This window comes from Streptomyces sp. NPDC001914 (assembly GCF_042891215.1).
Classification (GTDB): domain Bacteria; phylum Actinomycetota; class Actinomycetes; order Streptomycetales; family Streptomycetaceae; genus Streptomyces.
The window spans coordinates 369,267-425,154 of sequence record NZ_JBIASW010000001.1 but is presented as its reverse complement, the minus strand read 5'-3'; the positions used below and the strand labels follow the sequence as shown (position 1 = coordinate 425,154).

Sequence of the window (55,888 nt, the reverse complement as noted above, 5' to 3'; positions counted from 1 at the left end):
AGGTGAGCGTGGCGTCCTTGATGAGACGCAGCCGGATCGGCGGCTCCCCGTACCGCAGGGCGTTGGTCACCAGTTCGCTGACGATCAGCTCGGTGGCGAAGGCGGTCTCCTCGTCGACCCGCCACTCACCGAGCCGCTCCTGGGCGTGGTGCCGTGCCGTCGACGCGGCCGTGGGCACGAAGTCCAGGTCCCAGGTGGCGACCCGGTCCGGAGGGAAGGCCCGGGTGCGGGCGAGCAGCAGAAGGACGTCGTGGTGGCCCGTCGTGTCGCGCAGCCGGTACAGGACGTCGTCCCGGATGTCGGCCAGGGGGCGGTCCAGGCGGGTCAGCGCGACCCCCAGCGGGCCCGTCGCCCGGTCGTCGGCGGGGCTGTCGGGGACCGGGAACGACGTGGTGCGCAGGGCGAGCACGCTGCCGTCCCGCACGGGCACGGAGGCGGTGGCGAAGGGAGGCCCGTCCCGGCTGCCCAGCAGGGGGCCCGTCGGGATCTGCGGGATGTGCACCAGACCGCCGGGATGCGCGACGAGGGGCGCCGGGTGGCCGGCGGAGGCCATGACACACGTTTCCTCGAGCGGATCGTGGACCACGTAGACACAGCCGGCCCTGAGCGGCTGCCCGCGCAGCGGATCGCTTGCCGGCAGGGCCTCCCGCTCGTGGGCGAGCCGCACCACCGCGTCGTTGAGGCGGGCGAGCAGTTCGTCGGGATCCAGGTCGAGCGCCGCGAGCGTATGGATCACCGTCCGGATCTGGCCCATCGCGGTGGCGGCGTCGATGCCGCTTCCGCCGACCTCGCCGATCACCAGGGCGGTGCGCGCCCCGGGCAGGCCGAAGGCGTCGTACCAGGTGCCCGCTCCCGCGTCGGCCGGGACGTGCAGCGGCGCGAATTCCATGGCCGTCTGGGACGGAGGCTCGGGCGGCAGCAGATGGTGCTGCAGCGCCGCCGCGATCGTGTGTTCGCGGGTGTAGCGGCGGGCGTTGTCGATGCTCAGCGCGGTGTGGGCGGCCAGTTCCCCGGTGACGGCGAGATCGTTCTCGTCGAACGAGTCGTGCGGTCGTACGCGATACAGGCTCAGCAGTCCGAGTACGGCGCCCCGCAGGGCCAACGGGGCGGTGAGCAGCACGCGGGCGCCGGAGGCGCGGATGGCGCGGGCCCGCTCCGGATCGGTGTCCAGCCAGGGCGTGTTCTCGTCCAGGGTGACGGTCCGCGGTCTGAGATCGCTGAGCACCTGCGAGTACGGCGTCGGCGCCGGCACGGCCCGCACGTCGCCGACGGGATGGGCCTGCGCCCGGTGGGAGGGGCCGTCGACGCGGAAGGCCGCGCGGCGCAGCGGGATGTCGCGCCCGAGCGGGCTGAGCGGAGGATCCTCGCCCCGCACCACGGCGTCGACGACCTCGACCACCGCGATGTCGGCGAAGCCGGGCACCAGCGCCTCGACCAGTTCCTGGCAGGTCGTGACGACGTCCAGGCTCCGGCCCACCCGCTCCCGTACCGAACCGAGTGCCTGGGCACGCCTGTTGTTCCGAACGGACTCCGTGACGTCGGTCAGGGAGAGGACCACGCCCCGCGCGTTCCGCAGGGGGAACGCCGAGATGTCCGCGAAGCGTTCACGGGACGAGGCGTCGACCGGTTCGAGCTGTACGGGGTAGTCGCTGAGGGGCGTGCCGTCCGTGAGGACGCGCCGCAGGACGTCCTCGAACTCCTCGGGACGGGCGGGGCGGCACACCTCGGCGACCGGCCGGTCGAGAGCCTTCTCCGCCGTGACGCCGACCAGCGCGCAGGCCGCCTCGTTGACGCTGAGGACACGCAGCGCGGGGTCCACGACGATGAACGCCTCGTGCGTGTTGGCGTGCAGGATGTCGAAGACCGCGGTCGGCGTGTCGAGGCGGGTGGCGTCGTCGCCCTCCTCGAAGACGCCCCAGGCGACGGCGCCGTCGGAGAGCGGCACCACCCGGATGCGCAGGTCCACCGGGCTGCCGTCGACGTCATGGATGACGAGGGGACCGGATCCGGGGCTCCTGCCGTGGCCGGAGTCCTCGCCGGGGGTCCCGAGGTCGGGCGCGACCAGCGAGAGCGCCGTGCGTCCCACGGCCTCCGAGTCCGACCGCAGCCAGATCTCGCGCGCTCTGGGGCTCCATCGCAGGACGACGCCCGCGCCGTCGACGACCATCAGCAAAGTGGCGGCGGTCACCGGACATCACCTCCGCCGCGCCTCCGGCCGCGCACCCCCGCGCCGGGGGGCGGGGGCGGCGGCTGGTTCACCGGCGGAGATCATGTCGCGAGCTGCGTCCTTTTCGGTCGTTTTGGCCCACAAAACCATCATTCTACGGCGTGGGATGGCCGCCCGCCGGTGCGGCGGAGGGCCCGGGGCCGGCCGTCGCACCGGCGGCAGCGGTGGGCTTGCGTGACCGAGGCCGCCGATGCGGTGGGTCCCGCCGCCGTCACCGCCGCCGTCGCCGTCACCGTCACCGTCGAGCCGGGCGAACGTGTCTGCGGCGTCAGTCGCCGGCCATGGCCGACTCGGCGGAGCTCGCCGCGGACTCCGCGTCGTCGACCAGTTTCTGCAGATGGGCGACATCGCTGGACACCGGGCCGGGCGACGCGGGGGAGCCCCCGGTGTCGCCCGAGCCGCCGCACGCGGTCAGGAGCAGCGCGGCCACGGTGAGGGCCAGTGCCGCACGTCCCGCGCGCATCAGGAGCCGGCCCCGCCGTCGTGGCTCGCGCACCAGTTCCGGACGTCCGTGAGATCCTTCCGGCGGCTCTCCAGGGTCGGGACGAGCGAACGCCGGAAGGTCAGCCGGTGGTCGAGGTAGGTCTCGATCTGCGTGTCCCCGGCGGACTTGGCGTTGGCCACCCGCTGTTCCAGCCTGGCGATGGAACCGCGCTGCGAGGCATCGCCGTTCAGCCGGTCGAGGATGCGGTCGATCCTCCGGTCGATCTTCGGCGCACGCTTGCAGAGCGCCTTCGCGCCGTCACCCGTCGGCGCGCCCGACGGATGCTTCCCGGTGCCGTCGGCCGACGCGGCGCCCGCGGCGCCGAGCAGCGCACCGACCGCCACCAGCGAGACGACGGCCTTCCTCGCCCTCGGTGCCGCCGGTTTCCTCCATGTCCTCGCCATGCTGAACTCCTCATCGTCCTGGGGCGGTTGCCCGCACGACCGGGACGCTAGGAGTCGTCCTTGTGGAATTCTTGTGGCCGGACACCGGCGGTCGTGATCACCCAGTTGCGCTGTGCGGGGAGCGTCGCCTCCGCGCCGGTCCCACCCTCGTGCAAGGGGAGTACGACCTCGATCCGGGTCCCCGTTCCGGCCGGTTGTCCGAGGGCTCGGACACGTCCCCGGTGCAGGTCGACCTGCTGGGCGACGAGGGTGAGCCCGAGGCCCGAGCCCGGACTGTCCGGGCGGCGCTCGAAGCGCTCGAAGACAGCGGCGCGCCGCTCGGGCGCGATCCCCGGCCCTCGGTCGTCGACGCACAGGACCGCGTGGTCGCCGCTCGCGCGCAGCGTGACGGCGATGTGCGCGGGGCGTCCGTCGGCGCAACCGCCGTGCACCAGCGCGTTGGTGAGGAGATTGTCCAGGATCGTGCGCAGTCCCGGTTCCCAGCCGTGGACCCGCAGTCCCGGTGGACAGTCGCCGGCGATGTGCGCGAGCGGATGGCGCCGCCGCTGCTCCCGCACGCTCGCTTCGACGACGTCCGCGAGGTCCACCGGACCGAAGGCGTCCGCCTCGACCAGGTCACCGCGGCCGAGCTCGCGCAGCATGACCAACAGCCCCAGCAACCGGGCGTGTTCGCGGTGCAGGTCGTCCAGGACCTCGGCGCGGTCGGGAGCGGGCAGGGCCGGATGCCCCGTCAGGATCTCCAGGTTGGTCTGCATGCTCATCAACGGGGTGCGCAGTTCGTGCGCTGCGGCCGAGGCGAACGAACGGGCGGTGGAGAGTGCCTCCTCGGTCCGCGCGGCCTGTTCGTCGTAGCGGCTCAGGACCGTCTGGAGCGTGTGCGCCAGATCGTCGACCTCGGCGATCCGCGCCGGCACGTGGTCGAGGCGCGCGGTGCTGGTCCGCGGATCCAGGCCGCTCGCGCTGTCCCGCAGCCGCCGCAGCGGACGGCTGGCGCGGCCCGCCACCGCACCGGCCAGCAGCCCCGACAGCGGCGCGGCGAGCAGCGCCACCGACACCACGCGCCTGCGGACCAGGCGCAGTTGGGTGTCCGCGGCGGTGTCGGGGGCGAACAGCCAGAGCGTGCCCCGCACCCCGGGACGCGTACCGGACACCCTCATCGACAGGACCCGCCAGGAGTCCCCGCCGGTCCGCAGCGTGACCGGCACCGGCGCGCTCGCGGGGAGCGCTGCGCCCTGGTCCGGCTGCGGGCCTCCCGTGTAGGTCTCCGACGGGCCGATCAGTCGTACGCCGACATCCAGGGCGGAGGTGAACAGCCTTCTCTCGCGGGCCCGTTCGACCGCGGCCGACCGGTCTGCCGCACTCGCGCGCAGCAGCCCGCGGGCGTCCTTCGCCACGGCCGCGGCGCTCCGCCGCAGGTGCGCGTCCTGCTGGTCGTGCAGATCCGCCGCGACCAGCCGCAGCAGCAGCCAGCCGGTGGCCAGCACCAGGACCGGCACGGTCGCGCCGACGGCGAGGGCGATGCGGGTGGACAGCCTCATCGTCCGGCCTCCGGACCGTCGTCGCGCAGCACGAACCCCACGCCCCGCACGGTGTGGATGATCCTGGCCCGGCCCGCCGCCTCCAGCTTGCGCCGCAGATAGCTCACGAACGTGTCCACCGCGTCGGTGCGCACATCGAAGTCGTACCCCCAGACCCGGTCGAGGAGCTGATCACGGCTCAGTACGATGCCCGCGTTGCGCGCGAGCACATGAAGCAGCTCGAACTCCCTTCGGGTCAGCTCCAGTTGCCGTCCGTCCAGAGCGACCGTGCGTGCCGTGGGATCCAGCGACAGCCCGCCCACCCGTACGGTGTCGGTGTCCCTCGGCGGCCGGCGCCGCAGCAGCGCCTGGAGCCTGAGCACCAGTTCCTGCAGCGCGAACGGCTTCACCAGGTAGTCGTCCCCGCCGGCCTGCAGCCCCGCGATCCGGTCTCCGGTCTCGTCGAGCGCGGAGAGCATCAGGACGGGTACGTCGTTGTCCTCCTCGCGCAGCGTCCGGCACACGTCGATCCCGTTGAGGCCGGGCATGGAGATGTCCAGCACGATCGCGTCCGGCGGTGTTCGGCGGGCCGCCTCCAGCGCGGACCGGCCGCCGTCGGCGAGGTCCACCGTGAAACCGCCCAGCCGCAGACCGCGTTCGAGCGACCGTCGTATCGCCGCGTCGTCGTCGACGACGAGGACTCGGCCCCGATCTCCGCTCATCAGCACACCCCAGCTCGCACGAACGGACCGGTCGGGCCGGCCGTTTCGTCGCCCATGGTGCACCAGAGGCCTGGCGGCGGACCCGCGCGGTCCACCCCGTCCGACGTTGTGGCCCGGTACGCGGTGGTCCGCCCCATCCATGGCCGTGGCCAGGCACGAAACGGTAACGAAAGGACATCGCGGGGGGTGAGGACAGGTCAGCGCAGCGTAATGTCCCGCGTGTTCTGGGTGCTCGTGGGGGGTGGCCCAGTGTGGGGAGGGGTGTCATGGCTGCCATGACGCGGGTCCGAAGAAGGCCCATGAACGCCCGGGTCCGGCTGATCGCGACGGTCTGCGCGGGACTCCTGTGCGCGTCCCTGGCCGGGTGCGGGAACCACGGCACTCCGGCGGCCGACGCCTCGACGGCCTCAGCCGGCGTCCTGGCGTCCGCGGCGCCGTCGTCCCCGGCCGCGTCCACGCCCGAGTCGACGCCCTCGGTGAGTGACGTGGCGACGCCGACGGAGACACCGACCGTGCAGGCCGCGACGACGGCCGCCTCCCAGGAAGCGGTGTCGGACGGCGGTTCGGGAGCGTCGGCCCTGTGGGGCAAGGCGTACAGCGGTACCGCGAGCATCTCCGTCGACATCTACGACTACTGCTCCACCGACGGTTCCCGGCGCCTGGCGGACAGCCGGACCTACTCCATGAACAGCACCCTCGACCTGGGGCGGCCGGAGAGCGGCGGCGACCAGACCGAGGGCAACCCGTTCTCGATGGTGTTCGCGGCGGGCTACGCCTCCCAGGCCGGAGCTGTGTCCTTCAGGTCGTCGTCGGTCAGCACGGTCTCCAGCCAGGACCTGGCCGGCAACTACCGGGACCCGAATCTCCTGCTGACCTACTGGAACATCGACTGGTCCGACGGCGAGCTGGACGCACGGCTCACGGACCCGCACGCCCGGGAAGCCGTCGTCCTGAACCTGCTCAACTGGCCCGGCCTGCTCGTCGCGTGCCGCTCCGACCTCGGCCAGATGCCCGGCGGCTTCCCGCACGCCCTGGCCGCGGGCACGACGTTCACGGGCCGCCTCGACGGATCCGGGGCATCGCTCACCGCCGAGGGAAGCACCACCGACGGCGTGGTCGCATTCAGGTTCACCTTCGACGGCACGGCCTCGTGATGACGACACCGGACCTGCTGGACACCGTCCGCTCGGCCCGTGACCGTGTACGTGGCTGCCGTGCTGCTTCCCGCGGTCGTCCTGTTCGTCGGGCTGCTGCCCCTCGCCTCCCGGCCGGACGGCGGAGTGTTCGCCGGGGACGCGGTGGGACCGGCAGCCCCGGCCACGCGGGTACCCGGCGGCGGCTCCGGCACCGGAACTGATTCCGGAGCGGGGACCGGAACCGATGGCGGCTCCGGAACCGATGGCGGCTCCGGAACCGATGACGGCTCCGGAACCGGTGCCGGGGCCGGGGCGACGGCCACGGCGTGCGCCCGGCGTGCCGCGCCGGGCGATCCGAGCGGTCCGCCGGGGTTCCCGGCCTTCACGGCCGGAAAGCCGTCGCCACCCGGGGGGCACTCCGGATCACTCGCGGGGCCCCCGCACCTTCCGTACCCTCGCCGTCACCTCCGCCGATCCGCTCTCGGGAACCCGCGCCCGGGCCCAGGAGGTGGCCGACCGGCTGCGCGCGGCCCGCTGGACCCTGCGCGACGACGGCACGTTGACGGCCGACCTGGCCGAGGTCCCCGTCCTGCGCACCACGTCCGCCGACGGCACGACACGCCTGCTGACCGGGGAGCGCACCCGGCGCACGGACGTCAGCGCCACCACGACGTGGATGGAGGCCCGCCTCGTCACCGGCGGGGGCCCGACGCTCCGACTGGACCTCGTCAGGGCCGTGACCGGAGCCACGCGAGCTGTGGTGGACTGCCGGGAGTTCACCTCCACCTCGACCACCGCGCAACGCCTGTCGCTGACCTTGGGAAACGGCTAGAACCTCTCCGGTGGCGTCACCGTCGTGTCACAGGCCTGTGCGCACGTGAACCACCGGAGCCGTGCGTCGATCTACAGCGACGAGTGCCGGTGAACGTCCGGCACCTGAACATCTCAATCGGGGGACCTCATGCAGTACGGGATGCACGCCGGGTCGCGTGTCCGCGGAGCCGCACTGGCCATGGCGGCCATGTCGGCGGCCACTCTCCTCATGACCGCCTGCCAGCCGGGCCCGGAGGCCGCGGATTCCGGCACGGGCTCACCGTCGGGCACGGCGAAGAAGCCGGCCGCCTCGGCCCCCGGCTCCCCGACGACCGCGAAGCCCTCCGGTGGGACGGGCGCCTCGGCCAAGCCCGCGGGCGACTCCTCGCCCAAGGCCCCGGCCTCGGTCCCCGCCACCGCGACACCGGCGACGAAGACCAAGACGTGCGCCGCGGAGTCCATGAAGGCGTTCATGTACCAGGCCGACGTACGGCCTTCGGGCACCGGAACCGGCGCCACCGTCGTCGAGTTCACCAACATGTCCGGAGCGACCTGCGCCCTCCAGGGGTACCCGACCGTGGCGGGGGCGGCCAACGGCTCCCCCGAGAAGAACAAGCCGCTGACCGTGACCCGGACGGGCCCCTCGGCCCAGGTGGTGCTCGCGCCCGCCGCGAAGGCATGGGTCAAGCTGACGTTCGTCCAGGTCCAGGGCGAGGCCGACGGCTACTGCGTGTCCGGGTCCACCCCGGTCAGCTACCCGACCCTCGTGGTGGGCCTTCCCTCCAGCGGTGCGCACCAACTCGCCGTCGAGGGCGGCGGCGTGGTGGCCGAGTGTGACGACAAGGTGACGGTCACGGCCGTCACCGCGAAGAAGCCTGCCTGACCGCCACCCGACCGCCACCCGACCGTCACCGGGGCGCCGCCGGGGCGCCGGCCACCGCCGGCCACGGCCGTGAACCGGCGGCGGCCGGCGCCCGTCAGGGTGGGGCGTCCGGCGAACCCGTCCCCAGGCTGCCGGAGCGGCGCCGTGCCCGTCGCGGCCCGGCGCACGGAGACCGCAGTCACGCGCCGGGCCGGACCTATGGAAGGCACCCGGTCCGGTCCTAGGGAACGGAACCTCACGGCGGCGCCGGGAGATGCCCGGACCCCAGGCCCTCGGAATCCTCGGCCTCGTCGTCGTCCGGGATGCCGGGTCCGGCGTGTCGCACGCCACGTCCGGGGTCCGGGAATGCCGGGACCGGGTGCGCTGTTACAGCTCACGTAACTGATTGGCATGCGCGAGTCAAGGCTCGTGCATGGTGGGTGAAGGAGGACCTCATGGCACGCAGTACCGCGCGCCCCGTCGTCACGCTGAGGTCGACGGCCGGGACCGGCGCCACGTATGTGACGCGCAAGAGCCGGGCGAACGACCCCGACCGGCTGGTCCTGCGCAAGTACGACCCGCTGGCGGGCCGGCACGTCGCGTTCAGGGAAGAGCGCTGAGCGCACGCCGGACATTCCCGGCGGACACGGAGACCGTGTCCGCCGACGAACCAGCCGTAACCGAGGAGGGAACCGCATGAGGCCTCACATCCACCCCGAATCCCGTCCGGTCGTCTTCCGGGACCGCGCCGCCGGCGTCGCGTTCCTGACCCGGTCCACCGCGCGGTCCGACAGGACGATCGAGTGGGAGGACGGCGCCGTCCATCCGCTCGTAGACGTCGAGATCTCGTCGGCGAGCCACCCGTTCTACACCGGTAAGTCGCGGGTCCTGGACACCGCCGGCCGCGTGGAGCGCTTCGAGCGCCGCTACGGCCGCACGGCGTCGAACCGGCACTGACCGCCGGGGCGCGCCGAGTTCGGCAGAAGGAGGAGGAGCCATGAAGGTACGAGCGTCACTGCGCTCACTGAAGTCCATGCCCGGGGCCCAGGTGGTCCGCAGGCGCGGTGTGGTCTTCGTCGTGAACAAGAAGAACCCGCGTCTGAAGGCCCGCCAGGGCTGACGGCGCATCAGCCCAGGGTCTCCGGTCCGGCCGACACACCGCGTGTCGGCCGGACCTGTCCGTGCCGGTCACGGCGCGGTACGTCGCCGACCGGCCGGCGGAGCCCGCGGCTCACTGACGCACCGGTATGCCGGGAGTTACGATCACGAGCGTGACGTGCCCTTCCTCCGCGGCCGACGGATCGCCCGCGGGGAGCGGCGCGGTGGATGCGCTGGATCCGATGCGTGACGGTCGCGCTGGGCGAAGTACTCCGAGGGGAGCCGTTCGTGACCACGGCCAGGGACCTGTTCATCATCACGATGGACAAGGAGCCGGAACGATCTGTGGGGCAGGGTGACCTGTCGCTCGCCCTCGCCGGAGCCGAGGTGATCGATCTCCTCGCCGACGAGGTCGTCACCCTGGACGGCGACCGACTGACGCCGGCGAGGAAGCCGGCCACGGACGACCGTCTCCTGGGGGAGGCGGCGTCCTCGCTCGTGCGGCAGGCCCCGTACGAGCGTGTCGAGGACTGGCTCTGGCGCCGGGGGCGCGATCTCGCCAAGGCCTATCAGACCGACCTCGAACAGGCGGGCCAGCTCATCCGGCAGCGACGGGGCCGGCTGTCCTTCAGCCCCGACCGCATGGCCTTGGTGGACTCGCCGGCCCGCAGCCGGGCGATGCACCGCTGGGCGGCGGACGAGCCCGTCCTCGCCGCGCTCGCCGAGGTCGTCGGCATCCCCGCCGAGGACAGCGACGGCAACTCGTGGGTCCAGGACGAGGCGGTGACGACCGTCCTGGTCGCCGTGCACGACGCGGTGATGGAACTGGAGGCCGTCCGCCAGCGCCGGGCCATCGAGAACGCGGCGTTCGCCAACATCTGGCGCGGCGCGTGACGTGATCCGGGCCGCGGGCGGTCCGCGGTTGATCCGTGCTCGATCCGTGGTGAACGGACGGAACGCCGTGCCCGGCAGGTCACCAGGGCCGGGCGTTCAGGGTGCCGGGCGCGGGGGAGCGGCGGGCCTGCCGTTCCCCCGCGCCCGGGTCACTCGGAAGCCTCGCGGGCCCGTCGCTCGCTCTCCCGCGCCTCCTGGAGATGGGCGTCGACACGCTGCGCCCGCCGCGGCATCAGCGAGTCCGTGACGCGCTGGAGCGTCTTCGTCAGCGGGTGCTTGTCCTGCCCCGGCACGGAACCCCGCGCGGTCGACGCCGCGTCGCGGTACTCGGCCATCTCGGCGAGCGCCGCGTGCGCGAGCTCGGTCGCCTCCCGGTACAGGTCGCGCGACTTCGTCATCGCCTCCAGGGCCTCGGAGTACGAGGCCGCCAGGGCCCGCGCGTGGACCAGTTCCTCCTCGAGGGTCAGCAGGCTCCACTCCTCGCGCAGTGCCGTGAACGCCGCCGCGGCGTCGTCCGGCAGTTGCCAGGGCAGCGCCGCGAACTGCACGATCTTGTCGAGGAGTTCCGTCGGCCGGGAGCCGTCGAGGAAGACGCTGCGCACCCGGAACGCCTGCTCGTCGAACCCGATCCGGCCGGGCGTGCCGGACAGGATGACGGCACCGCCGCGCGGTACGGACGTGCCGAGGTCGCCGAGCGCCCAGTTGACGGCGTGGAACTGCTCGGGCGTGGCCCGGTGTTCCACGACGCGGTGCCGCAGCGCGGGCGGCAGCAGCCGGACCAGCGGAAGGCGGCCCTCGGCGTCGGGGGTCATGGCCTCGTGCACGACGACGTTGATGCTCCAGCTGTGCCGGGCGATGTCCTTGAGCAGACGGCGCAGCACCGCGTCGTCCTTCGGCAGCGGGTTGACGTCCTGGAGCAGCAGCCCGGCCGCGGCGTCACGGTCCCAGGCGAGACCGCCGCGCTCGGGCCAGAGCAGTGCGGCGGGGGAGGGCCACCCGGGATCCCAGGGCCGCTCCGCCTCGGCCGCCAGCGTCCAGCGCCGCTCGCCGTCCACGTGCGCGCGTCCGTCGGTGGTGAGCCGCGCCCGCACGGTCACCTCGTCCTCGGCGAACCAGCGCGCCTCGAAGACGTGCCCGTCCGGCGCCGTGGTGTTCTCCTTCTCCAGGAAGTCCTGGATCCTTTCACTGTTCTTCAGTTCCCGCAGGTGCTCCCGGATGGCCGCCTGCGGGGCGGGACCTGTGTGGCGCCCGGCGGCCAGCCAGACCGTTTCCGGGGCGGTGAGACGCTCTGTGGAGGACTTCGGCATGAGTCACTTTGCTGCTGGGGTGTGGTGTGCCCTCCCAGTATGGTCGCCTTTGGTCGTGAGCCGGGAGGCGAGGCCCCTCGGGATCACGGACCTCCGCCATCGGGTTACTATGCGTTTTTCGTTGACGATTGACCGAATTGGGGTCATCGCGAAGAATCCGGACCGGACCCCGATCGAGGGAACGGCATGCCGGCGCGGCCCGCGTGCCAAGAGCGGCGGTGACCGCCTTCCGGTCCGTCGGGGGCGCGGACCTGCGCGGATGCGGGAAAGATCGCGACCGGCGGGTCCCCACCGGCGGGCGGGCGCCGGTAGGGTTGCGGTCGGAGAAGGGGCGGACGCGGATGCGGCAGCGGGTGACCATGAGTGACGTGGCGCGAGCCGCGGGAGTCTCGTCCGCCACCGTCTCGTATGTGCTGAGCGGAAAAAGACCGGTCACGGAGGAGACCCGCACGGCGGTCGAGTCGGCCATCGAGCGGCTCGGTTTCTCCCTCAACCCCGTCGCCCGCAGCCTGCGTACGGGCAAGTCCACCATGGTCGCCCTCGTCGTGCCGGACATCGCCAACCCCTTCTACGCGCTGCTCGCCCGTTCCATCCAGGACGAGTTGCGCGGGCGGGGCTACCACGTGCTGGTGAGCAGTACGGGAGCCCGGCGGGACGAGGAGGAGGCGCTGCTCCAGGAAGCGGTGCACCAGCGGTTCGCCGGCGTGGTGATGACCCCGTTCCGGCTTCCCGCCGACGCCTTCGACGTGCTGCGCACGGCCGGAATCCCGGCGGTGGTCAGCGCCGACGTCCCGTTCGGTGACGTCGATCTGGTGACCCCCGACGCCGACGGCGCGGTCCGGGAGGCGCTGGCGCACGTGGCGGCCACGGGCCGGCGGCGGATCGGTGTGATCGCCGGGCCGCTGGACGCCGCGGGGGGCGATCCGCGCCTGGAACGCGTCCGGCGGCATGCGGCCGAGGCGGGCCTGAGCATCGCCCCGGAACACGTCGTCCACGGCGAGCACACCCGCGAGGCGGGAGCGGAGGGCTTCGAGCGGCTGATGCGCGCACGGCTCCGGCCCGAGGCGGTGCTGTGCGGCAACGACATCACGGCCGTCGGTGCGATGGACACGGCCGAGCGTCTCGGGCTCGACATTCCCGGGGATGTGTCGCTGGTGGGGCACGACGACATCGAGTTCGCCTCGCTCGTCCGCCCGCGCCTGACGACCATCCGCTATCCGGCGAGTGAGGTGGGCCGCGTCGCGGCCGGGCTCCTCATGGAACAGATCGACGGCCGGACGGTGCGAAGGACCGTGCGGGTCGGCACGACGTTCGTGGTGCGCGCGTCGGTCTGAGAGTCATCGGCTTGAGAGTCGTCGGCCGAGGGGCGTCGGCCGAGAGTCGTCGGCCGAGGGGCGTCGATCCGACGGTCGTTGGTCCAAGAGTCGTCGGTGCGAGAGGCGCGGCCCGCACGGCACGCGTCCCGTCGCGGCCCGCACGGCACGCGTCCCGTCGGGGTCTTCACGGCACGCGTCCGTCCGGCGGCCGTGAACCTCTGTTCCGGACGTTCGTGTCCCGTTCCACACCTTTGCCGGATCGATAGTCGTGGGACCATGGCGTAATCGATTACGTTCGGCGAGACTGAGGGGCGGACGAAGGCCGGCCGGGGGTGCGCAGCCCCATGACCCATCATCAATCTGCCGCATTTGGCGGGGAATCGCCCTCGCGGCGATGTGTGCTGCCTGTAAACAGAATCCACCAGTCGTTGTTTGCTTTTGGGTGACTCCGTCGCTAAAGCCAACATCACTGGTGCGGTCATTCCGTCTGCCGTGCCGCTTGCCGTGTGAGAGCTCGCGGACCGGGCGAGGTGGCGGAGCGGGCGACCTGCGCCCGTCACGGGCGCGTCTTTCCCCTGGCCCGTCAGGGTGGTCCGTGTCGTGTCGGTCACGTTTCGGGCAAGGCGGGTGCGAGGTCTTGACGTCGTGGCGACATGAGGCTGTCATTACGGCCACGTTGTTCGGTCGAGTTGGTTTCTGATCGATTTCCGGCCTCCCCGCCGTCCAACTCGACCGAACCCTGCCCTCAGGAGCCGTCATGCACCTTCCCCTCTCGGGACTGTCCGCCCCGACACCCAGCCGTCGTACCCTCATCCGCGGAATCGGCGGAGCGGTCGCCCTCGGAGCGGGCGTACCCCTGCTGAGCGCCTGCGGCGGCAGCGGCACGGCGTCGGACCCCAAGACGGTCAGCGTCGGCTCCAACGCGTCCGACGCCGTGCCGAAGAAGGCCTTCGCCGACGTCTACGCGGACTTCAAGAAGCAGTCCGGCATCACGGTCGACATCAACACGAAGGACCACAACACCTTCCAGGAGCAGATCAACTCGTATCTGCAGGGCACCCCGGACGACGTCTTCAACTGGTTCGCCGGGTACCGCATGCAGTTCTTCGCGGCCAAGAAACTCGCCTCACCGATCGACGACGTGTGGGCGAAGATCGGGGACAACTTCCCCGAGGCGATGCACAAGCTCAGCAAGGGCGAGGACGGCAAGTACTACTTCGTGCCGATGACCACGTACCCGTGGGCGGTCTTCTACCGCAAGAGCGTCTTCCAGAAGCACGGCTACGAGGTCCCCACCACCTGGGACGAACTCATCGCCCTGTGCAAGCGGATGAAGAAGGACAAGCTCGTCCCGATAGCCTTCGGCGACAAGGACGCCTGGCCCGCGATGGGCACCTTCGACCAGATCAACTTCCGTCTCAACGGCTACGACTTCCACGTCCAGCTCATGGCCGGCAAGGCCTCCTGGACCGACGCCAAGGTCAAGGCCACCTTCGACCACTGGGCCGAGCTCCTTCCGTACCACCAGGACGGCTTCATGGGCCGCACCTGGCAGGACGCGGCCCAGACGCTGGTGGCCAAGAAGGCCGGCATGTACCTCCTCGGCACCTTCGTGGCCCAGCAGTTCACCAACAAGGACGACCTGGACGACCTCGACTTCTTCCCCTTCCCGGAGATCAACTCCGCCTACGGCCAGGACACCGTGGAGGCGCCCACCGACGGCCTCATGGTCAGCAAGGCCCCCAAGAACCACGCCGGTGTCGTCAAGCTGCTGGAGTACATGGGCAGTCCGGCCGCCGAGGAGCTCTACCTCAAGGGCGACCCGAGTGTCGTGGCCGCCTCCAGCAAGGCCGACACCTCCGCGTACTCGGCGCTCCAGAAGAAGGCCTTCGACATGATCGGGGCCGCCAAGTCCCTGACCCAGTTCATGGACCGCGACTCCCGGCCGGACTTCACCGCGACGGTGATGCAGCCCGGACTCCAGAAGTTCCTCCAGAACCCCAAGGGCGTGGACGGCTTGCTGTCGTCGATCGAGCGCCAGAAGAAGCAGATCTTCGCGACCCAGTGAGCGACGCCATGACCACCGACACCACGACGAAGTCCCCGGAGGCGGCCCCCGCGCCGCCTCCGGGCCCCGCCTTCGCACCGAAGCGGGCCGCACGGGGCCGAAAGCGCCTGCTGACCCGCCGCGACCGGTTCACGCTCGCCCTCATGGCGGGCGTGCCCACGGTCCTGCACGTGGCCCTGGTCTGGGTCACCGCCTTCGCCTCCATCGCCCTCGCCTTCACCACCTGGGACGGCATCGGGCTCGACTCGATCAAGTGGGTCGGGCTGGAGAACTTCAAGCAACTCTTCAACGACAACCCGCAGTTCTGGCCCGCCGTCCAGCACAACATCATCTGGTTCGCCGTCCTCATCCTGATCCCGACGCCGCTCGGCCTCTTCCTCGCCGTCCAGTTGGACAAGCGGATCCGCTTCAGCCGCGTCTACCAGACAGCGTTCTTCCTTCCGGTCGTCATCTCGATGGCGTGCATCGGCTTCGTCTGGCAGCTCGTCTACAACCCGGACACGGGCCTCATCAACAGCCTCATCGGCGCCAACAAGCCAGGCCACTACGTCGACTGGATCGGCGACCCCGACCTCAACCTGTGGGCCGTCCTCGTCGCGGCCTCCTGGCGGCACACCGGCTACATGATGATCCTCTACCTGGCCGGCCTCAAGGGCGTCGACCCCTCCCTCAGGGAAGCCTCCGCGCTGGACGGCGCCAACGAGGTGCAGACGTTCAGACACGTCATCTTCCCGACCCTGCGCCCCACCAACACCGTCGTCCTGGTCGTCACCATCATCGAGGCGCTGCGCGCCTTCGACCTGGTCTTCGTCTTCAACAAGGGCGCCCAGGGGACCGAGCTGCTCTCGATCCTGGTGACCAACAACATCATCGGCGAGTCCAGCCGCATCGGTTACGGCTCGGCGATCGCCGTGGTCCTGCTGATCATCTCGCTCGTCGTGATCATCCCGTACCTGGTGGCCACCTTCCGGAAGGAGCGGCGATCGTGAGCGCCCCCACCCTCGCGTCCGGCGCGACCGGGCGGCGCGCGCCCGTCCGCCCCGCCCGCGTCCTGCTGCACGTCTTCCTCGCCGGGACCGCCCTGGCCTGGCTCGCCCCGCTGCTGTGGGCGATGTTCTCGGCCCTGCGCCCGTACAGCGAGACCAGTGACAAGGGCTATGTCTCCTGGCCCGACACACTGAACTTCGACAACTTCACGAACGCGTTCGAGCAGTCGGACATGACGCACTACTTCGTCAACACCCTGCTGATCGCGGTGCCGGCCGTCCTGCTCACCCTGTTCCTGTCGTCGATGGTCGCGTTCTACGTCAGCCGCTTCGACTTCCGGCTCAACCTGGCGCTGCTGCTGGTCTTCACGGCCGGCAATCTGCTGCCGCAGCAGGTCATCATCACGCCGCTGTACCGGCTGTACCTGCTCACCGACCTGCCGGGCATCACGCAGAGCGGCAAGCTGTACGACTCCGCGCTCGGCCTCGTGCTGATCCACGTGGCCTTCCAGTCCGGATTCTGCGCGTTCGTGCTCAGCAACTACATGCGCTCCCTGCCGGACGAGCTGACCGAGGCCGCGCTCGTCGACGGAGCCTCCGTGTGGCGGCTGTACTGGCAGATCACCCTGCCGCTGTGCAAGCCCGCGATGGCGGCCCTGGCGACCCTGCTGTCGATCTGGATCTACAACGACTTCTTCTGGGCGCTCGTGCTGATCTCGACCGGCGAGAACATGCCGATCACCTCGGCCCTGAACAACCTGTCCGGCCAGTACTTCACCGACCCCAACCTCGTCGCCTCCGGCGCCCTGCTCACCGCGATCCCCACGCTCGTCGTGTACTTCGCGCTCCAGCGGCAGTTCGTCAGCGGTCTGACCCTCGGCGCCAACAAGGGCTGAGACGACCCCGTCCGAACACCCAGGCGGTTCCACGTGAAAGAGAACGACGTGCCCCCATCCTTCACCCCCGTAGCCTCCGTACCCGTGGACCCGAGCACCGCACGGGTCCACGAGGAGGGCTGGCAGTCCTGGAGCCCCAGCGGCTCCTACGCGCTCGACGCCACCCCGTACCGCCCGACGAACGACAACTGGGCGACCGTCTGCTACCGGCCCGGCCGCACCGTGCCGCCCGGGGCCTTCCAGGGCGAGGGACTGCTCGCGCTGGACCCGGGCGACGGTTCCCCGGTCCGGCTGTGGGCCGCGCCCGACCCGGCGGCCGCCGTGCCCTCGATCCGGCTGACCGTCCAGGACGGCCGTGCCGGGATCAGCGCCGACGGCCCGGTCACGGAGTCCTCGTACTCCGGACCGGACGGAATCCAGGGCGCGCTCGCCGCGTGGGCCGACGCCCTCGCCGTCCCCGCCCCGCGGCCCGCACCCACGGTGTGGTGCTCCTGGTACGAGTACTTCACCGCCGTCACCGAGGGCGACATCCACGAGAACCTCCACGCGATGGACACCCTCGACCTCCCCGTCGACGTCGTCCAGATCGACGACGGCTACCAGAGCGCGCTCGGTGACTGGCTCACCCTCTCCGGCCGCTTCCGCTCCCGCGCGGCCCTCGCCGACGCCATCCGCGCACGCGGCCGCCGACCCGGCATCTGGACCGCCCCGTTCCTCGTGGCCCCGCACAGCGAACTCGCCGCACTGCACCCCGAGTGGCTGGTCCGCGACGCGGCGGGCGCCCCACTGCACGCCGGCCACAACTGGAACCACGACCTGTACGCCCTCGACACCACCCACCCCGGGGCCCGGGCGTATCTGACCGACGTCTTCGCCACCCTGCGCGCCGAGGGCTACGACTACTTCAAGACCGACTTCCTCTACGCGGGCGCCCTGGACGGCGTCCGGCACTCCGGAGGCGACGCGCTGACCGCCTACCGCGACGCGATCGCCCTGATCCGCGAAGCCATCGGCCCCGACGCCCACCTCCTGGGCTGCGGAGCGCCGATCCTCCCGTCCATCGGCCTGTTCGACGCGATGCGGGTCAGCCCCGACACGGCCCCGCACCGGCGCCCCGAGGCCGACGACTACAGCCAACCCGGCCAGGACGCGGCCGAGTTCACCGGAGCCGGCCGCCAGTGGCAGCACCGGCGCCTGTGGATCAACGACCCCGACTGCCTGATGGCCCGGCCCGCCGTCGAGACCCGCGAACGCTGGGCGGCCCATGTCGAGGCCACCGACGGCCTGATGGCCTCCAGCGACCGCCTGCTGTCCCTCGACGAGTGGGGCGTGGCCACCACCCGCCGCCTGCTGTCCTTCGGCCACGCACCGGCCTCGGGAGGGGCGGCATGACACCCGAACGCACCCTGTCCGTCCCCGGCATCGTCTACGGCGGCGACTACAACCCCGAACAGTGGCCCGAGGAGATCTGGGCCGAGGACATGCGCCTGATGCGCGAGGCCGGCGTCACCATGGTCAGCGTCGGCATCTTCTCCTGGGCCCTCATGGAGCCCGCCGAGGGGCGGTTCGACTTCACCCGCATGGACCGGCTCCTGGACCTCCTCCACCAGAACGGCATCGCCGCCGACCTCGCCACCCCCACGGCCGCCCCGCCCGCCTGGTTCTTCCGGGCGCACCCCGAAGCGCTCCCGGTCGACCGGGACGGCCGCACCCAGACGTACGGCAGCAGGCAGACGTTCTGTCCGAGCAGCCCCGCGTACCGCACGGCGGCCCTGCGCGTCACGGCCGCCCTCGCCGAGCGGTACGCCACCCACCCGGCCGTGGTGATGTGGCACGTCCACAACGAGTACGGCTGCCACAACGCAGCCTGCTACTGCGACACCAGCGCCCGGTCGTTCCGGCGCTGGCTGCGCGAACGCTACGAGGACGACCTCGCGGCGCTCAACCACGCCTGGGGCACCACGTTCTGGAGCCAGTGGTACTACGACTGGGAGGAGGTCCTGCCGCCCCGCGCCACCGGCGCCGTCCCCAACCCCACGCACCAGCTGGACTGGCGCCGCTTCTGCTCCGACGAACTGCTGTCGCTGTACACGGCGGAGCGCGACGTCCTGCGCGCGGCCGCCCCCTCGACCCCGGCCACCACCAACTTCATGGTCATGGACACCTTCGACGCGCTCGACTACTGGCGATGGGCGCCGGAACTCGACATCGTCTCCAACGACCACTACCTGATGTCCGCCGACCCGGCCTCCGAGATCGACGTCGCGCTCTGCGGCGACCTGACACGGTCGCTGGCCGGAGGGCCCTGGCTGCTCATGGAGCACTCCACCGGCGCCGTGAACTGGCAGCCCGTCAACCGGGCCAAGGTCCCGGGCGAGATGCGCCGCAACGCCCTCGCCCATGTGGCCCACGGCGCCGACGGCATCGCCTACTTCCAGTGGCGGGCCGCCAGGGCCGGGGCCGAACAGTGGCACTCGGCGATGCTCCCGCACGCGGGCACGGACAGCCGCATCTGGCAGGACGTCGTCCGCCTCGGCGCCGATCTCAAGGCCCTGGCAGAGGTGCGCGGTTCCACCGGCACGGCCGAGGTCGCCGTCGTCTGGGACTGGAACGCCCGCTGGGCACTGGAGCTGCCCTCCCAGCCCAGCGGCGAACTGCGGTACAAGGACCTGGTCCGTGCCTGGTACGAGCCGCTGTGGCGGTCCGGCGTTGCCGTCGACTTCGTCCGCCCGGACGCGGACCTCTCCGCCTACCGGCTGGTCCTCGCCCCGAGCCTCTACCTCGTGGACGAGGCGGGCGCGGCGAACCTGACCGGCCATGTCGAGCGCGGCGGCACCCTCGCGATCGGCTTCCACAGCGGAGCCGTCGACGAGAACTGCCACATCAGACTGGGCGGTTACCCGGGGGCGTTCCGCGACACACTCGGTGTCCGGGGCGACGAACCCTTCCCGCTCCTGCCCGGCGAGTCCGCCGGCCTGACCGGCCAGGTGCCAGCGGGCGCCACGGCCACGCTGTGGTCGGAGCGGCTGCGCCTGAACGGCGCCGAGCCGGTGGCCACGTACGCGGACGGACCGCTGGCGGGCGTCCCGGCGGTGACGAGACACACCCACGGAGCCGGCACCGCCTGGTACCTGGCGACCCTTCCCGACCCGGACACCCTCACCGCACTGCTGGACCGCATCCGCACCGAGGCCGGGGTCACCGGTGCCGACGGCCTGCCCCCGGGAGTGGAGACCGTCCGCCGCCGCGGCCGCGACGCCGACTACGTGTTCGTGATCGACCACACGGGCCGGGGCGCGGAACTCCCCGTACCCCCGAACGCCACGGAACTCCTCACCGGCAAGCCCCTGTCGGGCTCGTTGAGGGTCGACCCGGGGGAGGTGGCGGTGGTCAGGGAGCCGCGGGAGGCCGAGCTGTAGTCCCTGCGCGGTGAGGACCGGTGCCGGGGACCGACCGGACGACGAGGAGTGGCCGGCGCGTCCCCGGTCAGTCGGGGGGCGGCAGCAGCGGGCCCAGGGGGCCGAGGTCGAGGTTGAGGTCCTCCAGGGTCAGGCCGTGCGTCGCGCACAGGCTCTGCATCCGGTCGTGCAGGACCATGAGCGTCGCACCCAGCCGCTCCTCGTCCTCCTCGCTGAGATCGCCCTGGTCGACCCGGCGCAGCGCCTGTCGTTCCATGACCTGACGCAGCAGCTCGACCAGGGTCAGGACCAGCCGCATGAGATCGCGCTCGACCGTGTCCGGGTCGGTGTTGATCCGCCCGGCCGCCGCGCGCCCCCGCGCACCCGGCGGCGGCCGGTCCGCGGGCTCGGCCGGCAGCAGCCGGAAGGCCCGGGCCGCGGCCTCCGCCGCCTCTTCCAGGGGGTCCGCGGGGCCCGGGGTGCCGTCGTCAGCCGGCACGGCCGGCTCCCGGGGGAGCGGACCGGTCCCAGGGCGGCGGATTCTCCGCGCTGACGGACACGATCAGGGCGCGCAGCGAGATCCGTACGAGATCGATGTCGGCGACGGACAGGACCACGTCACCGGTCAGGACCACCCCTCCGGCCAGCAGACGGTCCAGCAGGTCGACGAGCGCGACCTGACGGTCCGGCAGCGGCTCCAGCGAGGCGGCACCCGCACCGCCGGACCCGGTCACGGTGCCCCACCTCGTGCGGTACCGTCCGTGCCGCCGGTGCCTTCTCCGCCATCCGTGCGGTCCCTGTCGTCCGGGGCGTTCTGGGGCATCGCGAAGGAGTACGGCGCCCACGGGCCGGTCACCTCCACGCGGACCCCCTCCAGCCCGTGACCCGCGCGGGAGGCCTTCTCACGGAAGGCCTCGCCGCGCTCGCGGGGCACCAGGAAGGCGTCGTTGAAGACGTTCTCGCCCGCGTCGCCGGCCAGGGCACCCTGCTGGGGCCGGTGCGCCGCGCGGTCGGTCGCGTACGCGCGTGCCACGTCCGCCACCCGCTCGGCCGCCTCCTGGGCCGCCCGGTAGACCGCCTCCCGGTCGCCGCGCTGCCGTCTTCGGGCGCTGAGGTAGGCACGCCCCGGGGTCATGTCCGCCGACGCGGTGGATTGCGCGGCGGGCGGCGCGGCGGGGGCGGTCGCCTCGACGTAGATCTTCACTCCCCACTCGACCTGGCCCGCCAGGTGATCCAGGCGATCGGCGAACAGCCGAACCGCGGAGCGCAGCATGTCGCGGGCGCTGCCGTCGTCGACGTAGACGGTCGCCAGCCGCAGCGGCAGCGCGGGGGTGAGCGCCGTGACCTCCTCGACGGTCGCGTGGTGGGCCCGCGCGACGGCCTCCAGCCAGTCCAGGTCCTCCAGATGCCTTCTCAGGCCCTCCTCGCGGAAGTCCGCGGCCGGCACCGGGCTCACCACGAGCACGATGTCCGTACCGTCGCCCCCCTCGCCTTCGGCGATCAGGTGGACCGGGGCGCCGGCCACTCCCGCGAGTCCGGCCAGGGTCCGTGCCAGGTCCGGGTGGGCGCGTGCCACGGCGTACGCGTAGGTGACCGGCTCACTCGTGCTCGTCGTCATCGCGATCAGCCCTTCGGCGGGTGGTGCCTCGCGGTTCCGGCTCCACCTCGGGGATGTCCCGCTCCCGGCGCAGGGCGTTCAACTCGGCGCGCAGCCTGCGGTTCTGCTCGGCCAGCGACGGCTCGTTCCCGGCCCCCGAGGTGAGCGAGGGGTCGTGTTCCCACCAGTCGATGCCCATCTCCCTGGCCTTGTCGACGGAGGCGACGAGCAACCGGATCTTGATCGTGAGCAGTTCGATGTCGAGGAGGTTGATCCGGATGTCGCCCGCGATGACGATGCCCTTGTCGAGGACGCGTTCCAGGATGTCGGCCAGGCTGGCGGACGAGCCCTGCGCGTACGGCGGTTGGGCTCGGGACGGATAGTCGCCCAGGCGGTTGGAGAGAGGTTGGCTCACGACGGTGTCCTCGAGTTCTCCCGGGTCCGGGCCGGGATGCGCGGGATGCGATCAGGATCGGGCCGGTGTCCGGTCGGGGGTGCGACCGGCCTTCGTTCGGGGGTGACCGGCACGCTCAGGGTGGTCCTCCCTGTTCGTGGATCCTGATCTCCTCCAGCCGGTCGAGCAGTTGGTCCTCGACCAGGTCGAACGTCTCCTCGTCGATCTCGCCGGCGATCAACTGCCTTTCCAGCTCGGCCAGTTGGGCCCGTATTGGCGCCGGGTCGTAGTACTCGTCCTCCGCGGCCTCCAAGACCTGGTCCATCACCCAGGCGACTCCGCGCACGGGTGCCAGGGGAAGCGTGACGAGTTGTGTGAACAAGCCCATGACGTCTCCATCAGCTGAAGCTGTACGGAGGGAGCGGACCGTTGAGCCGGAATTCGAACCCCTCGCCCATCTGGTGCGCGAGGCTCAGCTCGGTGGCGAGGAAGAGTTCGTCCTGCTCGTCGCTCACCAGGAACGAGACGTTGAGGAAGTCCGTTCCGGTGGGCGGGGAGGAGTCGATCTCCCGGGCGAACGCGCGGAGCGCCTCGATCACGCCCGAGGCCAGTGCCTCCTGGCGGGCTCGGACCTCGTTGGCGACCATCTCGCCGAGTGTCACGGCCGCGTCGGGGCCCGCCGTGCCGGCGCGGATGTCGTCGTTGAGCTGCCGGGCCGGCTCGGAATCCGTGAGGATCTCCCGCAGCAGCATCTCCTCGTCCTGCGAGGCCTTCAGGTTGTACTCGACGCAGCCCTCCAGCAGGCGCAGTCGGTCGGCGTATTCGTCACCGCGCTCTTCCAGAGCCTGCCTGACGGCGTCGTCGTCCGGGGCGGTGTAGCCGAATCTGAGGGGCAGCACGGTGCCGTCCGCCAGCAGACGCTGCTGCACCTCCTGGTGCCGGCCGATGTCTCTTCGCTTGGGGCGCAGTTCCTCGGGTGCGTCACTCACGACCGCGCAGAGCGGGCCGGCGGTCACCGTGCGCAGCGGGGCGGCCGAGGCGCCGACTCCGTCGAGGCCGTCGAGGCGCAGCGGATGGTCCTTGAACGTGATCGAGTAGACGTATACGGCCATGGCTCACTCCTCCGCGCGAGACGTGCTTCGCTCCCGCCGGGAAGCGCGCTTGGCAGGCCGCCGCCGTCGTTCCACCGTTTCCTCCTCTTCTTGCTCCGACTCCTCGTCGCCCTTGCCCGTCACTCCCCGGAGGGTGTCGGTGACCGCCTCGGCGGCGCCGCTCAGGGCTCCCTTGGACTTGCCCTTCGCTCCGGATTCCAGGGTGTCGCCGACGATGTCGGTGAGCTTGGACGGTGCCTTGTCACCGGATTCCAGGTCGAGACGGTTGCACGCCTCGGCGAAGCGCAGGTAGGTGTCGACACTGGCCACGACGATGCGTATGTCGATCTTCAGGATCTCGATGCCCACGAGGGACACACGGATGAAGACGTCGATGACGAGCCCGCGGTCGAGGATGAGTTCCAGAACGTCGTAGAGAGTGCCGGATCCGCCGCTCCGGGCGAGATTGCCACCGCTCTGCGGCACCACAGTCATGGTGCCTCCCTTCACCGGCTGTGCTGTATCAGCGCCGGTCGATCTGTCCACGCGTATAGCGGCGCTTCCTCTCGTAGGCCACCAGGTCGCCCTCCTTGTCCAGGGTCACTCGGTAGGTGGCCATGACACTGGTGGTGTCGGGGACGCGCTCCAGTTCGAGTACCTCGACATCTGCCTCCCAACCGTCGTCCGTCGGTTTGATCGCGGAGACGGACTCAGGGGTTCGTCCGAGCAACGAGCTGAGTTGCTCCATCGCCGAACGGATGGCCCGGGCGGTGCCTCCGGAGCGTGACGAGGCGTTGCTGTCGCCGGCGGACCGTCGGCGCGAGGTGTCGCGGCCGGAGCTCGGGCGCCGTTTGGCGGGTTCTGCTGCGGCCATGGTCTCTCCGGTCGCCGGAATGGACGCCGTACTCGAACAAAAGTGTGCAATCTCATCATATAGGGGTACTTGGGGCGTCAGGTGTGGATGGCTTCCCCCGAGGCCGTCCCGTCGAGCATGCGGTCCCGGGGGAGGTGGGGGCCGCGTGGTCCGAAGGGAAAAGGTTCATGAATGACACAACCAAGATCGCTCTGGCCGCGGCTGTCGCCGGAGGCTATCTGCTCGGGCGTACGAAAAAGGGCCGCCTCGCGTTCGCCGCGGCCACCTACATCGCCGGGCGTCGATTCGCTCTGGATCCCAAACAGTTGGCCACGGAGGGGCTGAAGCGGCTCTCCGACGTACCGGGTGTCGCGGAGCTCCAGGAGCAGGTGCGGGGCGAACTGATGGACGCCGGCCGCAAGGCCCTGGCGGCCACGGCCGACCGCCGCCTCGGTGAGCTGGCCGACAGCCTCCATGAACGGACGCTGCGCGTCGGCGAGAAGGCCGGGAAGGACGAGAAGGCCGGGAAGGACGAGAACGGGGACGAAGGCGAGGACGAGTTCGAGGAGGACGAGTACGAGGAGGAGGGGCCCGACCAGGAGGACGACGACCGGGACGAGTACGACGAGGAGTACGAGGACGATTACGAGGGCGAACCCGAGCACGAAGCCGAGGAGGAGGAACTGGAGGAGGAGCCGGAAGAGGAGGAGCCGGAGGAAGAGGAGGAGCAGCCGGAGCGGCCGCGCAGGCGGCGTCGGAGCCCCGCGGGCAAGGGCGGCGGCGAAGCCGGGTCCCGTAGGGGGACCGCCGAGAAGGCCGCCGGGAAGAGCGCGCCCTCGCGTGGTGAGGGCGGGAGGCCCGCGGCGAAGAAGGCGGCGGCGAAGAAGACGGAGGCCGGGAAGACACCGGCGCGGAAGCCGGCGGCGGAACGGCCGGCGAAGAAGACCGCGAAGAAGACCTCGCCCCCGGCGAAGAAGACGGCGGCGAAGAAGACCGCTGCCAAGAAGACCGCGGCAACGAAGACCCCGGCGAAGAAGACCGCGGCCAAGAGGGCCCCCGCGAAGAAGACCCCGGCGAAGAAGGCCGCCGCCAAGAAGACCGCTCCGGCCAAGAAGACCGCCGCGAAGAAGGCGCCGGCGAAGAAGGCCGCCGCGAAGAGATCTTCGTCCAAGACCGCCCAGAGCGCTTCCGGACGACGGAGGTAGGACGCCATGGCCACCGAACAGCGTGAGAAGGACAATGCCGGAGGCTCGGGCCTGGACGCGTTGCGCGACGAACTCACCGACTACCTGGGCGCGCAGCTGGAACACCTGGTGGAGAAGGCGGGCGACAAGGTCGCGGACGTCACCGACAACCTCTTCGACGCCGCCGAGAACGGCGGGCCCCTCCTCGGCGCAGGTTCTCGCATCCTGCAGGGGGAATCGCCGCTGAAGGCGATCGTGGCGGAGAAGGCCAAGAGCGCCAAGGACAGCGTCGTCGGCAAGGTTAAGGAGGCCTTCGGCGGAGGCGGCAAGTCCAAGTCCGGCAGCACCAAGGTCATGAACATCATCGAGGTGCTGGACGTCGGCGTCCCGGTCCGGAAGGCGTACGACCACTGGACCGCGTTCGAGAAGTTCAGCAGCTTCACCAAGGGGGTGCGCAGTGCCTCCCAGGACGGTGAGGGCGGCAGCGACTGGAAGGTGAAGGTCGGCCCGTCCACCCGGAGTTGGAAGGCGACGGTTCAGGAACAGGTACCGGACGAGCGGATCGAATGGACCTCGGAAGGCGCCAAGGGCAGCACACGCGGCTGTGTCAGCTTCCACGAGCTCACGCCGGACCTGACCCGCATCGTGCTCGTCGTCGAGTACTACCCCTCCGGCTTCTTCGAGAAGACCGGCAACATCTGGCGCGCCCAGGGCCGTCGTCTGCGGCTGGACTTCAAGCACTTCCAGCGTTACGTCACGCTCACCGACGAGGAGGCCGAGGGCTGGCGCGGCGAGATACGCGGCGGCGAGGTCGTTCGCACCCACGAGGAGGCGCTGGAGGAGGAGGAAGCGGCAGAGGGCGAAGAGGACGAGGAAGGCGCGGAGGACTACGCGGACGAGGAGATCCCCGAGGACGAGGAGATTCCCGAGGACGAGGACGAGGAAGAGGAGGACGAGGAGACCCCGGAGGAGGACGAAGAGGTCCCCGAGGACGACGGAGCGGGGGAGTACGACGAGGAGGAGGGGGAGTACGAGTACGAGGAAGAGGAGGAATGAGGGACGGGCGTACGGGCACGCCGCGTCAGCCCGCAGACAGGCCCCGGCCCCCGGTCCCCGGCCCTGGCAGGGCGGCACCGCGAACAGGCCGCTCCACCGCGCCGGTCACCGCACCATGCGGGCCGCTCCGCCGTGCCGCGCCGGCCGCTCCGCGGCGCCGGCCACCCGGTGACGTGCGGGCGGTTTCCTCCCGCCCCGACGGGGGACCCGAGATGACAGCCCGGAGTCACACGAACACCGGGCCCGACCGGGGCCGGAGACGGACCGAGCCGGGACGGAACCAGCGAAGGGACGAGAAGGAGTCATGACCGCCGACATCGGGACCAGGACCAGTTCGCGACCGGAGACGGGATGGGCGAAGGCGCGCCGTCGGCGCCGGACCGGCCCGCGCACCTGCCTTCCGGCGACGGTGGCGACATCGGCCCGTCAGGACCGGAGCGGCCCGGACTGGAACATCGTCAGGGGCGAGGACTGACCGGACGTCACTTCTCCGCACGCGGAGACCTGCGCCCTCACGGTCGGGCCTCAGGAGGCTCCGGCCTCAGGTGGCCGTGACGGGTGAGCGTCAGGAGGCGGAGTCCGTCTTGAAGCGCAGCCGGCGGATCTCGTCCTCGGGCGGGCGGCGCAGGTCCTCGTCCGCCAGTCGCTCGGGCATGTCGTCGTCCCGGATGAGGTGGACCGACGCCTCCTCGGCCGGGTCCGTGCCCTCGTCGACACCCTCGTCGACACCGAGGTGCTCGGCGATCATGTCGTGATCGGCGTCCTCGTGGGCTCCCACGTCGAGGGCCAGGATGCGTTCCTCCGGATCCGGGCCCATCTCGTCGTCCAGGCGCTCGCCCTCGTCGTCCGCCAGTCCGTCCCCGTCGTCGTCGGGGTCCCGCAGGGCCGAGTCCGTCCGTTCCTCGGCCAGCTTCTCGTCCAGACTCTCCCCCTGGCGCAGTTCACGCGCCGTGGTGCCGAGGTGGTCCACCGCGAGCGGGCGCTCGGGCGGCGACCACCCGTCGTCGAAGGGGTCCGAGCCCCGGTATTCGAGGGTGTCCTCCGGATCGAGGATGCCTTCGTCCTCGCGGATGTCGGGACCTCCCGGCTGGTACACCTCATCACCCATGACCTCGTCCTCGCTCTGCTGCCCGAGATGGGCGCGACCCTCCGGACGGATCCGAGTGTCATCGGCCCATGTCTCCAGGCTCACCCAGCGCACCGGTTCCGGCATGCCGGAACCGCACACGATCACAGAGGGTGACCGCAGGCCGGGCGGTGATTCTCGATCTCCACGTTTGGGGCCCGTGGGACGGGTCACCCGGGTTCCGACACTCGAGGCCGATCGTGATGGGAAGTGAGACATCGTGAGTGGCGAGCAGAAGGCCAAGGCAAAGATGGAACAGGCCAAGGGCAAGACGAAGGAAGCGGCCGGGCGCGCCCTGGGCAACGAGCAGATGACCGCCGAAGGCCGTGCCGAGAAGGCCAAGGGCGACGCACGGCAGGCCAAGGAGAAGACGAAGGACGTCTTCAAGGGCTGAAAGGCCGAAAGGCCGACAAGACAGAAGGCGGACTCTCGGATTTCGGGGGAGTCGGCGCGGCCGTCAGGCCGACCACGTGGGGCCCGTTCCGGGGAACGGGCCCCACGGCCATGCACCGGCCGAGGGCCCGTGACCGTTGGCAGCTTCGGGGTGACACCACGGCCGGGCCGCCGGCACCGGGACGGAGCCGTCCGCCCGCGGCGGCGAAGCCCTGGCACACCCGGCGCGCCAGCTGACCTCCGTCGGCTCCGCCCGGCCCGGCGAGGCGTTGATTCCCCGCACTTCGGCGAGACGTCGTGTCCGTCGGTCCGGGCCGCACACCGCGTCCGCCCGTTCCGGCGAGACCCGGCCCGAGCCGCGAGACCCCGGATCTCGCGGCCGGGCCCCGGCCAACGTGGCGCGGCCCCGGCCAACCGCGGCCCCGGCCCGCGAGGCGCGGCCCCGCACGGCTGGGCCAGGGCACCGACGGCACGCGGCGCCGCGTCCCGTGTGGCCCCGCACCCCGTGTTGCCCCACGCCCCCACAGGCCGAAGATGGTGGGGATGGCGGAGAGGAGTCCCCGGCGTGGAACCGGACGCGCAGGCAGAGCGACGAGGGGACCTCGCGCGGGGACCGGCCGAGGGTGCCGATCCGCGACGCTGGCACGCCCTGTGGGTCACCCTGACGGCCGGGTTCATGAGCCTGCTCGACGTCACCATCGTCGCCGTCGCGCTGCCCTCCATGCAGCGTGCCCTGCACGCCTCCGCCCCGTCGATCCAGTGGGTCGTCTCCGGTTACGCCCTCACCTTCGCCCTGGTTCTCGTGACGGCCGGACGACTGGGCGACGCGATCGGCCGACGGCGGATCTTCCTCCTCGCGCTCGCCGCCTTCGTCCTGTGCAGCGCCGCGGCGGGCGCCGCGCCGACGATCACGCTCCTCGTGGTGGCGCGACTCGCCCAGGGCATGGCCGCCGGATGCCTGGCACCGCAGAACTCCGCCCTCATCCAGCAGATGTTCCGGGGAGCCGAGCGGGGGAGGGCCTTCGGGCTCTTCGGCGCCACCGTCGGCATCTCCAGCGCGGTGGGCCCCGTCATCGGCGGCCTGATCCTGATGCTCGCGGACGGTCCCGAGGGCTGGCGCTGGATCTTCTACGTGAACGTGCCGGTCGGAGCCGTCGCCTTCCTGCTGGGCCTGCGCCTGCTGCCCAAGGTCGCTCCGCGCCGCCGGGAACGACTCGACCTGCGGGGTGTCCTGCTGCTCGGCAGCGGGGTGCTCGCGCTGATGCTTCCCCTGATCCTGGCCGAGTCCGGCGGCGTACGAAGGCTGTGGTGGCTCTTCCTGGTGGGGCTGGGCCTTCTCGCGGTGTTCGCCTGGTGGGAGCGGCGGCTGACGTCCGCCGGCGGACAGCCGCTCCTCGATCCGCGCCTGGTGACGGACACGCGAGGCTACGCCGCGGGAGCCGCCATCGCCGCCCTGTACTTCGTGGGCTTCAGCGGGGTGTGGCTGGTGTTCGCGCTGTACTTCCAGAACGGTCAGGGCTTCTCCCCGCTGCGCTCGGGGCTCGCGGTGACACCCTTCGCCATCGGTTCGGCCGCGGCGGCCGTGGTGGCCGGACGGCTCGTCGAGCGGCTGGGCCGGCTGCTGACCGTCTGCGGCCTCACCGGCGTCGCCCTCGGTCTCGGCGGCGCCGTGCTGATCCTGCGTCTCGCCCCCGGGGACACGGCCGTGTGGTACGCGGCGCCGGCCCTGTTCGTCGGCGGACTGGGCAGCGGATGCGTCATCTCGCCGAACGTCACGATGACCCTCCGTGACGTGCCGGTGCGGATGGCGGGCGCGGCCGGCGGCGCCCTGCAGACGGCCCAGCGGCTGGGCGGTGCCATCGGGACGGCGGCGCTGCCGGGACTCTTCTACGTGGTGCTCGGCACGGGGCACCGAGACTTCCGCTCCGCCCTGGTGATCTCCGTGGGCTCCGGGATCGCGGCCATCCTGTGCGCCCTCGCCCTGGCCGTTCACGACTGGCTGCGCGACCACGAGCCCGGGTCGCCGGGCCGCCCCTCCGAGCTGTCGCACGACCACACCCACGCCAGTCAGCCCTGAGCACCGGACACGCGAGCGGCCCGGCGGCATGGGGAGTGCCGATCGTCGGCCGGGTTCACAGGCGCCGCACAGCGGCCGAAAAGGTGTGACGGGCGGATGAACTCGCAGTAGGCGATGGCCAGTTCAAGCCGAAGTCTTGTCCGCTCCATGACAAGGTCATCATGCGGATGTCACCCTGCTGTCGACCATTCACGCTTCGTACACGCTCCAGTGGCCCTCATTCACTTCCGCCTCATCCCCTCCACATCGTCCCCTTCCAGCGGACCCTCACGATCCACGCGCCGCCGATCCGCGAGCGCCTTCGTGCGGCAGTCGCCACGGCGCTCCTTCCCGCCCGGCTCTCCACGGACCGGCCGTACCCGACGGCCGGGCCGCCCGGGCCACCCCCCTCGCAGATGGAGATGACCTTGAACCGGCAACACCCCTCCGCCCGGCGGCGCAGACGCGCCGCCGCCCTCGCCCTCACCGCCGCGAGCTCGTTACTGGCGATCGCCGTCCAGCCGGCTCCCGCGTCCGCGGCCCCCGCCGGTCCGCCGACCGCCAAGCCCGCTGCCCGCATCGCCGCAGAACCCCGGTCCGGCGCCCGCCAGGTCCCGCTGTCGCCCGACCGGCGCGCCACGCTGGTCAAGGGCGCGAAGGCGGCGGCGGGTGCCACCGCCGAGCGGATCGGCCTCGGCTCCCGCGAGAAACTCCTCGTCAAGGACGTCGCCCAGGACCGCGACGGCACGACCCACACGCGATACGAGCGCACGTACGCGGGGCTGCCGGTGCTCGGGGGTGATCTGGTCGTGCACCTGAAGGACGGCCGGACCACCGTGTCCGAAGGGAGCCGGGCCGCCCTCACCGTGCCGAGCGTCAGGCCGGCGATATCCGCCGACGCCGCCGCCGCGAAGGCCCTCGCGGTGAGCCGGAAGGCGGCCGTCCAGCGATCCCGGGCCGACGGAGCGCCCCGGCTCGTCGTCTGGGCCGCGGGCACCCGCCCTGTCCTGGCCTGGGAATCCGTGATCGACGGCGTCCAGCGCGACGGCACCCCCAGCGAACTGCACGTCATCACCGACGCGTCCAACGGCAAGACCGCCTCCCGGTACGAGGGCGTCGAGACGGGCACGGGAACGGGCCAGTACGTGGGTGCGGTGCCGCTCTCCACCACGCCGTCCGGATCGTCGTACCAACTGGTCGACGGCGACCGTGCGGGCCATCGCACCTACGACCTCAACCAGGGAACCTCCGGCACCGGAACCCTCTTCACGGACGACAACGATGTCTGGGGCAGCGGCGCCCAGAGTGACCGCCAGACCGCGGGTGTCGACGTCGCCTACGGGGCGGCGGCCACCTGGGACTACTACAAGCAGGTCTTCGGCCGCAACGGCATCCGCAACGACGGGGTCGCCGCCTACAGCCGGGCCCACTACGGCAACAACTACGTCAACGCCTTCTGGCAGGACAGCTGCTTCTGCATGACCTACGGCGACGGCGCGAGCAACACGCACCCCCTGACCGCCCTGGACGTCGCCGCCCACGAGATGAGCCACGGCGTGACCGCCGCCACCGCGGGCCTCACCTACGCGGGAGAGTCCGGCGGTCTCAACGAGGCGACGTCGGACATCTTCGCCGCGGCGGTGGAGTTCCACGAGAACCTCGCGGCCGACGTGCCCGACTACCTGGTCGGCGAGAAGATCGACATCCGCGGCACCGGCGCACCGCTGCGCTACATGGACAAGCCGTCCAAGGACGGTTCCTCCCGCGACTACTGGGACTCCTCGCTCGGCGGCATCGACGTCCACTACTCCTCCGGGCCGGCGAACCACTTCTTCTACCTGCTCTCCGAGGGGAGCGGCGCGAAGACCGTCAACGGGGTGTCGTACGACAGTCCGACCCACGACGGTCTGCCGGTGACCGGCATCGGCATCGAGAACGCTGCCGCGATCTGGTACCGCGCGCTGACGACCTACATGACGTCCTCGACCAACTACGCCGGTGCCAGGGTCGCCACGCTGCGGGCCGCCGGTGACCTCTTCGGGGCCTACAGCCCCACGTATCTCGCCGTCGCCGACGCCTGGGCGGCCATCAACGTCGGCGACCGGATCGCCCTCGGGGTCAACATCGCCCCGGTCGCCGACCAGACCTCCGGGGTCGGCCAGGAGGTCTCCCTCCAGGTGGAGGCGTACACCACCAACACCGGCGCGAGCCTGACCTACACGGCCACCGGGCTGCCCGAGGGCCTGGCCGTCGGTGACACCGGACTGATCTCCGGGACCCCCGTCACCCCGGGGACCAGCGACACGACGGTCACGGTGACGGACAGCACGGGCGCGGCCGTGTCGGTGTCCTTCCACTGGCGGATCGCGTACGTCTACGCCAACAGCACCCGCGTGGACATCCCGGACGTGGGTCCCGCGGTCGAATCGCCCATCACGATCACCGGCCGGCCGGGCAACGCCTCGCCGACCACCGAGGTCTACGTCAACATCGTCCACACCTACCGCGGTGATCTGACGGTCGATCTGGTCGGCCCGGACGGAACCGTGTACTCCCTGCTGAACCGCAGCGGGGGCTCGGCCGACAACGTGGACCAGACGTTCACGGTCGACGCCTCCGCGCAGCCGGTCGACGGCACCTGGAAACTGCGGGTCCGCGACCTCGCGTCGATCGACGTCGGCTACATCCAGCAGTGGAGGATCACGCCCTGACCGGCGTCATCCGGCAACGGAGCAACACGTCCTGATCGAGTACTGAACCCAACCCGTCCGGACCGCCCTCGCGGTCCGGACGGTCCGCTGTCCGCGCCGAATGGCCGCGGGCGTCCCGCCCTCCCCGGGCGACGGACGCCCGCGGCCATTCGGCGTGTTCAAGCCTTGACGGAACCGAACGGCCTCCCGCCCGCCGGTGACGGCCGACGTCCAGGTCGCGAGCCCGGAGCGGCCCGCCAACCTGCGCCCGGCGCACACGAGTTGAAGAAACTCGTGTCGCGGGACTTGCCACCCTGATGGTTCATTACTTAAATCAAAGCGTGAACTAAGAGCGCCGGAAGGCCGGTTCACGGTTCTCCCCTCGAAAGCGGCTGTGTCCTCAGCCGCTCAACAGGTGTGTCCGCTCCGCTCGTCACCCCACCCGCATGGAGTCACGGCATGAAACTCAGAACCCTGGGTGTCGCGCTGGCCGCAATGGCCGCGCTCGTCACCCTGCCCTTGCAGAGACCGGCCGCAGCGGCCGAACTCCCGCTGTCCCAGGGCAAGACGGCCACGTCCTCGTCGGACGAGAACGGGGGCACTCCCGCCGCCAACGCCGTCGACGGCGACACCGGCACCCGATGGTCGTCGGCCGCCACGGACACCCAGTGGCTCCAGGTCGACCTCGGTGCCTCGGCCACGATCACCAAGGTCGCCCTCAACTGGGAGGCCGCGTACGGCAGCGACTACCGCGTCCAGACGTCGCCGGACGGCAGCACCTGGACCGACATCAAGACGGTGACCGGCGGCGACGGCGGAACCGACACCCTCGACGTCTCCGGACAGGGCCGCTACGTACGGATGTACGGCGTCCACCGCGCCACGCAATACGGCTACTCCCTCTGGGAGTTCCAGGTCTTCGGCACCGGCGGCACCAGCACCCCGACCTGCGGCACGGCCAACGCGGCGCAGGGGAAGACGGCCACCGCCTCCTCCACCGAGAACGCGGCGAGCCCCGCCTCGGCCGCCTTCGACGGCAACACCGGAACGCGCTGGTCCAGCGCCTTCTCCGACCCGCAGTGGGTCCAGGTCGACCTGGGCGCCTCCACCGACCTGTGCCGGGTGGACCTCAACTGGGAGGCCGCGTACGGCAGAGCCTTCCAGATCCAGTCCTCCACGGACGGCCAGAACTGGACGATCCTCAAGACGGTCACCGACGGCACCGGGGGCACCGCCTCCTACGACGTCTCCGGCAAGGGCCGTTACGTGCGGATCTACGGGACCACCCGGGGCACCGCGTACGGGTACTCACTGTGGGAGGTCGCCGTCCACACCGGCACCGGAACCAGCACCCCGCCCGTGCAGGGCGGCGGGGACCTCGGGCCCAACGTGATCGTCGTGGACCCCTCGACACCCGATCTGCAGGGCAAGTTCGACCAGGTCTTCGCCCAGCAGGAGTCGAACCAGTTCGGCTCCGCCCGCTACCAGTTCCTGATGAAGCCCGGCACCTACAACAACATCAACGCCCAGGTCGGCTTCTACACCTCGATCTCGGGCCTCGGCCAGAACCCCGACGACGTCCACATCAACGGTGACATCACCGTGGACGCGGGCTGGTTCAACGGCAACGCCACCCAGAACTTCTGGCGTTCGGCCGAGAACCTGTCGATCACCCCCTCCAACGGCACCGACCGCTGGGCCGTGGCACAGGCCGCGCCCTTCCGCCGCATCCACGTGCAGGGCGGTCTCAACCTGGCCCCGAACGGCTACGGCTGGGCCTCCGGCGGCTACATCGCCGACTCCAAGATCGACGGCACGGTCGGCCCGTACTCGCAGCAGCAGTGGTACACCCGTGACAGCTCCGTCGGCGGCTGGACCAACGGCGTCTGGAACATGACCTTCACGGGCGTCCAGGGAGCCCCGGCGACGAACTTCGACTCGGGCCCGTACACCACGCTGGACAACACCCCCGTCTCCCGCGAGAAGCCGTACCTCTACCTGGACGGCAGCACCTACAAGGTGTTCGTGCCCTCCAAGCGCACCAACGCACGCGGTGTCTCGTGGCCCAACACGGCCGGTACGTCGATCCCGCTCGACCAGTTCTACGTCGTCAAGGCCGGCGCGACCGCCGAGACCATCAACGCGGCGCTCGCGCAGGGCCTCAACCTGCTGTTCACGCCGGGTGTCTACCACCTGGACCAGACGATCAACGTGACCCGGGCCAACACCGTCGTCCTGGGCCTCGGCCTCGCGACGATCGTGCCGGACAACGGGATCGACGCGATGCACGTCGCCGACGTCGACGGGGTCAGGCTCGCCGGATTCCTGATCGACGCGGGCCGTTCCAACTCCGGCACCCTGCTCCAGATCGGCCCGTCGGGCTCCTCGGCCGACCACTCCGCCAACCCCACCACGATGCAGGACGTGTTCGTGCGGATCGGCGGCGCGGGCCCCGGCCTCGCCACCAACTCGGTCGTCGTCAACAGCGACGACGTCGTGATCGACCACACCTGGCTGTGGCGCGCCGACCACGGTGAAGGGGTCGGCTGGGACACCAACCGCGCCGACTACGGCCTCGTGGTCAACGGCGACGACGTGCTGGCGACCGGCCTGTTCGTCGAACACTTCAACAAGTACGACGTGCTGTGGAACGGCGAGAACGGGCGCACGATCTTCTTCCAGAACGAGAAGGCGTACGACGTGCCCAACGCCGCCGCCGTCACCCATGACGGCATCGTCGGATACGCGGCCTACAAGGTCGCCGACTCCGTCACCACGCACGAGGCATGGGGCCTGGGAAGCTACTGCAACTTCACCACGGACCCGTCGATCGTCCAGGCGCACGGCTTCCAGGTCCCGGTGAAGACCGGGGTGAAGATGCACGACATCCTGGTGATCTCCCTGGGCGGCAAGGGCCAGTACGCCCACGTCATCAACAACACCGGCTTGCCCACCTCGGGGACGGACACCGTCCCGTCCAAGGTCACGCAGTTCCCGTGATCCCGAAGGGCGCCGGCTGACAGACACACGGGTGCCGGTGCTCCACCCCGCTGCGGGGGAGCGCCGGCACCCTCATCCTGCCCGTGTCGTGCTCACCTCGCCCGTGTCGTGCCGCGAGGCACGTCGAGCCGCGTGTCATGAGGCCGGGCCGCTTCCTGGTCGGGCGGGCCGGCCGGTTCCACCCCGGCGGCGTGCGCGAGGAGACGACGGGCCAGTTCACGCGCTTCGGCGGGGGTGAGCGAGGCCCACACCCCGTGCTCGTCGCCCTGGTCGGGACCCACGTCCAGGGTCACGCGGCCGATCTGCCGGCCCGGCGTGGGGAGCCGCAGCTCCTTCACGAAGATCCTGCGGCCGCACGACGTCACCAGGGGCGACTCGCCCGCCCCGGCCGCCCGTGGTCGCCGCTGCCCGGACTCCGTCATCGCTCTCACGCCTTTCCACGAGCAGAACCGCCGGTGGGTCCACCGCACCGGGTGGAACTCCGCGCTCCGGCATCCGCCGGACTGTTCAGGTCAGCGTCGACCGGTACCGGTTTGTTCCCGGTCTCCGGCGCCGCGCCCCTCCCGCGACCGGGCGCGCGGACGCCCGACCGTCGCGTGAACCTCGAACACGGGGCGGTGTCCCCGGAGTTGACCCACGCCCGACCGGCACGCGGCGGGAGGCGCTCGGCGGGAGGTACTCGGCGGACCGGTCGGCCGAGCGACGGGCGACCGGTCCGTGTCAGCGCCGGCTGGAGCCCTTCGAGCGCAGCGCCCCGAGACGTTCCAGGAGCAGGCCCTCCCGGGTGGACCAGGGGGAGATCTCCACACTCGTGGCCCGGCAGGCCTCCATCAGCGCCTCCGCCACGAGCGCTCCGGCCAGGGACTGGCCGGCCCGGTGACGTGAGATGCCGGGCAGCCGGCCGCGGCCCGCGGCCCCGTTCCTGGCGAGAACGCCCACCGCGGCCCGTACCTCGTCGAGGGTCAGCCGCTGCGGGGCCCGGGAGCGGTCGCGGCCGGCGGTGTAGCGGGCGAGCTGGGTGAAGGTCTTGGAACACGCGAGCACCCGCCCGTCCGGGTCGGCGCGCGGCAGGTCGGGCACCTCGGCGAGACGGTCGCTCAGGTGGTCGCGCACCTCGGTGAGCCGGCGCTTCGAGGACACGGCCTCGTCGAGCTTCCAGGCGCGGGTGACCGTCCGGGCGCCCAGGGGCAGGGAGTGGGTCGTCCGCGGCTTCCTGGACGTTCCGGACGCGACCTCCACGGTTCCGCCGCCGATGTCGAGGACCAGCAGGGAGCCGGGCCGGTCGCCCGCCCAGTGGCGTGCCGCCACATAGGCCAGCCGGGCCTCCTCCTCGCCGGACATCACCCGCAGCCGGGTGCCGGTGGCGCTGGCCACCTGGGCGAGTACCTCGTCGCGATTGGGTGCGTCGCGGATCACCGACGTGGCGAACGCGTAGACCTCCGGCAACGCCTCCCGGTTCTCCGCGAGCGTTTCGGCCACGGCCCGCTGCACGCTGCGTACACCCGACTTGCCCAGCCGTCCCGAGGCGTCCAGCGTCTCGTGCAACTGGAGCCGTACCTTTCGGGACAGCACCTCTTCCATGGCCACCCCGGCGCGGCGCCGTGCCACGGTGAGGAGAGCGCTGTGGCATCCGACGTCCAGTACACCTGCCTGCCGCACTGTGTTAACCACCCGTTCTCCTGCCAAAGGGGATCCATGAACGCACCATTCTCCCGCAAGTAGGACGGGGTGACGCGACACGATTTCGTTTTGGCTCGTCAGGAGCGCGTCAAGGGCTCTTCGGAGGGCCACGGGGGCGCCGGGCGGCCGCTCAAGGGGATTCCGGGCGCGCGATGATGGGCCCGGTGTCGCACCGGTGACGAGAACCGGCGTCAGGTGGTGGAGCGACTCAGGTCGCTGTCCGGCGTGTCGGCCAAGGTCACCACGGCGGTGATCCGTTTGCCGACGGGCTCCCGGTGCACCTCGAAGGCATGGCACACGGCCATGACGATCTCCAGTCCGTGCTGGCCGACGCGGCCCGCCTCGGCGGCGCGCGCCACCGGAAGCGTCGGGTCGGAGTCCCAGACGGTGGCCCGGACGGAACCCTGGTCGACCTCGAGCGACAACAGGCACGGTCCGCCGGCGTACTTGACCGCGTTGGTCACCAGTTCGCTGACGACCAGCGGGACCATGCCCATCACCCGTCCGGAGACGGGCAGTCCGGCGACCGCCTGCACACGCGTCAGGAAGTCGCGGGTGAACGCCCGCGCCTGGGCGATGCACGCGGAGTCACCGTCGTACGCGACTGAGGCCTCGATCAGTGCACCCCGCTGTCCCTGCTGTCCCGCTTCGCTCACCTGCTGGCCCATACGATCCGTCCCGCGTCCACCTCTTCGACGTTCCGCGTCTGCCCCGGAAACCGGGCTTCACTCCAACCGCCCGCGCATTCTTCGGCGGAGCCCGGCACCGGGGCCCTTCCGGCGCCCTCAGGCCTCGGCGACCGTCACGGAGACGGGAGTGCCGGCCTCGATCGTGCGGCTGACCGTGCAGAGCCGGTCGTGCGAGGTCTTCACGGCGCGCGGGAGGATGGCACGGGCGCGGTCGCCCGCCTCTCCCTCGGGGAACGCCACGGAGAACGTGACCGCCAGGTCGGTCATCCGGTTCCCGGACTCGTCGGCGATCTTGTCGCCGGTCACGGTCAGGGTGAACCGCGTGGGCTCCACGTGCCGGGCGGTCGCGACATCGACATCGGCCGCCGTGCACCCCCCGATCGCGGCGAGCAGCAGTTCGACCGGGGTGAACAGCGCCTCCCCGCCGGGTCCGGAACCGGTACCGAAGGCGATCGTCCCGCCCTGTGCGTTCGTCGCGGTGAAGTTACCGGTGGCGGTCCGCTCGACGGTGACGCGGCGCAGAGTGTCGTCAGTCATACCGCCGACCCTAATGTCGCGCCGCGTCGCCCGCCTCGGACGCGCCTTCGGGTCAGTCGGGCGGGTTCGGGCGGACCACGCCGAGGTCGTAGGCGAGGATGACCGCCTGCACGCGGTCGCGGACGCCCACCTTCGACAGCACGCGGCCGACGTGCGTCTTGACCGTCGACTCCGCCACGACGAGCCGCTCGGCGATCTCGCTGTTGCTCCAGCCCTCGCCCATGGCGACGAAGATCTCGTACTCGCGCTCGGTGAGGGCTCGCACACGGGGGTCGTCCGGGGGCACGGCGCTCGACGGGTCGCGCGGGAGGTGCCGGGCGTAGGCGTCCAGGAGACGCCGGGTCAGGGCGGGGGCGATCACCGCGTCGCCCGCGGCGACCGCCCGGATACCGGCGAGCAGTTCCTCCGGATGGGCGTCCTTGAGGAGGAACCCGCTCGCCCCCGCGCGCAGTGCGGCGTAGGCGTACTCGTCCAGGTCGAACGTGGTCAGGATCAGGACCCGGGAGCGGCCGCCGGAGGCGACGACCCGGCGGGTGGCCTCGATGCCGTCCATACCGGGCATCCGTACGTCCATGAGGATCACGTCCGGGCGCAGTTCGGCGGCCCTGCGGACGGCCTCGCCGCCGTGGGAGGCCTCGCCGACGACATCGGTGTCCGGGGTGCTCTCCAGGAGCATGCGAAAGCCGAGCCGCTGCAGCGGCTGGTCGTCGACGATGAGCACGCTGGTCACGCCGCACCGCCCGTGACGGCCGAGGGAGCGGGCCCGGTCCCGGCCGGAGGGGTCGGATCGAGGGTGGCCCGCAGGGTCCATCCGCCGTCGGGTCCCGGCCCCGCGACGACCGTCCCGTCGTAGAGGGCCGCGCGTTCTCTCATGCCGGGGATTCCGTGCCCTTCGTCGTCGTGCGGCCGGGAGTGCACGGCGCCGGTGCCCGCGCCGCTGCCCGGGCCGGTGTCGTGGACGTCGATGCGCAGGAGCGCCTTGTCGACGCCCACCCTCAGATCGACGCGTGTCCCGGGCCCTCCGTGCTTGAGGGCGTTGGTGAGCGCCTCCTGGACGATGCGGTACGCGGCGAGCTGGACGCCGCGGTCCAGGCCGCCCAGGTCGCCGCTGCTGCGGTGCACGACCACCGGGCCGGCCGCCCGGATCCGCTCGCACAGGGCGTCGATGTCCCCGATCCCGGGCTGCGGACTCAACTCCGGCTCGCTGGGAGCCGGGGTCTGCTCGCGCAGGACCCCGAGCATGCGGCGCAGTTCGCCGAGCGCCTGCCGACCGGTGTCACCGATGAGCAGCAGGGCCTGCTTCCCGCGTTCCGGCGCATGGTCGTTCGCGTACGCGCCGCCGTCCGCGAGGGTGATGATGACGGAGAGGTTGTGGCCGACGATGTCGTGCATCTCGCGTGCCACGCGGGCGCGTTCGGCGGCGGCGGCCAGTCTGCTGCGCTGGTCGCGTTCGACCTCCAGCCGGGTCGCGCGGTCCCGCAGGACGGCGAGCTGGCCGCGCCGGATCCGGACGGCGAGACCGAGCGCGACGGCCGCGGTTATCGTGCTGAACAGGAAGAACAGCGCGTCGAGGACATGCACCTCGGACGGCAGACGCAGGGCGACCAGCCCCAGGGCACCGGCCGCGACCGCGCAGGCCACGGGCAGCCGGCGCAGCTCTCCGTGCAGGACCAGGCTGTAGAGGGCGATGAGTACGGCGACGTCGGCGCGCAGCCAGACGCCCAGCGCCAGCTGCAGGATGAGCACGGCGGTGATCACCGAGAAGGCGAGGAAGGGCCGCCTGCGCCGCCAGAGCAGCGGGAGCACCAGTCCCGCCTGAAGCGCGAGCGTTCCCGGCAGGGTCGGCTGGGTGAACTCGGTGTCGAACGGGTGGTGCCGGCCGTCCCCGTCGTGGACGAGGTCCGGCAGGCAGAACAGCAGCGCGACCACGGCCGTCACGGCCGCGTCGAGGATCCAGGGACGCCTGCGGTCGCCCCGCTTGAGCCGGCGTCCCAGACGGGACAGCGCGCGGGCCAGCGGGTGGTTCCACGGCAGTTCCGCCTCCGCGAAGGGCGGCTCGTCGGTTGACGCACGCGGGGCGGTGTCGTCGAGGTTCATGGGAGTCACCGATCCGCGCTCATGGGTCTCACCTGTCCATTGTGGGTCCGGCCGCGGTGTCGCACGCGCCTCCCCTTCTCCCCGTACGGGCACACCTTCCCCCCGTACGGTCGTGGCCGCGAGGTCTCCGCGTACGGGCGCCACCGCGGGTTCCTTCGCGGTGGCGCCCGTACGCGGGGTCGGGTGCGGCGGGCGCGGGGCGGCAGGTGTCAGGCGTCCGTGCGGACGAGACGGTAGGCGGCGCCCGCCAGCGCCAGCACGGTCCAGCCGAGGAAGACCACCAGCCCCGCGGTGGGCGACAGCGAGGACGAGTCGTGGGTCAGCGCGAACATCGACTCGCCCGCGTTGCTCGGCAGGTACGGGCTGATGTCGTCCTGCCACGAGCTGGGCAGCAGCGAGATCAGGCCGGGCACCAGCATCAGCGAGGCGACCAGGACCGAGATGCCGCCGGCGACCGAGCGGAGCACGGCGCCCAGAGCGGTGCCGATGACACCGACCAGACCGAGGTAGAGACCGGCCCCCAGCAGGCTCCGGACCACGCCCGCGTCCGACAGGGAGAGGGCCGCGGGCGTGTCCGAGACGATGCCGCTGTCGATGGTGAACGCGGCGAACACGCCGCCGGTCGCGACGGCCAGGGCGATCAGGCCGAACATCGAGGCCTTGGCCCACAGCACCGGCAGCCGGCGCGGCACGGCGGCCAGCGTGGAGCGGATCATGCCGGTCGAGTACTCACCCGCGGTGATCAGCACGCCCAGCACCCCGAGCGCCAGTTGCGCGAAGTTCGTGCCGAACACCGAGAGGCTGAGCGCGGTCTCCGCGACCTCGCCGCCGCGCATGGGGCGGCCGGAGTTCAGTTCGGACTTGTAGTGCGCGGCCCCGATCACGCCGAACGCGACGAGGAACAGCAGCGCGAGACCGAGCGTGATCCAGGTGGAGCGCAGGGACCACAGCTTCGCCCACTCCGAGCGCAGCACCCGGCGCCCGGTGACCTTGTACACCGGACGGGCCGCCTGCGCGGGTGCGGGGCTGTCGGTGACGGTGACGGTGCTCATGCCGCCCTCCCGGGGGCCTCGACGGTGGCGGTGGCGTTGTACTCGACGGCGTCACGGGTCAGTTCCATGAACGCCTCCTCCAGGGAGACGGTCCGTGAGCCGAGTTCGAACAGGGGGATGCCGTGGTCGGCGGCCTTGCGGCCGATCGCCCGCGCGGACAGGCCCGTCACCTGGAGCTCCTCGCGACCTGCCGCGCCGGTGATCTCGACGCCGGGGCCGGCCAGCACCTCGCGCAGCCGGGCCGCCTGCTCGGAGGCCACGGTGACGGTGTCGCCGCCGGCCCGCTGGACCAGCTCCCGCACGGTGGTGTCCGCCAGCAGACGTCCTCGTCCGACGATGATCAGGTGGTCGGCGACCAGGGCCATCTCACTCATGAGGTGGGAGGAGACGAAGACGGTACGGCCGTCCGCCGCGAGCCCGGTCAGCAGGTTGCGGATCCACAGCACGCCCTCGGGGTCGAGGCCGTTGACCGGTTCGTCGAGCATGATCGTGGCCGGGTCGCCGAGGAGGGCCGCGGCGATGCCGAGGCGCTGGCCCATGCCGAGGGAGAAGGCGCCCGCGCGCTTCCTGGCCACGGACTGCAGGCCGGTCAGCTCGATGACCTCCTCCACCCGGCGGCGCGGAATGCCGTGGGTGTAGGCCTGGGCCATGAGGTGGTCGAACGCGGAACGGCCCGGGTGGATCGACCTGGCCTCCAGCAGCGCGCCGACCTCCTGGAGCGGGGCGCTGTGCCGCGCGTAGTGCTTGCCGTTGACCGTGACGCTGCCGGCGGACGGCGCGTCCAGACCGACGATCATGCGCATGGTGGTCGACTTGCCCGCGCCGTTGGGGCCGAGGAAGCCGGTCACGGTGCCGGGCCTGACGACGAAGTCCAGCCGGTCCACCGCCGTCTTCTCGCCGTACCGCTTCGTCAGCTGATGTGCCTCGATCATCGATGGTCCCTTGCTTTCGGGGGCAGGCCCCCACCTGACTGCTCACCGACCACGCTAGGAGGCCGCGGTCCCGGATCCGTCGTACCTCGGAGCCCGGTCGGGGTGAGGCACGTAGTACCGCGGTATCACTCGGCTACGGCTCCCGGATGACGGGGCGGGGGAGCGCCGGCGCACCGCCGGACGCGGAGCACCCGTGGGTCGCGGAAATGGCAGGGCTGACAATTGACAGATCCGGCGCGTGATGGCGAGGGTGTTCCCCATGCCAGAGAGAACCGAGAAGCCAGGTCTGCGCGAGCGGAAGAAGGAGGAGACCCGGCGCGGACTGCGCGAGGCCGCCGGCCGGCTCTTCGCCGAACACGGCTTCGCGCAGACGACGGTGGCCGACATCGCCGCGGAGGCGAACGTGTCGGAGCGGACCTTCTTCCGCTACTTCGACAGCAAGGAAGCCCTGCTCCTCCCGGACGGGATCGAACTCTTCGCCCGCATAGAGGAAGCCTTCCTGGCGCGGCCGGACACCGACACGCCGCTCGAAGCGGCCTGCGGGGCCATCACGGACGCGGTCTCCTACTTCGCCACCAGCAGCCTGACCGCGCTCGCCCATCCGCTCGGCGAGATCCGCGAACAGGCGCGCGAGGGCCTTTCCCGGCAGTTCCAGCAGTTCGAGGCGCGCCTGACCGCGCTCGTCCTGGAGCGCCTTCCGGCGAACGAGCCGGACGCCGACCTCCGGGCGGCCGTGATCGCCAACTGCGCGCTGGGGGCCGCGCGCGCCGTCCTGCGGACCCTGCGCGACCGCCGTACGGCGGGAGTTCCCGTGGAGCCCGACCGTCTGCTTCCGCAGGCGTTCACCTTCCTGACCATGATCGGAGCCACCTCCTCGTGAACCGCCGCCATCGCCGTCACGTCGTCACCGTCCTGTGCCTGACCGCCGTGGCCGGGGCGGCCGTGGTCACCGACCTCGTCGTCGAGCACAAGGTGCGGGACCGGGTCGCGGAGACCGCCGAGTGCCGTCTCGGCGGGGCCAAGGGGGTGCGGGTCGACCTCGACGACACCCTGGCCGGACTCAAGGCGCTCACCGGTACGGTCGGCGCCGTCCATGTCAGCGCCGAGGGTGTGCGCCGCCAGGGCACCGACATGGACGTCGACGCGCACCTGCGTGACGTGTCGACCGGCGGTGCCACCTCGGGCGGCACCGCCACGGCCACCATCGCCTACGAGGAGCTGGACCGCAGCGGCGGCGTACGGGACGGCGCGGGCGCCGAGGGGCTGAAGACGGGCACGGACGGCACCCGTCTCACCCTCACCGGACCGGCGGGCGGTACGGGTCTGCCCGTCACGGTGGCCACCACCCTGTCCACCACCTCCCGCAGCCTCACCATCACCCCCGCGAGCGTCCTGGTCCTCGGCCGCGAGGTCCCGGTGTCGCAGCTGTCCGCGCTGCCGGGCGCCGGGGGTCTCGCCGCCCGGCTCAAGCCGCGCACCATCGAGATCCGGGAGCTGCCCCGGGGCACCGCGCTCGTCGGCGCCCACGCCGAAAGCGCCGGTCTCGTAATGGACTTCACGGTCGCCCCCAGCGGCGCGAAGCAGGCGGCCAGACCGGCGAACGCGTCGTCCGCGTGCGCATCCGGAAAGGGGCAGGCCGAAAGCTGACGCCCCCGCGCCGGGCTCCGGCCGCCCGCGAGGCGCGGGGCGCCGCCCGTCCCGCGGGCGCGGCGGCCGCGCTCGCGCTGCGCCCGTCCCCGTCGTGTGCGGTGCTGCGTTCGCGCTGCGCCCGTCCCCGTCGTGTGCGGTGCTGCGTTCGCGCTGCGCTCGTTGCGCGGGTGTGGTGGCGGCGTCCGCACTCCGCCGGTCCCCGCCGGGTGCGGTGCCTCGTCCGAGCTCTGCTCGTTTCGCGGGTGCCGTGCCCCGTCCGCGTTCCGCCCGTCCGCGAGGCACAGGGCCTTCAGGAAAATGGCAGAGCTGACAATTGACGGCGCTGTCATCTTCCCGGTTAAGTTGTGGCAGCCCTGTCACTTCTTCTGGAGGCGCGGTGTCCCTTCCCCCTGCCCCGCTGTCCCTGGCGCCGCTTCCCGTCGCCGCCGACCCGTCCGTCCTGCATCGCACGGGCGCCTTCTGCGCCCGGCACGCGATGTGGGTGATCGCCGCCTGGCTGGTGGTGCTGGCGGCCGCGTTCGCCGGCCGGCACGCGGTCGGCGCGACCTTCGGCGACGAGGCCACCCTTCCCGGCAGTCAGGCGGGCATCGGCGCGGACCTGCTGGCGAGGTCCGACCCGGCGGCGGGCGCGCCCGGGGGAAAGGTGGTCTTCCACGTCGGCTCGGGCAGGGTGGCCGACCACGCCGCCGGTCTGGAGGCGACGCTCGGACGGCTCAGCGACCTGCCCCGTGTCACCGCCGTCGCCGCACCGGTGACCAGCGCCGACGGAGCGACCGCGTACGTCGCCGTGTCCTTCGACCGGAAGCTCAAGTCCCTGGGGCACGGCTACACCGAGCGTCTCGACGAGGCGACCGCTCCCGCCCGGGACGCCGGCATCGGCGTGGGCTACGGAGGCGACCTGCACGACATCGTGCGCGCCCCCGCCGACGACGCCACCGCCGAGGCCATCGGCGTCGGCGCCGCGCTGATCGTGCTGCTGCTCGCCTTCGGCAGTGTGGCCGCGGCCCTGATGCCGCTGGTCACCGCCCTGATCGGGGTCGGTGTCGGCCTCGGTGTGGTCGGCATCGTGGCCGGCACGCTCACGTTCGCCACCTCGGCACCCACCCTGGCCACGATGATCGGGCTCGGCGTGGGCATCGACTACGCGCTCTTCCTGATCACGCGCTTCCGTCAGTACCTGATCGACGGGGACGATCCGCTCACGGCGGTCGGCCGCACGACCGCCGTCAGCGGCAAGGCTGTTCTGGTCGCCGCCGGCACGGTGGCCGTGGCCCTGCTCAGCCTGTACGCCTGCGGACTGACCATGATCGGGCGGCTGGGCCTGGCCGCCACGGTCGCGGTGGTCGTCACGGCGGCCGCGGCGCTCACTCTGGTGCCCGCGGCCTTGGGACTCGTGGGCCGCCGGATCGACCTCCTGCGGGTGCGCCGCAGGCCGGTCGCCGAGAGCTCCGGCGACCACGACGGATGGCACCGCTACGCACGCCTGGTCGCCCGGCGCCCGTGGAGGTTCTTCACCGCCGGACTCGCCGTCGTCGCCCTGTGCGCGATACCGCTGTTCTCGGTGCGCCTCGGGCACATCGACGACGGCGCGGACCCGGCGGGCAGCACCACCCGCGACGCCTACGACTGGATCGCGGACGCCGAAGGCCCCGGCTTCGGGCCGGGAGCCAACGGGCCCTTCACCCTCGTCGTCGACCTCACCCACGCGACGGTGTCCGCCGACCGGGTGGCGCACCTGGTCACCGACGGACTGACGAGGACGGACGGCGTCGCCCGCGTCGCACCCGCGCGCCCCAGCCCGGACGGCAAGGTTCTCGTCACCACCGTCGTCCCCTCCACAGGCCCCCAATCGGCCGCCACGGGAGCCCTGTTCGTCACGCTCACCGACACCGCCCTGCCCGGTGCGCTCGAAGGCACCGGCACGACGGGGCACTTGACCGGCAGCACCGCGGGCCAGCTCGAGTTCCGCGACACCGTCACCGAACGGCTGCCCCTGATCATCGGCATCGTGCTGGTCGCCGCGTTCGTGCTGCTGACGGCCGTCTTCCGCAGCCTGGTGATCCCCCTCAAGGCGGTCGCCCTGAACCTGCTCACGACCGCCGCGTCGTACGGCGTCCTGGTCGCCGTCTTCCAATGGGGCTGGGGCGACGGCCTGCTGGGCCTGGGCGAGCCCGTGCCGATCGAGTCCTACGTCCCGATGATGATGTTCGCCATCGTCTTCGGGCTGTCGATGGACTACGAGATCTTCCTGCTCTCGCGCATGGCCGAGGAATGGCACGCGACCGGTGACAACGAGAGGTCGGTCGGCACCGGTCTCTCGCTCACCGGCCGGGTCATCACCTGTGCCGCGCTCATCATGACGGCTGTGTTCCTGTCGTTCACCGGATCACCGGCCGTCGTGGTGAAGATGCTCGCCCTCGGCCTCGCCGTCAGTGTCGTCCTGGACGCCACCGTCGTACGCCTCGTCCTGGTGCCGTCCCTCATGTTCCTGATGGGGCGGGCCAATTGGTGGCTGCCGGGATGGCTGGACCGCCGTCTGCCGCGCTGGACCGTCTGATGCCGTGGGGACGGGGGACTCGGGGAGACCCGGCGGCTCGGTTCCGGGGGAGGGGACCCGGTCAGGCGCCCACGGCGTCCCGCTCGACGAGGCTCGCGGCGCAGTCCAGCACCGTCTCGCGTGTGGGGCGCGGCTGCCAGCCGAGGACGCGGCGGGCCTTCTCGGTGCTGTGCCGGTTGCGCCGCCCGAGACTCGGAGTGATCTCGCGCAACGACGGCTCCTTGAACCGGGCCAGCAGGCGCACGGCGAGGTCGGGGATCTGACGGGTCGACACTCGGCCTCCTGCTTCGCCGAGTTCGTCCCGCAGGACGCGCGCCATCTCCGTCATCCACATGAACTCGCCGGTGGCCAGGAAGCGTTGGCCGCCGGCCTGTGGTGAGGTCATGGCCCGGATGTGGACGTCGACGAGATCGCGCACGTCCACGATCTCCAGCCCGATCCTCGGGACCCCGCGCATACGCCCGGCGAGCATCCGCGCGACGATGCCGACGGACCCGAGGTTCTCCGTCGTGAGGACCGGGCCGAACACCGCTCCCGGAAGCACGGTGGTCAGTTCGGTCGGGCCGTCGTGGCCGGCCATGAAGTCCCAGGCCGCGCGCTCGGCCAGTGTCTTCGAGCGGCGGTAGGGGATCAGGGTCGGGTCGTCGGGATCCGTCCACAGCGTCTCGTCGGTCACGCCTTCCGTCGCGTAGGACGAGGGGCTCGCCGCGTTCGCCGCCGAGGTCATCACGACCCGTTTCACGCCGGCCGAGGCCGCCGCGCGCAGCACTCGCAGCGCCCCGTCGCGGGCGGGGGCGATCAGGGACCGCGGATCGCCCCCGGCCGTCATCCCGAGGGGGGACGCCACGTGCAGGACGCGGTCGACGTCCTTCAGTGCCGCGTCCCAGCCCTCGTCGGCGGTGAGGTCGGCGACGGCGAAGGAGAGCCGGCCCGCCGGGTCGACGACGCCGGACACCGCTTCGGTGACGCTCCGCGCCTTCTCCGGGCTCCGCGCGGTCGCGCGGACGTCGTAGCCCCGTTCCAGGAGCCCCGCGACGCATCAGCCGGCGATGTATCCGCTGCCTCCGGTGACCAGAACCAGCTCGGTCATGATGTGTCCTCCACTGCGTGGACGATGATGTGGGAGAATGAAACGGAGGGCCCTCCGGTAAGTACTCACGAAGCTACCGGAGGGGTCTCCGTTTATCAATTCGTACGGGACGGACGGCCACTGCCTGTGAACGCGCAGCACACGAAGCCGACCCGCAGGGACGCGGTCGGCAACCGGGAGCGGATCCTCGTGGTGGCCCGCGAGGCGCTGGCCGAGTCGAGTGCCGCCTCGCTCACCGCCATCGCCAAGAAGGCGGGTGTCGGCATCGGCACGCTCTACCGCCACTTCCCGAATCGGGAAGCGCTGATCGTCGAGCTGTACCGGCACGACATCCAGCACCTCATCGACCTCGCGCCGGCGCTCGTGGCCTCGCATCCGCCGCTGGATGCCCTGCGGCGGTGGTTCGACGAGGTCGCCCGCTACGGCCGACTGAAGTTCGGCGTGGCGGAGGTCATCCACGCCGCGGCCGACCGCGGCCTCGACGACGAGTACTACGACCCCTTCCTCGGAGCCATCGCCGTGCTCCTCGACGCCGGGGCCGCCGACGGCACACTGAAGGACGGTCTGGACCCCGAGGACGTCCTGCTGCAGCTCAGCGTGCTGTGGAGGATCGACCCGGCCCGCGGAGGCGAGGTGCGCGCGGCGCGCATCCTCGACCTGATCGTCGACGGCCTGCGCAGGCCGGGGCCCGGACCGGCGGCCTGACCGCCTCGGACCTGTCCGCGGCCGCCCGGTCCCGCCTTGTTCGTGGGCCGGCCGCTCCCGCCCTGTCCATGGGGCGGCCGCTCCCGCCTGGCCCGACCGTTATCATCCGATAGTGGCGTTTTCTTAAGGTTTCTCTCATCTGTGGCGTTTCCTCCGGGGTGGTCGATGTCCCGCAAGCTGCCGACGGGCGACGACGACGAGCTGCTCGCCCGGCTCGGATCGCTGACCGCCCAGGCACGTGAACGCGCCGAGTTCCAGCGCTCGCAGGTCGAACTGGCCATCGCGCTGCAACGCGGCATGCTTCCGGGGGACATGCCCTCCGCGCCCGGATTCGACGTGGCCGTCCAGTACGCACCCGCCTGCTACGGCCTCAACGTGGGCGGCGACTGGTACGACGCCTTCCGGCTGCCCGACGGGCGCATCGGCCTGTCCATCGGCGACGTACAGGGCCACAACATCGAGGCCGCCGCGTTCATGGGGCAGGTCAGGGTCGGCCTGCGCGCCCTTGCCTCGGTGACCGGCGACCCGGGGGAACTCCTCACCCGGACCAACGACCTCATCCTGTCCATCGGCGCCGACCTCTTCGCCACCTGCACCTTCATGCGGCTCGACCCGGCCACCGGCGTACTGGAGAGCGCCCGGGCCGGGCACATACCGTGCGTCTGGGCGTCGGCGGACGGCTACTCCGGCATCACGGAGGACGAGGGCGGGCCACCGCTCGGCATCGAGGCCGGGATGCCGTACCCGGTGACCCGGCACCTCCTCACCACCGGCGGAGTCTTCGTCCTGCTCACCGACGGCGTCGTCGAGGGCCCCTCCATGAGCGTGGACGAGGGGCTCGACCAGGTCGTACGGCTCGCGGGGGTCGCCGCCGTCGCGGGACTGTCGGCCGGCTCACTGGCCGCCCGCGTCATCAAGGGCGCCGAGCGCGTGGGACACGAGGACGACGCGGCCGTCCTCGTGGTCCGCCACGGCGCGCCCACCGTCCCGCTCCGGTGACACGGCCGGCGTCCGGCCCCACGTGACGGGGCCGTCGCCCCTCTTTCCCGACGCGCCCGCCGTCGCACCCGGTACGCGGGCGCTCGCCTCGCCGACGGGCCCCCGGCGGTGTCTGATGGCCCTGTGGTGGCTACAGAGGAGATGCGCCGGACGGCCGTCTTCGCCCTTGAGACGCTGGTGATCGCCGCCTGCTACTACGGAGCAGGGCGGCTGGGACTCATGCGGCGGCTCACCGTCGAAGGAGCGGTGTTCACACCCATCTGGCCGCCCACCGGCGTCGCCGTCGCCGCCCTGCTGCTCATCGGGATCCGGGCGTGGCTCGGGATCGCGATCGGGGCCTTCCTGGTCGTCCTGTCCCTCTCCTCGTTCGCCACGCTCCAGCCCTCCGTGGCGGGCATCGTCGCGGGCAACACCGTCGCCCCGGTCTGCGCCCTTCTCCTGCTGCGCTGGGTGGGCTTCCGCAGCGACCTCAGCCGGCTGCGCGACGGCCTCGCCCTGGTGTTCCTGGCCGCGCTGGCCGCCATGACGATCAGCGCGACCGTGGACGTCGGTCTGCTGGTGGTCACGGACAAACTCGCCCTGGGCGGCTTCTGGCCGGTCTGGCTGGCGTGGTGGGTGGGGGACGCGATGGGAGTCCTGATCGTCACCCCGCTCCTGCTGATGGTGTACGCCCTGCGCGTCCCGGTGAACCTGACGCGCTGGAAGGAGGCCGTCGTGCTCGTGATCGCGGCCGGCGCCCTGGTTCCGATCGCCACGCGCAGCTCCATCAGCCTGCTGTTCCTCGTCTATCCGCTGCTCATCTGGGCTGCGCTGCGCTTCGAGCTGCCGGGGAGCCTGGCCTGCGCCCTCTTCGCCTCCGTCATGGCCACCGTCGCGGCGACGGAGGACGTCGGCTCCTTCCACGAGCTGAGTCATACGGAGGTCATGATCAAACTGCAGGCGTTCAACGGAACCATGGCCCTGACGGCGCTCCTCCTGTCCGCCGTGATCACCGAACAGCGCAACACCAGACGCTCCGTGGAGATGGCCTGCCAGGAACTGGTGCAGGTCCTGGAGCATCTGACCGCCGGGAACCCAACACCCAGGCCGCCTCCGGCGGAGGAGGACGGCCACGCCTGACGGCGAGGACGTCCCTGCCGCCGCCCTCACCCGCAGGTGCCCGGCCGCTCCCAAGAGACGCGGTCCGGCGCCGATTTGGGCTGCCGGGAGGGCACGGTGCCGCCGTACGGCCCGGTGGGGAAAGATGGGACCACCAGCGAAGAACCACCGATGTGGAGGTGCGGGCACATGCAGCACGAGCGAGCGGGCCGTCCGGCCGGCCCCGAAGATCTCGTCGACGTAGCCCGGTTGGTCACCGCGTACTACGCGCTCCACCCCGACCCGGCCGAACCCGGCCAGCGCGTCGCCTTCGGCACGTCAGGACACCGCGGTTCGTCCCTGGCGACCGCGTTCAACGAGGACCACATCGCCGCGACGAGCCAGGCCATCTGCGAGTACCGCGAAGGCCGGGGCATCGACGGCCCGCTCTTCCTGGGCGCCGACAGCCACGCGCTCTCGGAACCCGCGAAGGTCACCGCCCTGGAGGTGTTCGCGGCCAACGACGTGTCGGTGCTCCTCGACAGCGCGGACGGCTACACGCCCACTCCGGCGGTGTCGCACGCCATCCTCACGTACAACCGCGGACGCACCTCGGGCCTCGCCGACGGTGTGGTCGTCACCCCCTCCCACAATCCGCCCGCCGACGGCGGCTTCAAGTACAACCCCCCGAACGGCGGCCCGGCGGGCTCCGAGGCGACCTCCTGGATCCAGGACCGGGCCAACGAACTCATCAGGGACGGCCTCAAGGGCGTACGCCGCATCCCCTACGCCCGGGCGCTCGCCGCACCCGGCACCGGCCGTCACGACTTCCTCGGCACCTACGTGGCCGATCTGCCGCGGGTGCTGGACCTGGACGCGATCCGCGCGGCCGGGGTCCGCATCGGCGCCGACCCGCTCGGCGGGGCCTCGGTCGCCTACTGGGGGCGCATCGCAGAACAGCACGCGCTCGACCTGACCGTGGTCAACCCGCTCACCGACCCCACCTGGCGCTTCATGACGCTGGACTGGGACGGCAAGATCCGCATGGACTGCTCGTCGCCCTACGCGATGGCCTCGCTCATCGAGCGGCGCGACCGCTTCCAGATCTCCACGGGCAACGACGCCGACGCCGACCGCCACGGGATCGTCACCCCGGACGGCGGGCTCATGAACCCGAACCACTACCTCGCGGCCGCCATCGCCTACCTCTACACCCACCGGGAGCAGTGGCCCGCAGGGACGGGGATCGGCAAGACCCTGGTGTCGTCCGGAATGATCGACCGGGTCGCGGCCGATCTCGGCCGCCGGCTGGTCGAGGTGCCCGTCGGGTTCAAGTGGTTCGTGGACGGGCTGGTCGACGGCTCCCTCGGGTTCGGCGGCGAGGAGTCGGCGGGCGCCTCGTTCCTGCGTCGCGACGGCTCCGTCTGGACCACCGACAAGGACGGCATCATCCTGGCCCTGCTCGCCTCCGAGATCACGGGCGTCACCGGGAAGACGCCCTCCGAGCACTACGCGGGGCTCACCTCGCGCTTCGGGGAACCCGCCTACGAGCGCATCGACGCCCCGGCCTCGCGCGAGGAGAAGGCCCTCCTGGCCAAGCTGTCACCCGCGCAGATCACCACCGACACGCTCGCCGGGGAGGCGGTCACCGCCGTCCTCACCGAGGCGCCGGGCAACGGCGCGCCGATCGGCGGCATCAAGGTGACGACCGAGAACGCCTGGTTCGCGGCCCGCCCGTCGGGCACCGAGGACGTCTACAAGATCTACGCGGAGTCGTTCCGCGGCGCCGACCACCTGCGCCTGGTGCAGGACGAGGCGAAGGCGGTGGTCTCCGCGGCCCTGTCCGGCTGAGCCCCGGTGCGCGGCGCCGTGTCCCCGCGGCACGGCGCCCGCGGCGGAGTGCCGGAGGACGGCCGGCGGACGGCCTGGCAGCGGGACGCGCCGGGTGTCCCGTGACGGCCCGGCGGCATGATGGCCCGTATGCGCATCCGTATCGACGCCGTCGACCTGCCCGGCCGTACCTGCCCCGCCCCCGACGGCCGTGGCGCCGTCGCGGCGTACGACAACATCCATGTGGCTGTGCAACGCCGTGACCGTCCGGCCGAACTCCTCGATCCCCAGCCCGGCGACGGCGCCCGGGCGACCTGGACGCTCGCCTGCACGGCGGAGCCCTCGCCGACGGGGATCGAACTGAAGGGCCCCTACCTGCAGCACCGCCTGGGGCACCGCTTCATCTATCTGTCCTGGGGCGCGGTCGACGAGGCGGGCGTCTTCAGCATGTTCCGCCGCGCCAAGCTGATGCTCGACGCCGTCCCCTCCGACGTTCTCGAAGAGGCCGTGCGTCGGGGCCTCCTGGTCGGGCGGCTGGGCCTGACCGACGCGCACGGCAACCCGCGATGCGCCCGCGTCGTGCCGCCGGACATCGCGTGGACGGCCGAAGCGGCCGCATAGCCACGCTCCCGAGTCGGAACGAGTTAGAGCCTCTAACGAAAGCTCTTGACGTTCACGCCTGTCAGTTATAGCTTCTAACTAAAGCGATAGCAGATAACTCGCGCGGAACGCAGTGGAGGTCGTCATGAACGCCGAAGGGCTCGTCGAGGTCGTCCTGCCGGGCAAGGTGGAGCCCGAAGGTCTGGAGATCCGGCACGGCGCCGTGCCCGTCGCGGGTCCCGGTCAGGTCGTCGTCCGGATGGAGGCGACGGGCGTGTCCTTCGCCGAACAGCAGATGCGCCGCGGGCGGTACTACGACCAGCCGCCGTTCCCCTTCGTGCCCGGCTACGACCTGGTCGGCACGGTCCTCACCACCGGCCCGGGAGTGGACCCGGCGCTGGCCGGCACCCGGGTCGCGGCCCTGCTCAAGGTCGGCGGCTGGGCCAGCCACGTGTGCGTGGAAGCGGCCGACGTCGTGCCCGTCCCGGACGGGATCGGGGCGGCGGAGGCGGAGACCGTCGTCGTCAACGGCATCACCGCCTGGCAGATGCTGCACCGCAAGGCGCGGATCCGCGCGGGCGGGACCGTGCTCGTGCACGGCGCCAACGGCGGTGTGGGTTCCGTCCTGGTCCAGCTCGCCCGCGCCGCCGGCGCCGAGGTGATCGGCACGGCCTCGGCACGCCACCACGACGCCCTGCGGGAACAGGGCGTCGTCCCCGTCGACTACCGCGCCGGGGATGTCGCCGCACGCGTACGGGAACTCGCGCCCGGCGGGGTCGACGCCGTGTTCGACCACGTCGGGGGCCGCAGTGCCGTCGACTCCTGGCACCTGCTCGCCCCCGGCGGGACGCTCGTCTCCTACGGCAGCGCCTCCACCAGGGACGACACGGGGTCCAAGCAGTGGCCCGTGCTCAAACTGCTCGGCCGGGTATGGCTGTGGAACGCCCTGCCCAACGGCCGCCACGCGTACTTCTTCAACATCTGGGCCGGCCGTGCCCTGTCCCGGAACCGCTTCCGGGCCCGGCTGCGCGCCGACCTCACCCAGGTCTTCGGCGCCCTCCAGCGCGGTGACGTCACCGCCCGGATCGCCGCCCGACTGCCGCTGACCGAGGCCGCCGAGGCACTGCGCCTGGCCGAGTCCGGCACGGTCGCCGGAAAGGTCGTCCTGAACCCGTAGGCAAGCCGCGGACGCTAGGACTGCTCCTCGACGACCATCTCGCCCAGCAGCGACCAGTCGTCCTGCGGGATCTTCACGTTCACGATGCGCGGCGTGGCGGTCAGGTGCCGGGGCAGTGTCTGCTGGGCCGCCTTGAAGTGTGCGGACTGGACGTGGGAGGCCCCGGCCTCGTCGTCCCGGAAGGCCTCGACGAGGACGTACTCCGCCGGGTCGTCCAGGCTCCGGGACCAGTCGAACCACAGGCAGCCGGGCTCGGCGCGGGTCGCCGCCGTGAAGTCGGCGGTGATCTCCGGCCACTTCTCCGCGTCCTCGGGACGGACTGCGAACTTGACGGTGATGAAGATCATCAGGGCTCCTCGGGCCTCGGGGCGGTGTCGAGCCATTCTGTGCCGTCCGCGGCGGGTGAACACCAGGAGCCCGTAGGCCGATCGGGGGAATCGCCGTGGCCGGACCGCTCGCGTCGGGCGCTCACCCTCGAACAGCCTTGCGGAGCCTCGTCGGGCTCTGTATCGTTTTTCGATAACATCGATAATCGATATGGGGGAGTCATGGCGAGGGTACGCAATCCACTGGAGCCGATGTCGAGCGCGGTCACGTCGATCGTGATGCTCTTCTCGGTGCTGACGGTCCTCGGCGTGTTCGGTTCGATGTTCGTGGACGGAGTCAGCGTCCTCGGTGTCGGAGACACGACGATCTGCGTCACGGACGAGACGAAGACGGTGAATTCCGGTGTGCCCTCGCACCTGGACTTCACGGCGGCTCCGGGAGCCTCCTTGGACCTGGGCGCCCACCCGGGCTACTGCACCGACGACCCCAGCACGGTCCAGGGCCTGCTCAACACCGCGACCCAGGCTCCCTCGTTCGTCTTCACCGTGGGGGCGCTCCTGCTCGTCCTCCGGCTGATCAGAGGAGCCGAGGGAGACGGCCTCTACACCGCGCGGACGGCGGAGCGGCTGCGCGGCGTGGGCTGGTGGCTGCTGGCCGGCAGCGTGCTCGCCGCGATCGTGGCGTCGGTCAGTGAGAAGGCGCTGATCGACTCGCTGAGCAGAGGCGGCGACGTCGGCGCTCTGTCCGGGCTGATTTCGTGGGACGCTCCGTACATGGCGATACTCACCGGCCTCGGCGTCCTCTCCTTCGCCCGGATCATGCGCGTCGGCGTCGCCATGCGAGAAGACCTCGACGGAACGGTCTGATGCCGGAGGACAAGGAGGAGCACGCGATCGAGGTCCACCTCGACCGTCTGCTCGAAGAACGCGGCATGACCCTGGCCGAACTCGCGGACCGGGTCGGTGTCACTCATGTGAACCTGTCGATCCTGAAGAACGGCCGGGCCAGGGCCGTGCGCTTCACCACGCTGACGCGGCTCTGCGAGGTGCTGGAGTGCCAGCCGGGAGACATCCTCAGTCATCGCCGGCCCGCGTAGGGGCCGGGGTGCGGTCGAGGGGGTCGGCCTCGGGCCGTTCGTCGGTGAGTTCGGGCTCCAGGCCCTCGCCGACGTCGGCACGGGGCTTGCCGGCATCGGCCCGCCAGGCCTCGAACGCCCAGGCGGTGAGGGTGACGACGGTCAGACCGAGCAGCCAGCCGCCCAGCACATCGCTGAACCAGTGCACGCCCAGCGCGACCCGGGTGAAGCCGACACCGACGACGG

At 71.5% G+C, this 55,888-nt stretch carries 57 protein-coding genes (2 of these 57 only partly in view); 31 read left to right on the top strand and 26 right to left on the bottom strand.

The window, feature by feature from the left end:
• The 5 genes from ACFYYF_RS01945 to ACFYYF_RS01925 all read right to left on the bottom strand — a co-directional run.
• Positions 1-2,188, bottom strand: partial view of a SpoIIE family protein phosphatase gene (locus ACFYYF_RS01945; protein ID WP_388770328.1) — the 5' portion only. 185 nt of this gene lie to the left of the window's left edge; only the first 2,188 of its 2,373 coding nucleotides appear in the window; the start codon lies at positions 2,186-2,188; its stop codon lies off the left edge, out of view.
• Between the two features lie 307 nt (positions 2,189-2,495).
• Entirely contained in the window at positions 2,496-2,690 is a 195-nt protein-coding gene (locus ACFYYF_RS01940) for a hypothetical protein (protein ID WP_361693737.1), read from the bottom strand.
• Positions 2,690-3,115: a hypothetical protein gene (locus tag ACFYYF_RS01935; protein WP_388770325.1), complete on the bottom strand. Its 426-nt coding sequence runs from the start codon at positions 3,113-3,115 to the stop codon at positions 2,690-2,692. The genes ACFYYF_RS01940 and ACFYYF_RS01935 overlap by 1 nt, the downstream gene beginning before the upstream one ends.
• A 47-nt stretch (positions 3,116-3,162) precedes the next feature.
• Complete coding sequence (locus ACFYYF_RS01930) at positions 3,163-4,653, bottom strand: sensor histidine kinase (protein ID WP_388770324.1); 1,491 nt, start codon at positions 4,651-4,653, stop codon at positions 3,163-3,165.
• A complete protein-coding gene (locus ACFYYF_RS01925) occupies positions 4,650-5,354 on the bottom strand; it encodes a response regulator transcription factor (protein ID WP_388770322.1) in 705 nt (234 codons plus the stop codon). The genes ACFYYF_RS01930 and ACFYYF_RS01925 overlap by 4 nt, the downstream gene beginning before the upstream one ends.
• A gap of 299 nt (positions 5,355-5,653) precedes the next feature.
• On the opposite strand from ACFYYF_RS01925, the gene ACFYYF_RS01920 reads away from it, so the two are divergent.
• The 7 genes from ACFYYF_RS01920 to ACFYYF_RS01890 all read left to right on the top strand — a co-directional run bounded on the left by ACFYYF_RS01920 (position 5,654) and on the right by ACFYYF_RS01890 (position 10,157).
• Positions 5,654-6,508: a hypothetical protein gene (locus ACFYYF_RS01920; RefSeq protein ID WP_388770320.1), complete on the top strand. Its 855-nt coding sequence runs from the start codon at positions 5,654-5,656 to the stop codon at positions 6,506-6,508.
• A 490-nt stretch (positions 6,509-6,998) separates the two neighbouring features.
• Positions 6,999-7,322, top strand: a complete 324-nt coding sequence (locus ACFYYF_RS01915; RefSeq protein WP_388770318.1) for a hypothetical protein — start codon at positions 6,999-7,001, stop codon at positions 7,320-7,322.
• Between the two features lie 129 nt (positions 7,323-7,451).
• Positions 7,452-8,186, top strand: a complete 735-nt coding sequence (locus tag ACFYYF_RS01910; RefSeq protein ID WP_388770315.1) for a DUF4232 domain-containing protein — start codon at positions 7,452-7,454, stop codon at positions 8,184-8,186.
• A 434-nt stretch (positions 8,187-8,620) separates the two neighbouring features.
• Entirely contained in the window at positions 8,621-8,785 is a 165-nt protein-coding gene (gene rpmG / locus ACFYYF_RS01905) for a 50S ribosomal protein L33 (protein ID WP_361693721.1), read from the top strand.
• A gap of 76 nt (positions 8,786-8,861) precedes the next feature.
• A complete protein-coding gene (locus tag ACFYYF_RS01900) occupies positions 8,862-9,122 on the top strand; it encodes a type B 50S ribosomal protein L31 (RefSeq protein ID WP_388770313.1) in 261 nt (86 codons plus the stop codon).
• Positions 9,123-9,162: 40 nt separating this feature from the next.
• Entirely contained in the window at positions 9,163-9,285 is a 123-nt protein-coding gene (gene ykgO / locus ACFYYF_RS01895) for a type B 50S ribosomal protein L36 (RefSeq protein WP_361693717.1), read from the top strand.
• Between the two features lie 266 nt (positions 9,286-9,551).
• A complete protein-coding gene (locus ACFYYF_RS01890; RefSeq protein ID WP_388770311.1) occupies positions 9,552-10,157 on the top strand; it encodes a GPP34 family phosphoprotein in 606 nt (201 codons plus the stop codon).
• A 149-nt stretch (positions 10,158-10,306) separates the two neighbouring features.
• Here ACFYYF_RS01890 and ACFYYF_RS01885 read toward each other — a convergent pair whose 3' ends face one another.
• Entirely contained in the window at positions 10,307-11,464 is a 1,158-nt protein-coding gene (locus ACFYYF_RS01885; RefSeq protein ID WP_388770308.1) for a hypothetical protein, read from the bottom strand.
• 359 nt (positions 11,465-11,823) lie between these two features.
• Here ACFYYF_RS01885 and ACFYYF_RS01880 point away from each other — a divergent pair, with 359 nt between their 5' ends.
• The 6 genes from ACFYYF_RS01880 (at position 11,824) to ACFYYF_RS01855 (ending at position 20,149) form a co-directional block, all read left to right on the top strand.
• Complete coding sequence (locus tag ACFYYF_RS01880) at positions 11,824-12,798, top strand: LacI family DNA-binding transcriptional regulator (RefSeq protein WP_365494980.1); 975 nt, start codon at positions 11,824-11,826, stop codon at positions 12,796-12,798.
• A 739-nt stretch (positions 12,799-13,537) separates the two neighbouring features.
• Positions 13,538-14,848: an ABC transporter substrate-binding protein gene (locus ACFYYF_RS01875; RefSeq protein ID WP_388770306.1), complete on the top strand. Its 1,311-nt coding sequence runs from the start codon at positions 13,538-13,540 to the stop codon at positions 14,846-14,848.
• 8 nt (positions 14,849-14,856) lie between these two features.
• On the top strand, positions 14,857-15,837 hold the full coding sequence (locus ACFYYF_RS01870) for a carbohydrate ABC transporter permease (protein WP_388770303.1): 981 nt from the start codon (positions 14,857-14,859) through the stop codon (positions 15,835-15,837).
• A complete protein-coding gene (locus ACFYYF_RS01865) occupies positions 15,834-16,730 on the top strand; it encodes a carbohydrate ABC transporter permease (protein ID WP_365494932.1) in 897 nt (298 codons plus the stop codon). Before ACFYYF_RS01870 ends, ACFYYF_RS01865 begins: the two co-directional genes overlap by 4 nt.
• Before the next feature lie 48 nt (positions 16,731-16,778).
• The gene (locus ACFYYF_RS01860) at positions 16,779-18,122 is read left to right on the top strand and encodes a glycoside hydrolase family 36 protein (RefSeq protein WP_388770300.1); all 1,344 of its coding nucleotides are present in this window, start codon (positions 16,779-16,781) and stop codon (positions 18,120-18,122) included.
• A complete protein-coding gene (locus tag ACFYYF_RS01855; protein ID WP_388770298.1) occupies positions 18,119-20,149 on the top strand; it encodes a beta-galactosidase in 2,031 nt (676 codons plus the stop codon). Before ACFYYF_RS01860 ends, ACFYYF_RS01855 begins: the two co-directional genes overlap by 4 nt.
• A gap of 67 nt (positions 20,150-20,216) precedes the next feature.
• On the opposite strand, the gene ACFYYF_RS01850 is transcribed toward ACFYYF_RS01855, so the two are convergent.
• The 8 genes from ACFYYF_RS01850 to ACFYYF_RS01815 form a co-directional block, all read right to left on the bottom strand.
• Complete coding sequence (locus ACFYYF_RS01850) at positions 20,217-20,627, bottom strand: gas vesicle protein K (RefSeq protein WP_388770295.1); 411 nt, start codon at positions 20,625-20,627, stop codon at positions 20,217-20,219.
• On the bottom strand, positions 20,617-20,862 hold the full coding sequence (locus ACFYYF_RS01845) for a gas vesicle protein (RefSeq protein ID WP_388770293.1): 246 nt from the start codon (positions 20,860-20,862) through the stop codon (positions 20,617-20,619). Before ACFYYF_RS01845 ends, ACFYYF_RS01850 begins: the two co-directional genes overlap by 11 nt.
• Positions 20,859-21,746, bottom strand: a complete 888-nt coding sequence (locus tag ACFYYF_RS01840) for a GvpL/GvpF family gas vesicle protein (RefSeq protein WP_388770291.1) — start codon at positions 21,744-21,746, stop codon at positions 20,859-20,861. Before ACFYYF_RS01840 ends, ACFYYF_RS01845 begins: the two co-directional genes overlap by 4 nt.
• A complete protein-coding gene (locus tag ACFYYF_RS01835) occupies positions 21,727-22,140 on the bottom strand; it encodes a gas vesicle protein (RefSeq protein ID WP_388770289.1) in 414 nt (137 codons plus the stop codon). The genes ACFYYF_RS01840 and ACFYYF_RS01835 overlap by 20 nt, the downstream gene beginning before the upstream one ends.
• Positions 22,141-22,255: 115 nt before the next feature.
• Positions 22,256-22,507, bottom strand: coding sequence for a gas vesicle protein GvpG (locus tag ACFYYF_RS01830; protein WP_388770286.1), 252 nt, complete (start codon positions 22,505-22,507; stop codon positions 22,256-22,258).
• Between the two features lie 10 nt (positions 22,508-22,517).
• Entirely contained in the window at positions 22,518-23,231 is a 714-nt protein-coding gene (locus ACFYYF_RS01825; RefSeq protein WP_365494956.1) for a GvpL/GvpF family gas vesicle protein, read from the bottom strand.
• 3 nt (positions 23,232-23,234) lie between these two features.
• Positions 23,235-23,705 carry a gas vesicle structural protein GvpA gene (locus tag ACFYYF_RS01820; protein ID WP_388770284.1) on the bottom strand — a complete coding sequence of 157 codons (471 nt, stop codon included), beginning with the start codon at positions 23,703-23,705 and terminating at the stop codon, positions 23,235-23,237.
• Positions 23,706-23,733: 28 nt separating this feature from the next.
• The gene (locus tag ACFYYF_RS01815; RefSeq protein ID WP_388770282.1) at positions 23,734-24,084 is read right to left on the bottom strand and encodes a gas vesicle protein; all 351 of its coding nucleotides are present in this window, start codon (positions 24,082-24,084) and stop codon (positions 23,734-23,736) included.
• A gap of 167 nt (positions 24,085-24,251) precedes the next feature.
• Here ACFYYF_RS01815 and ACFYYF_RS01810 point away from each other — a divergent pair, with 167 nt between their 5' ends.
• The 3 genes from ACFYYF_RS01810 to ACFYYF_RS01800 all read left to right on the top strand — a co-directional run bounded on the left by ACFYYF_RS01810 (position 24,252) and on the right by ACFYYF_RS01800 (position 26,778).
• A complete protein-coding gene (locus ACFYYF_RS01810; protein ID WP_388770280.1) occupies positions 24,252-25,268 on the top strand; it encodes a histone H1-like repetitive region-containing protein in 1,017 nt (338 codons plus the stop codon).
• Positions 25,269-25,274: 6 nt separating this feature from the next.
• On the top strand, positions 25,275-26,303 hold the full coding sequence (locus tag ACFYYF_RS01805; protein WP_388770278.1) for an SRPBCC family protein: 1,029 nt from the start codon (positions 25,275-25,277) through the stop codon (positions 26,301-26,303).
• Between the two features lie 304 nt (positions 26,304-26,607).
• Positions 26,608-26,778, top strand: a complete 171-nt coding sequence (locus ACFYYF_RS01800; protein ID WP_388770275.1) for a hypothetical protein — start codon at positions 26,608-26,610, stop codon at positions 26,776-26,778.
• 90 nt (positions 26,779-26,868) lie between these two features.
• Here ACFYYF_RS01800 and ACFYYF_RS01795 read toward each other — a convergent pair whose 3' ends face one another.
• Positions 26,869-27,411 (bottom strand): hypothetical protein, encoded by a 543-nt coding sequence (locus tag ACFYYF_RS01795; RefSeq protein ID WP_388770273.1) that lies wholly within the window; start codon positions 27,409-27,411, stop codon positions 26,869-26,871.
• Positions 27,412-27,649: 238 nt separating this feature from the next.
• Here ACFYYF_RS01795 and ACFYYF_RS01790 point away from each other — a divergent pair, with 238 nt between their 5' ends.
• The 4 genes from ACFYYF_RS01790 (at position 27,650) to ACFYYF_RS01775 (ending at position 35,568) form a co-directional block, all read left to right on the top strand.
• The gene (locus tag ACFYYF_RS01790) at positions 27,650-27,823 is read left to right on the top strand and encodes a CsbD family protein (protein ID WP_365494974.1); all 174 of its coding nucleotides are present in this window, start codon (positions 27,650-27,652) and stop codon (positions 27,821-27,823) included.
• Between the two features lie 564 nt (positions 27,824-28,387).
• Entirely contained in the window at positions 28,388-29,899 is a 1,512-nt protein-coding gene (locus ACFYYF_RS01785; protein WP_388770270.1) for an MFS transporter, read from the top strand.
• 401 nt (positions 29,900-30,300) lie between these two features.
• Complete coding sequence (locus ACFYYF_RS01780) at positions 30,301-32,589, top strand: M4 family metallopeptidase (RefSeq protein ID WP_388770267.1); 2,289 nt, start codon at positions 30,301-30,303, stop codon at positions 32,587-32,589.
• 438 nt (positions 32,590-33,027) lie between these two features.
• Entirely contained in the window at positions 33,028-35,568 is a 2,541-nt protein-coding gene (locus tag ACFYYF_RS01775; RefSeq protein ID WP_388770265.1) for a discoidin domain-containing protein, read from the top strand.
• A 92-nt stretch (positions 35,569-35,660) separates the two neighbouring features.
• On the opposite strand, the gene ACFYYF_RS01770 is transcribed toward ACFYYF_RS01775, so the two are convergent.
• The 8 genes from ACFYYF_RS01770 to ACFYYF_RS01735 all read right to left on the bottom strand — a co-directional run bounded on the left by ACFYYF_RS01770 (position 35,661) and on the right by ACFYYF_RS01735 (position 42,555).
• Positions 35,661-35,990 carry a hypothetical protein gene (locus ACFYYF_RS01770; protein ID WP_388770263.1) on the bottom strand — a complete coding sequence of 110 codons (330 nt, stop codon included), beginning with the start codon at positions 35,988-35,990 and terminating at the stop codon, positions 35,661-35,663.
• Positions 35,991-36,288: 298 nt separating this feature from the next.
• Entirely contained in the window at positions 36,289-37,239 is a 951-nt protein-coding gene (locus ACFYYF_RS01765) for a Ppx/GppA phosphatase family protein (RefSeq protein WP_388770261.1), read from the bottom strand.
• 200 nt (positions 37,240-37,439) lie between these two features.
• A complete protein-coding gene (locus tag ACFYYF_RS01760; RefSeq protein WP_388770258.1) occupies positions 37,440-37,916 on the bottom strand; it encodes an ATP-binding protein in 477 nt (158 codons plus the stop codon).
• A gap of 117 nt (positions 37,917-38,033) precedes the next feature.
• Positions 38,034-38,474 carry an OsmC family protein gene (locus tag ACFYYF_RS01755; protein WP_388770256.1) on the bottom strand — a complete coding sequence of 147 codons (441 nt, stop codon included), beginning with the start codon at positions 38,472-38,474 and terminating at the stop codon, positions 38,034-38,036.
• A gap of 52 nt (positions 38,475-38,526) precedes the next feature.
• Complete coding sequence (locus ACFYYF_RS01750) at positions 38,527-39,204, bottom strand: response regulator transcription factor (RefSeq protein WP_365494659.1); 678 nt, start codon at positions 39,202-39,204, stop codon at positions 38,527-38,529.
• Positions 39,201-40,571, bottom strand: a complete 1,371-nt coding sequence (locus tag ACFYYF_RS01745; protein WP_361689924.1) for a histidine kinase — start codon at positions 40,569-40,571, stop codon at positions 39,201-39,203. Before ACFYYF_RS01745 ends, ACFYYF_RS01750 begins: the two co-directional genes overlap by 4 nt.
• A gap of 209 nt (positions 40,572-40,780) precedes the next feature.
• Complete coding sequence (locus ACFYYF_RS01740) at positions 40,781-41,623, bottom strand: ABC transporter permease (RefSeq protein WP_388770253.1); 843 nt, start codon at positions 41,621-41,623, stop codon at positions 40,781-40,783.
• Entirely contained in the window at positions 41,620-42,555 is a 936-nt protein-coding gene (locus tag ACFYYF_RS01735; protein ID WP_388770250.1) for an ABC transporter ATP-binding protein, read from the bottom strand. Before ACFYYF_RS01735 ends, ACFYYF_RS01740 begins: the two co-directional genes overlap by 4 nt.
• Positions 42,556-42,814: 259 nt before the next feature.
• Here ACFYYF_RS01735 and ACFYYF_RS01730 point away from each other — a divergent pair, with 259 nt between their 5' ends.
• From ACFYYF_RS01730 to ACFYYF_RS01720, 3 genes are all read left to right on the top strand, one after another.
• Positions 42,815-43,435, top strand: a complete 621-nt coding sequence (locus ACFYYF_RS01730) for a TetR family transcriptional regulator (RefSeq protein WP_361689933.1) — start codon at positions 42,815-42,817, stop codon at positions 43,433-43,435.
• Positions 43,432-44,202: an LmeA family phospholipid-binding protein gene (locus tag ACFYYF_RS01725; protein ID WP_388770246.1), complete on the top strand. Its 771-nt coding sequence runs from the start codon at positions 43,432-43,434 to the stop codon at positions 44,200-44,202. Before ACFYYF_RS01730 ends, ACFYYF_RS01725 begins: the two co-directional genes overlap by 4 nt.
• 379 nt (positions 44,203-44,581) lie before the next feature.
• Positions 44,582-46,762, top strand: coding sequence for an MMPL family transporter (locus ACFYYF_RS01720; RefSeq protein ID WP_388770243.1), 2,181 nt, complete (start codon positions 44,582-44,584; stop codon positions 46,760-46,762).
• Positions 46,763-46,823: 61 nt separating this feature from the next.
• Here the strand turns inward: ACFYYF_RS01720 and ACFYYF_RS01715 are convergent, their stop codons facing one another.
• A complete protein-coding gene (locus tag ACFYYF_RS01715) occupies positions 46,824-47,786 on the bottom strand; it encodes an NAD-dependent epimerase/dehydratase family protein (protein WP_388771515.1) in 963 nt (320 codons plus the stop codon).
• 192 nt (positions 47,787-47,978) lie between these two features.
• On the opposite strand from ACFYYF_RS01715, the gene ACFYYF_RS01710 reads away from it, so the two are divergent.
• The 6 genes from ACFYYF_RS01710 (at position 47,979) to ACFYYF_RS01685 (ending at position 54,240) form a co-directional block, all read left to right on the top strand.
• Entirely contained in the window at positions 47,979-48,557 is a 579-nt protein-coding gene (locus ACFYYF_RS01710; RefSeq protein ID WP_388770240.1) for a TetR/AcrR family transcriptional regulator, read from the top strand.
• 165 nt (positions 48,558-48,722) lie between these two features.
• Positions 48,723-49,556 carry a PP2C family protein-serine/threonine phosphatase gene (locus ACFYYF_RS01705; protein WP_361689947.1) on the top strand — a complete coding sequence of 278 codons (834 nt, stop codon included), beginning with the start codon at positions 48,723-48,725 and terminating at the stop codon, positions 49,554-49,556.
• A gap of 123 nt (positions 49,557-49,679) precedes the next feature.
• The gene (locus ACFYYF_RS01700) at positions 49,680-50,675 is read left to right on the top strand and encodes an MASE1 domain-containing protein (protein WP_388770238.1); all 996 of its coding nucleotides are present in this window, start codon (positions 49,680-49,682) and stop codon (positions 50,673-50,675) included.
• A 168-nt stretch (positions 50,676-50,843) separates the two neighbouring features.
• A complete protein-coding gene (pgm, locus tag ACFYYF_RS01695) occupies positions 50,844-52,484 on the top strand; it encodes a phosphoglucomutase (alpha-D-glucose-1,6-bisphosphate-dependent) (RefSeq protein ID WP_388770235.1) in 1,641 nt (546 codons plus the stop codon).
• A 129-nt stretch (positions 52,485-52,613) separates the two neighbouring features.
• Positions 52,614-53,084 (top strand): DUF5990 family protein, encoded by a 471-nt coding sequence (locus ACFYYF_RS01690; protein ID WP_388770233.1) that lies wholly within the window; start codon positions 52,614-52,616, stop codon positions 53,082-53,084.
• A gap of 124 nt (positions 53,085-53,208) precedes the next feature.
• Positions 53,209-54,240, top strand: coding sequence for a medium chain dehydrogenase/reductase family protein (locus ACFYYF_RS01685; RefSeq protein WP_361689959.1), 1,032 nt, complete (start codon positions 53,209-53,211; stop codon positions 54,238-54,240).
• A gap of 14 nt (positions 54,241-54,254) precedes the next feature.
• Here ACFYYF_RS01685 and ACFYYF_RS01680 read toward each other — a convergent pair whose 3' ends face one another.
• Positions 54,255-54,587 (bottom strand): putative quinol monooxygenase, encoded by a 333-nt coding sequence (locus tag ACFYYF_RS01680; protein WP_388770230.1) that lies wholly within the window; start codon positions 54,585-54,587, stop codon positions 54,255-54,257.
• A gap of 201 nt (positions 54,588-54,788) precedes the next feature.
• Between ACFYYF_RS01680 and ACFYYF_RS01675 the strand changes: the two genes are divergently transcribed.
• Together ACFYYF_RS01675 and ACFYYF_RS01670 are read left to right on the top strand one after the other, a co-directional pair.
• Positions 54,789-55,433, top strand: a complete 645-nt coding sequence (locus ACFYYF_RS01675; protein WP_388770228.1) for a DUF2975 domain-containing protein — start codon at positions 54,789-54,791, stop codon at positions 55,431-55,433.
• Positions 55,433-55,663, top strand: coding sequence for a helix-turn-helix transcriptional regulator (locus ACFYYF_RS01670; RefSeq protein ID WP_361689968.1), 231 nt, complete (start codon positions 55,433-55,435; stop codon positions 55,661-55,663). The genes ACFYYF_RS01675 and ACFYYF_RS01670 overlap by 1 nt, the downstream gene beginning before the upstream one ends.
• Here the strand turns inward: ACFYYF_RS01670 and ACFYYF_RS01665 are convergent.
• On the bottom strand, positions 55,641-55,888 hold the end of the coding sequence (locus tag ACFYYF_RS01665) for a phosphatase PAP2 family protein (RefSeq protein WP_388770225.1). It continues 568 nt past the right edge of the window; the window shows 248 of its 816 coding nt (coding positions 569-816); its start codon lies off the right edge, out of view; it ends in the stop codon at positions 55,641-55,643. The genes ACFYYF_RS01670 and ACFYYF_RS01665 overlap by 23 nt on opposite strands.

Coding starts and splice junctions, on each gene's coding strand:
- ACFYYF_RS01800 (WP_388770275.1), top strand. CDS start 26,608: ATGACCGCCGACATCGGGACCAGGACCAGTTCGCGACCGGAGACGGGA.
- ACFYYF_RS01675 (WP_388770228.1), top strand. CDS start 54,789: ATGGCGAGGGTACGCAATCCACTGGAGCCGATGTCGAGCGCGGTCACG.
- ACFYYF_RS01930 (WP_388770324.1), bottom strand. CDS start 4,653: ATGAGGCTGTCCACCCGCATCGCCCTCGCCGTCGGCGCGACCGTGCCG.
- ACFYYF_RS01745 (WP_361689924.1), bottom strand. CDS start 40,571: ATGAACCTCGACGACACCGCCCCGCGTGCGTCAACCGACGAGCCGCCC.
- ACFYYF_RS01910 (WP_388770315.1), top strand. CDS start 7,452: ATGCAGTACGGGATGCACGCCGGGTCGCGTGTCCGCGGAGCCGCACTG.
- ACFYYF_RS01815 (WP_388770282.1), bottom strand. CDS start 24,084: ATGGCCGCAGCAGAACCCGCCAAACGGCGCCCGAGCTCCGGCCGCGAC.
- ACFYYF_RS01770 (WP_388770263.1), bottom strand. CDS start 35,990: ATGACGGAGTCCGGGCAGCGGCGACCACGGGCGGCCGGGGCGGGCGAG.
- ACFYYF_RS01705 (WP_361689947.1), top strand. CDS start 48,723: ATGTCCCGCAAGCTGCCGACGGGCGACGACGACGAGCTGCTCGCCCGG.
- ACFYYF_RS01880 (WP_365494980.1), top strand. CDS start 11,824: ATGAGTGACGTGGCGCGAGCCGCGGGAGTCTCGTCCGCCACCGTCTCG.
- ACFYYF_RS01795 (WP_388770273.1), bottom strand. CDS start 27,411: ATGGGTGATGAGGTGTACCAGCCGGGAGGTCCCGACATCCGCGAGGAC.
- ACFYYF_RS01840 (WP_388770291.1), bottom strand. CDS start 21,746: ATGACGACGAGCACGAGTGAGCCGGTCACCTACGCGTACGCCGTGGCA.
- ACFYYF_RS01900 (WP_388770313.1), top strand. CDS start 8,862: ATGAGGCCTCACATCCACCCCGAATCCCGTCCGGTCGTCTTCCGGGAC.
- ykgO (WP_361693717.1), top strand. CDS start 9,163: ATGAAGGTACGAGCGTCACTGCGCTCACTGAAGTCCATGCCCGGGGCC.
- ACFYYF_RS01885 (WP_388770308.1), bottom strand. CDS start 11,464: ATGCCGAAGTCCTCCACAGAGCGTCTCACCGCCCCGGAAACGGTCTGG.
- ACFYYF_RS01940 (WP_361693737.1), bottom strand. CDS start 2,690: ATGCGCGCGGGACGTGCGGCACTGGCCCTCACCGTGGCCGCGCTGCTC.
- ACFYYF_RS01825 (WP_365494956.1), bottom strand. CDS start 23,231: ATGGCCGTATACGTCTACTCGATCACGTTCAAGGACCATCCGCTGCGC.
- ACFYYF_RS01875 (WP_388770306.1), top strand. CDS start 13,538: ATGCACCTTCCCCTCTCGGGACTGTCCGCCCCGACACCCAGCCGTCGT.
- ACFYYF_RS01775 (WP_388770265.1), top strand. CDS start 33,028: ATGAAACTCAGAACCCTGGGTGTCGCGCTGGCCGCAATGGCCGCGCTC.
- ACFYYF_RS01755 (WP_388770256.1), bottom strand. CDS start 38,474: ATGACTGACGACACTCTGCGCCGCGTCACCGTCGAGCGGACCGCCACC.
- pgm (WP_388770235.1), top strand. CDS start 50,844: ATGCAGCACGAGCGAGCGGGCCGTCCGGCCGGCCCCGAAGATCTCGTC.
- ACFYYF_RS01855 (WP_388770298.1), top strand. CDS start 18,119: ATGACACCCGAACGCACCCTGTCCGTCCCCGGCATCGTCTACGGCGGC.
- ACFYYF_RS01920 (WP_388770320.1), top strand. CDS start 5,654: ATGAACGCCCGGGTCCGGCTGATCGCGACGGTCTGCGCGGGACTCCTG.
- ACFYYF_RS01935 (WP_388770325.1), bottom strand. CDS start 3,115: ATGGCGAGGACATGGAGGAAACCGGCGGCACCGAGGGCGAGGAAGGCC.
- ACFYYF_RS01760 (WP_388770258.1), bottom strand. CDS start 37,916: ATGGGCCAGCAGGTGAGCGAAGCGGGACAGCAGGGACAGCGGGGTGCA.
- ACFYYF_RS01810 (WP_388770280.1), top strand. CDS start 24,252: ATGAATGACACAACCAAGATCGCTCTGGCCGCGGCTGTCGCCGGAGGC.
- ACFYYF_RS01740 (WP_388770253.1), bottom strand. CDS start 41,623: ATGAGCACCGTCACCGTCACCGACAGCCCCGCACCCGCGCAGGCGGCC.
- ACFYYF_RS01670 (WP_361689968.1), top strand. CDS start 55,433: ATGCCGGAGGACAAGGAGGAGCACGCGATCGAGGTCCACCTCGACCGT.
- ACFYYF_RS01680 (WP_388770230.1), bottom strand. CDS start 54,587: ATGATCTTCATCACCGTCAAGTTCGCAGTCCGTCCCGAGGACGCGGAG.
- ACFYYF_RS01870 (WP_388770303.1), top strand. CDS start 14,857: ATGACCACCGACACCACGACGAAGTCCCCGGAGGCGGCCCCCGCGCCG.
- ACFYYF_RS01730 (WP_361689933.1), top strand. CDS start 42,815: ATGCCAGAGAGAACCGAGAAGCCAGGTCTGCGCGAGCGGAAGAAGGAG.
- rpmG (WP_361693721.1), top strand. CDS start 8,621: ATGGCACGCAGTACCGCGCGCCCCGTCGTCACGCTGAGGTCGACGGCC.
- ACFYYF_RS01690 (WP_388770233.1), top strand. CDS start 52,614: ATGCGCATCCGTATCGACGCCGTCGACCTGCCCGGCCGTACCTGCCCC.
- ACFYYF_RS01685 (WP_361689959.1), top strand. CDS start 53,209: ATGAACGCCGAAGGGCTCGTCGAGGTCGTCCTGCCGGGCAAGGTGGAG.
- ACFYYF_RS01735 (WP_388770250.1), bottom strand. CDS start 42,555: ATGATCGAGGCACATCAGCTGACGAAGCGGTACGGCGAGAAGACGGCG.
- ACFYYF_RS01820 (WP_388770284.1), bottom strand. CDS start 23,705: ATGACTGTGGTGCCGCAGAGCGGTGGCAATCTCGCCCGGAGCGGCGGA.
- ACFYYF_RS01780 (WP_388770267.1), top strand. CDS start 30,301: ATGACCTTGAACCGGCAACACCCCTCCGCCCGGCGGCGCAGACGCGCC.
- ACFYYF_RS01805 (WP_388770278.1), top strand. CDS start 25,275: ATGGCCACCGAACAGCGTGAGAAGGACAATGCCGGAGGCTCGGGCCTG.
- ACFYYF_RS01925 (WP_388770322.1), bottom strand. CDS start 5,354: ATGAGCGGAGATCGGGGCCGAGTCCTCGTCGTCGACGACGACGCGGCG.
- ACFYYF_RS01830 (WP_388770286.1), bottom strand. CDS start 22,507: ATGGGCTTGTTCACACAACTCGTCACGCTTCCCCTGGCACCCGTGCGC.